The organism is Mycolicibacterium vulneris, assembly GCF_002104765.1.
GTDB lineage: Bacteria > Actinomycetota > Actinomycetes > Mycobacteriales > Mycobacteriaceae > Mycobacterium > Mycobacterium vulneris.
On sequence record NZ_NCXM01000005.1, the window covers coordinates 115343 to 171247 of the forward strand.

The window sequence follows — 55905 nt, forward strand, 5'->3', positions numbered from 1 at the left end:
CGCCAGGCACAAACGCGCTGCATTGAAATCTACTCGTCGTGTCCAGCGCTGGCCGAGTGTCGTCGGTGGGCTGACGGGCTGCCAGCCCGCCAGGGGTACCGGTTGCATGGTCGGCGGCAACCTGAGGCCCCAGTGGGAACAAATTGAGCGGTTACGGGCTGAGCGACGGGCGACCAGTTCGGCAGCCACGAGGCCGGCGTCGTGAGCCGCAGACCTGGTGACCGCCTACCGACGAGACCGCCTGCCAGGTGAACTGCGGAATATGTTGTGCACCAGTGCGTTTCGGATGTCGCAATGAGGGGTCTACGAGCAAACTAGGTGTGCTGCTGACTAGGGTGGCTGTCAATATAGAACTTCCGCTCGGTTGAGCCGAAAAGGCTCTGACCTGCGGGGAATCTGGAGTTTGCTGGATCTGCCGTCCGCGCTGGTAGAACCGTATTGGGCCCCGTTTATTTTCGCTGTCATGTCTTCGCCTGCAAGGCATCTCAGATTAGGTCACCCAAGCGGTAGTCGTGGTGCGCAACGGGGCGCCCTGGGGCCGGGGTTTGTCGATTATCCAGCAAACCCCGCTACCAGCGACCGCGAATCGGCCAATTGAGGATCGTGGGCGCTAAATATAAATTGGGCGCTGATTTTCGATACACGTTGAGCTCCAGAGCATCTCAACTGGCAGCGCTACACCGCCAACGCGTAACCTGCAATTATGACGCCGGATCACACTCCTAGTCTTTCCCGGTACCGGGGCGGGTGCCGGTGTGATGGCTGCCGGAAAGTCGTTGCAGCACAACGTCGCAAGGAACGTGCCGAAAAGCCCGACAAGCCGCGCAACCCGTCGCCCGCCAATGTCGTCAGCTTGCCGACCGCTTCGCAGACACCGACCGAACAGGTCGGCCCGGTGGAGCGGGCCGTGATCGAAGAGTTGGAAACGTTGCCAAAAACGGTTGAGTTCGCGGGTATTGCCGCTGCCGCCCGAGCTGTCGCCGCTGCGATTGACGACCCGGCTCAGCGGTCGTACATCTCTCGGAACGGCAACACGTTGCAGCATTTGCTTGAACAACTCCGTGGGCGGCGCAAGAAGATCAACCGGCAACTTGCTGTCGTTCAGGCCCAGGCGGGCCGTAGGAGGGCAGCACAATGAAGGCCAGATCAATGCATTTCACTGGCCGGATGATCCCGCTCAATTTCTATGTACCGACAGCCGTTACGCGGGAAACCAATTGCCTGCTGCAAGCGATTGACCAGCAACGGTATAGGGAAGCACCCTACTGGGTGTTGCGGGCGCGCCAGTGTGCTGCCGGGTGCGACGATCAGACGTTGCCGATGGATGCGCGACTTTCGCTGCGTGAGGAGCTGAATCGAATTATGAGCGAACGCCTGAACACCAGGCACCACGAGCCAGAGTCACCACAATCGCTAGAGGATGACGTTCGGTTCTGGACTGAGAAGTGGGAGTCGATCAAGCAGGAATCGCCGAATAACACACTCTTTCAAGCGGTACGCTCGATGACCTTATTGGCGAGGTTATGGGTGACTACGAATCAGACGACGAACATATCGTAAGGAGTAACAACAAGCGACTACACGTCCACGCCCACCGCCGAGGGTAGCTACGCGGACGGCTCGTTCAATCCAGGCCAGGCCAAGCAGACCACCGGAAGGGCGAGCGGCGCAACGATTGCTGGATCAGGAAGAGGATTCCCTGGCAGCGAACCAACCTAGGCTAACTGAGTCAAAAGACGCAATACCGTTGGGAAGCAACTGGAAAGGACAACACCAACTATGAAGATCCGTATGCTAGGCACTATTTGGGGACAGTTCCATGGCAGGAACGGAGTCAAGCGTGGCGACATCGTAGAAGACCTGCCCGACTTCGATTGCAAGCGTTACATCGCAGGCCAACTCGCAACCGCAGAGTTGAAGGGTGAACTGCCAACGCCGTATGTCGAGACCGAAGAGTCGAAGGCCGCGTCGCGGGAGATCGCACCCAAGCTGCGCGACATGGTGCCCGAGGAAGCTCGTCCGCTGCCCGAAAGAGCGGTTGGTCGCCACCCTGCATTTCCCCGAGGGGCCGGCGAAGGGTGGAGCGTGTGACATGCGCTATCACGATGTGCCGCAACATGAACGCGAAGATGATGAGTATTCGCTGATCGTAGACCCGCGTACTGCGCGGAACTTTCTCATCGATCTAAAGAACCTCCTACCGCGTTACAGCGGAATGATTTTGGCCGTCCACCCCGAGCTTCGTGCGGAGTTCTGGGACCGAACGGGCGGCGAAATCCAGTTCTGGGCCGTCGTTTTCGATGAGGCTGGCGGTGTCGATCACGTCAACATCAAAGCGCTGGTCCACGAGGAATGTGAGAAGGTCTACGCCTACGAGCGGGAGCGAGGCATCGCATGATGAAAAACCATGTTTGCGCTGACAATTGGTCCGATAATCGGGTACGCTCCTGCCGAATGATCCTCGCGCTGGCCGAGCATGACGAGGACGCATATAACCTCGTCATCGCTGAAATTCAAGACTGCCCGCGCTGTTTGGTCAACGTGCTGCACCACGCGATGCGCGGCTGGTCGGCTTACTTCATGCTGGGGGCTGGTAGCCACGCGGAAGCCGCCGACCTCGCTGCGCAGGAGATAGAAAGGTACCTGTAAATGTCATGAGTAACAACGTAGAGATGGAACGCCTCAGCACGGCATGGTGGTCAGGCGTCCCCAAGCTAGAAGTCCGCAGCCTGCCAAATAAGCCGCACCGCATGGTAATTGGCGGTATTGCAGCCCTGTTCGGTGCGCCGTCCAATCCACGTCTGGGTTTCACCGAGATTGTGGAGCGGTCGTGCTTCAACAAGAGCCAAGGCGACGGCTACCCGCTGGTGCGTGCGCTCTACGAGCACCAGCCCGATATCGTCCTGGGCGCCGTGCATTCGGGAACCATGCGTATCTTTCAGGATGGCAAGGCAATGACTTACGAGGTCGACATGCCCGCGACCCGTTCTGCTGAGTACGAATCCATCGCACGCGGAGATGTCCACAGTTCCAGCATCGCATTTCAGGCTTACCAGGATGAATGGCGACGCGGCACGAACGGTTATCCCGAAAGGCATTTACTGTCAGCACGCCTAGACCACATCGCGCCGACCTCGATGCCTGCGTATCCCGATGCGACGGTATCTCTGCGGTCTCTGGCCGCAGAGATGGAAGCCGACCTTGATGAGGTCGTGCGAGATGCGGTGAATAACAACTTGAATCGCTACTTCGTCCGGTCGGACCAGATGGTCTCTGCCCCAACGACAGTCGAACCGGGAACGTCGCCGGCACCGGCGCTTGTCGAGACGCGGAATGCACAATCTGATCCGGCACTGGTAGCGGCAATGCAAGCCAACCGGGCGCGCCGATACCCCTCGGACAACCGTCACCGCGGCGAATTGGGCCGACTGGTGGCCCGCAACCGCGCCAAGCGTTACCCCCCCAGCATCAGTGCCGACGATGGGCGGGAGTATTACGCCCGCCGTGCGCTGCTTCTCAGTGACTAAGTATTACGCGGGCTATACGCCCGCCGCCCGAACAACTACACAGAACGAACCTGGGTCAATCCGACGGCCTGCGAGGATGCGGGTCGTCCGCCTCGGGGTCATCCCAGTAAGCCCATTCGGGAAGTGGTGTATTCGGCATAGCGCCAAAAGCTGATGCCTCGTACCCAGGTTGGCCGACTTGCCCGTTCCACCGTGGGTCCAATCTATTCGCTCGTGAGCGCCTAACCGCCCGGGTAACCAGAGCGATCACACCTCCGACGATGAAGGCGACCAACGCAATCTTTAGGGCGAGCAGCAACAGTGCCATTTCTTTTCAGGCTCCCAAAAGTTGTGGCCGAGAGATGCCGCCGAAACGAGGCCGTCGCACTAACGCCAGGTTCATTGAGCTGGTGGCAGATGTGGCATGTTGGGGCAGGCCTGAAGTAGAGCTGCCGTGGCGTCGTGTGTCATGACAGCCCCGTGGTAGTAGTTGGCATCCTCGCTTGACGGGTTTGGTTGCGCCGGGCGATTAGCAGAGTCCCGTTGACTGTTGGCTAGCAACGCCGTGCCCTGTGCCCATTTTCCCAATTGATCCTTCAACGCTGGACTGGACACCGAACCTGCTGCTGCCCGAATGTTGTCGCTCATGGCCGATTCCTTGTCGGAAATCGCGACCAAGTCCGGGCGCTCTCCACTCCCGTTCTCCAAAGCAGTCACCGATTGCGACATCGCGATCCACTGATGGCCAAGCTGTTCAACCGCAGTGCAATCGTTGTGCGTGTTCCTCTGTGGCAGCACCAAGACGACTACCACGCCGCAGACCACGAGCAGCACGCCGATTGACGCCCACAGCAGCTTATTTCGCGACCAACCCGCCAGACTGTTCACGCACTCACGCTCACTTTCCAGCGATCATGATTGGAGGCGACGGCGGCGGTTGGATTCCACCGACGGGGACACCGCCGCTGAACGTGAACTGACCACCACAGCCATTCGGAATGTAGTAAGTAACATCTGGATTCGCTGCCGACAGCGACCCGATCTGATTTAAGGTGATCGGCTGCCAAGGGCTGATTTTCGGTGGTGGATTTATGCCAGCTAGGCCACCGCTGATCACACCGCCAGGCTCCTTGGTAACTGGATTTGCACCCTTAGGTGCCCACGCATCACCGCCGAACGAGACCTGCGTGTATCGCTGAGCCTCATAGGAGTACTGCACCCATTGCTGCTGCTGACCGTTGACCATGCGGGTGTAGCTGGTGTAGTCCTCTCCGGTAATGCGGAAGCGGTATTGCTCTTGTATGTAGGCGAACGGTGGAGCGTTGTCGTCGGCCCACGGCTTACCGCCGGGCACGTAGAAGCCTGATGGCCCTGCTGGACCCTTGCCCGGAAAGCCTTCCAACGAACGGTGACCCGTCGCCGGCGGCGGCGGATCTTTCCCAACGTATGGCGGCGGGACCACGTTCACCCAATGACCGAACCGCTCGTCGCCAATCAGGGGGTTCCTCGGATCTATTGGCCCCTGTGGGTTCGGGTCCGTCTGCGTGGAGCCGTCTTGACGAGTGAAGTCGGCCAACTGAGCTTTATGCTCGTTTCCTCCCGACGCAAAACCGGCCTTCCCCAGACCAGCGGTGGCGGCGGTGAGCTGGCCCGCAACCTTTTGGTCCGCGCCCTCTAATTGCGCTGCCCGAGACCAAATTTCACTGGCCATCTTTTCGGCTTGCGCTTGCTTTGCGGCCTGCTGCGCCGCTGTGCCGCCATGGTCGGGGTAGCTGACCGAGAGGTCTTCTCCGACATCAAATCCGGCGTTCTGCGCGTCCTCGACGGCATGCAAGGCCCGTTGTTTGGCGGCGCTGATGTCACTCGCGCCACTCCGTGCGATACCGGCTGCCTGCCGAAGCTCGTCGGCTTTGCCGCTGACAAGCGTGTAGTCGGCTCCGGTGCGTTGCCGCAGAGTGTCCCCGCCCGCGCCGTGCCAGGTGATCGAGTGCGATTGATTTCGCATCGTGAGGAATGTGTCTTCCCACCGGTCGGCTGTCTGGGTCCAGTAACTGGCCGCGTTGGTCAGGTGCTCGGTACTCCACGTCCGGATCTGCGACAGCGTGACGGCCATCTACACCACCGTCATGCCAGTCACGTTGGCCATGTCAGCAGCGTTGGTCGCCTCTTGCTTGCTGTAGGTCGCGCTGGCTGTGCTCACACCGGTCGCGGTCTCCTGGGTGCGTGTCGCGAACGCAGCCGAAGCCGCGCCGATGGCCGCGTTGACACCGTTCACCGCCGCCGTGGTGGGTTGAAACGACGCCCCCGGCGACGGTGGCGTGGTCACAGTGAGCTGGGAGCTAAGCGCCTGCCACTGACCGGCGGTAGCTTGTAGCTCGCCGGGGACGACCTGCAAACCATCCGATGCCATGTGCGGGATTTTAGGGCGGTAGCCGAGCCGATGCTATTCAGTTCCAACAAATGGGCCGCGCCGCAATAGGTCGGACGCGAGTCGCGCCACCTCGGTGCGCACCCGGTCCAGTGCGGCAACCACGGCGGAATCATCGGGGTCATAGCCTTCGTCGCGGATCGCGCCGCCTTCAATCTCATCCATAATGAGCTTGGACGCTGGAAGGTGGCATTCAGTTCCGCCCCTTTAAGCATTCAGTTCCGCCCCTTTAAGGGAGCCGGTGAACGCGGCTCAACTCCCTCTTGTCAGCCACAGCCATCGCCAGCGCGATCACCCACCCGACGTAGGTAAACCCGAGGAATAAGGTGATGACAATTATTGAGCCGGTGTGCTGTACCTGCCGACGTGTCGCGATGAGGATTGGGAGTAGGTAGACCACGACTGACGCAACGGCCCCCGCAATGCCCGCCAGCACGAACCCGATTGTCCGAAACACCCCGCCGATGCCACTAAAGTCGAAGAACCCACGGATCGCGGCCACAATGACAATGGCTCCGACGGCAAGGGCCAGGGCGATAATCCCGATGTACCCCGCGATTTGTTTTGGTGTCCAATCAGCCTGTTGGGAAACAGGTTTGGTGTCACTCACTTTGCAGCCTCCCCGTGTGTTCGTGCTTAGGTGAAGCGTAAGCCAGCGCAATCGCTGGCTCGTAGATAATCACGGAATAGGTTGCGAAGGAGCGTATTTCGACCAGACCAGTCCTTCCACAGCCACACGCGGACAAACTGCTTGCCCGTGACGTGTCGTCGGGGTCAAGCCTTCGGAAGAGTTTGATTGATGTAGCCACCGTCTAAACCGTCACGCGGCAAGCTCGGACTACCGCTTCGGTCTTGGTCGATGTCGATACGGGCTTGAACTCGTCGGCCCTAAAGCGGAAATCCGGCTTCGGCCAGGTACGCATGGACACTGCCAGTGAACTGGCCTTTTTCTGCATCCTCAAGGATTCCGATGGCGAACGCTTCACGAAGCGACTCGTCAGTTTGTTGTTTCCAACGCTCAACCATCAAATAGATCGCGTTCAAGCGTTCTGTTCTTGCTCGAACTAGTTCTGCGATTGAGCTTGAGTTCCTCAACGGTGGCTGCGCCACGCGCTGAGGCGGGGTGAGGGCTGATGAACTCACCGCGATGCCGCAAATGTTCGGCAATGTTGTCCGTATAGGGATCGAGTATGGCAGCCTGAGGAACGTTGTAATCGAGTTTCTGGATGTTGCACATCTGGCAAGCCCATGCCAAGTTTGCCCATATGTGAGCAAGCTGCGGAAATGCAGATTTTGGCTTAATGTGATCCACATGCGGGTAGCATATATGCCCCATTGTTGATTCGCAGTATACGCACTTTCCGGCAGAATCCTCGTTAAGCTGAGCTTTAATGCTGGGGTGGCGCCACTTCTCGTGCTTCTTTTCGTCGGGCGTACCCTGAGCCTTAACGTAATTGTTGGTCCACTCAAGTTCATTCTTGACTAGTATCTGCGGCTTGGCACCCTTCTGCTGTGCGCGCATTCTACTGGTTTTCGTCGGTCAGCTTCAAAAATGCTTTCGGAAATTCAGTGTCGAGACCGTTCGCCTGGAGCTTGCTGCGTAATTGCTTAAGGCTTTCGCCGCTGATCAGAGCCGAAGAATACTCAGCTAGAATCTCATCGTATTTTTGTTCTGCCCAGATCGGCAATGTACTCGGCACGCCAAGAATCTCGCGGAGGGCTGCATCGGCGCTTGCCGCCTTATTTGTGTAGTCCAACTCGTGGCATTCAACCCGGTGTTCACTGTTGTACTCAAGTGCGTAAACCGTTGACTCAGGTGATGAAGTGGCGACGAAGGGGCTGTGTGTGGCGACGATGAACTGGGCACCAGGAAATGCGCTTAAAAGATTCGGCATTATTTCCCGTTGCAAGCTCGGATGTAGGTGGTTCTCCGGTTCATCTATAAGCACGGTGAAGCTTTGTTCAGCGAGTGATTTGAGGAATATGATCCAAGCCATTTCTAGTATTGCGCTCACGCCACCAGATGATTCGTCGATGACAAAGTCTCCCGTGTCAGTCTCCATCACTAAGTGCGGACCACGCACCATGAGTTGACGGAAGCCTAGGGAGGCGGGCATCACCCGCCGTAAGATGTGCAAGAAGCCTTTCCAGATTGCGGCGGCATTCGCATTTGCTTCCACATAGGTGTTCCCTTCGGAGAATAGCGCTGAAGCGATAAGTACTTGCTTGAACGAATAGCGCGGGCCTCTGTAAGACCCAGTTTTCGCGTAGTCTGCTCTAAGCACCGCCATGTACGTCTCGTACAAAAACTCTGGATTCGGAAACTCGTTAGGAATGTCAGGCACTGACACATAGGGTTGAGGCACTAAGCGGTGTGACTTTATGTAGGTTCCTGGGATTTTCTGAAGTTCACTCTGAATGGTGTAGTCGAATCTGTCATGATGCAGTTGAGTATCCTGCGATAGAATAATCTCTGCAGATTGGCCGTTGGTATATTGGATTTCACCTATCGATATGCTATGAACGATCATTTGAGCTTTAGGCGATACGGGAGAATCGCTCACGCTCCATCCGAAGTCATCACCCATTTGACGCGGCCCCGCTGAGTACGAAACCGGCCATGCAAAGTGCAGGCCTAGAATGTCAAGAATTGTACTTTTCCCCGTCGCATTGGCACCGGTGAGAACCGTAAGTCGAGGATGGAAATTCAGGTCTATGGATTCGAATTGACGCCATCTGCCAATTGATAGCCGTGAAAAGCCGGGGCCTGGGGTGGTGTCAGCCGCATCTTCAGTGTCGGTCACACTGACAAGTATGTCGCTTCCGCCGCGCCGCAATCTACGGTGCTGGGCAGACTGGCCTGGACCCCAATCCAGCCATGAGAACAGCCACCGCCTGAGCGCGCCTCGGTGAATACCGCCAGCGATGATCCAGATTGAACAACCCTGGGTGTTTGTCATGTCCGCGCCCTCCTTTCACTGCAACCTTTCGAGGCCGTGCAGCATCCAGATGGCTTCTAAGCACCATGATGATCGGCCGCCGACTTGAGGTGATTGGGCTACCAGTTCGATCTCAACCATCCCTGATGGATGTCAACGCCACCTGACGGTTTTCGCTGGACGGATACGCCAGGACACGCCCGCCGGCGAATCTTGGCCGACACGCCGAAGTATTTCGCGTCCACACTATTACGACCAACGTTCAAGCCCTTTTAGCTGCGTGTTTGCGGCCCGCCCGCGCCTGACCGGGCGTGTTTTCCACCAAGTTATGCACACCGTTGCCCACAGGGCAGTTTGCCTTATCCCCAGCTTGCCACCCGGCTTTATCCACAGGATCGGTTTGTGCCGTGTGTAGTCGGATGTAACTTTCGGATGTGACCACTTCGGCAGACCAGGGCGCGCATGCCATGCGTGTGCCGTGTCCAAGGTGTGGCTGCCAAGATGGCACCATCACCACGCGCAACGGTCAGGACACGGTGAGATGCGCTCAATGCCAAAGGTATTGCTACAACGCGCCACGGTCCGAGACGGGACGGGAACGTCGATCATTAAGCACAAGACCAGATATCCGGCCCCAGCAGCGCAGCCGGATCTTTCAGCGCGACAACGCCGCTTGCGTAATGTGCCACCACAGCGACGTTCCACTCGAGATCGGTCATCTGGTTTCTGTCCACGACGCCCAACAGGTGGGCCTATCGGAGGACGACCTAACGAGCGACGAGAACTTGGCGGTCATGTGCGCTGAGTGCAACTCAGGCCTGTCCAAACGGTCGCTGCCGCCTCGCCTGATCGCAGCAGCGATCTGGGCGCACCAATTAAACGAGAGCAAAGGTGGCCAACGCACCGCTTAATGTCTCGCTTACGTTTCTGGTGTGTCGACCCACGTGGGCGTAGCGTGAATCATGGGCTTGCGTTGGGGGATGAGGTCGAACCGAATCCGTATTTAACACACACCAAATATGGCGCGATCGGAGAAATCATGTGTGCCCCCATTCTTATGGGATTTGGGACGATCCTGGTTGCGGCTGGCGTTGTGTTGACTCCCAGCGCCAGTGCCGCGCCACCTGACGTCGAGAACCGGTTTGTCCAACTAGTGCAAGAGAAGACCGGCACCATGGCAGACCGACAGACCATCCTCGCTGCTGCATACGACGATGTGTGTGGGCCGTCCCGCCCCGGAACGGTTGCTGACCTCGCCGCTCGACTTGGGATCAATCCATATACCCAAGTGGGTTGGGTGCGCGAGGCGGCAACCTACACAGGTCTGTGCTTCACATAACAGCGAAGGGAACCGGCGACTCGGACGGGAAGCCGGGCGAGCACCCCACGGGACTGTGGGTGTCAGTCCTGGGCGTTACGGTTCGGCCATGTCAACGCAACAGCGGCAATCGTGGTGGGACAACCCGAGGCTGCGCTTCGTCCTAATCAAGGTTCTCGCCCCGACCGCAATGGTGTACGTGGCGACCTCATCCTGGCGAGGTCTCGGCGGACCAGCACCGAGGCTGGGAATCTACCATTGGGCCAACGTTGGTTTCGCGGCGCTGCTCGGGATCGGGTATATCTGGGCGCTTCTGCGGCACAAGCGTTTTCGGTCAATGCCTACCGGCTTCGCCGCGTTCCTTGTCATTTATTTCGTAGTCGACATTGAAGGCCTCTTCGCCCAGACCTATTACGCGATGTCCGTGCAGATGCCGCACTCGTTTGAGCCACCGCTTACCGGGGTTGATGCCGCCTATTTCACAATCAGCACCGCCACCACGACCGGAATGGGCGACATTCACCCCGTCAGCAGCCTGGCGCGCAAGGTCGTCTCAGCGCAGATGGTGGCCAGCCTGTACCTGGTGGTCATCGCATTGGTCACCGCGGTGCAGCGTGTGTTGGCGACACCGGCAAAATACGACCGCGTGTGAACCGACTCCCGGTTGGCCCACCTCATCTACTCGGCGGGTACGAACTTCTCGTTGCTGCCTACGCACAGGTTCGGGTCGGTGTCGTCGGCTGCAAAATAATCCCGAACCGGGCGGACCCGGCAATGAAAGCTGCCCCCACCAACAAACGGATTGTGGAAAAAGATGCCCAATCCGGCAGCTTCCCCCCTGGTCTCGAAGTTGCCGACGCGGACCAACTTGGTTCCGTCGTCCATTACGACCTCAAGCGCGTAGCGCAACGGTTTAATGCCGCCGCGTTGCAGGCGCATGAACTCGATCCCGCCCGCGCCTCCGCTAGGTACCAGGAACGGCTCGGGCGTGCCTGCCCAGTCGCACATCATGCAGACGAAGCCTTTCATGGTCCGGACGCTACGCCGCCCCACCGACAAGGTTTGGCGACCGAAACGCTGCGAGACCCGTCGGGACCGCCGTGAGCACGAAATGAGCACAATTTCAGAAGAGTTACAGGTAACTCATCTGAACTCATCCAACCTGAAAGCGCAGCTCAGCGTTGGTTTCGTCCCCTGACCAGCATAGCTGTTGAGGGTTCGAGTCCCTCCGCCCGCACTCAACACCCGGGCCGAATTTTCAGCGGTGTAAGCGTCAAACCCTTCCCGGCGGGTATCTGGAATTCACGGGACACAAGGGAGACGCCATGCCCGCCGGAAACGAGCCCTCAACACGGGGCGAAAAGGCCTTCACCGCAGAAGATGTCGAACTCGCCGAACACAACGCCGCCGCGGCCCGCCAACGCGCCGCCCGCGCGGGACTATCCGCGGCCCACAGCTTCGAAGAATCGGCGGCCCAGCATGAACGGGTCGCGATGATTCAGGACCAGACTGTCCAGCAAGGCGTTTCGCACACGGACATGCACCGCAGGTCTGCGCTCAAGCATCGCCAGGCGGCCGAAGAGGACCGCAAGCTCGCCGAGCTGAAGCGGAAGGAATCCGAAGCCGACCTCGCCTCGGCGCCGGGCATCGACTGACGCCGTCAGTCCGCCACGAAGCGGGCACGGACCTCCGGGGCCGGCAGCGGACAACTGTCGTACTTGCCGCCGACGCGATAGCGGATCGCGGCGAACCTGTCGTAGAGCCAATCGCGCAGCGGAGCCGGGATGACGCGCGCGACCACGAACATTCGCCAGGGTCCGCCGAGATAAGCCGCCACCCGCAGCACGGCCTCGGATCGGACGGCCACCCGTTCCGAGGACCCGCCCGGGTCATCCACAAACACCACCGAGTCGACGCCGCCGATGTCGGGGTGCCGCTCGATGATCGCTTTGGCGAAGACACTCTCCAACGCCGCGAACCGCAGCGGACCGGTGGGATCGAACCGAAGGATCGTGCGCACCGACCGGTTGCACACCCCGCAGACCCCGTCGTACAGCAGCACGGGCGTCGCCGACTCACCGCTCATGCCTCCCAGGTTACCGAGCGGGGCCCAGGTTGACCTATGGTAAGGCAACCCTTAGTTTGTGGGGGGTAACGTACCAAGTCGTGACCGGCTGGCCGGTGCTCGCGGCGCGCACGTGGGGTCGTGGCAGGTGTCGAATTCAGGGTGTGCGCGGCCTATGCGGGCCGCATCGTTCCATGGCCTCGGGGCGGTGAACCCGCCGGGTCGTCAGATCGGCGAGGCCATCGCGGCGCGGAGCGCCGCGAGAAAGGACCGCTAATGGCACGCGGATTCTCGGGTGTGATGCTGCGCAGCTTCGGCGCGCGCGACCACACCGCGACGGTGATCGAAACCGTCCGCATCGCCCCGCATTTCGTGCGGGTGCGCATGACGTCGCCAACGCTGTTCGAAGACGTCGATGCTGAACCGGCTGCGTGGCTGCGGTTCTGGTTCCCGGACCCGGACGGATCGAAAACGGAATTCCAGCGCGCCTACACGATCTCGGAGGCGGACGTCCCCGCCGGACGTTTCGCGGTCGACATCGTGCTGCACGATCCCGCCGGCCCGGCGTCGTCATGGGCGCGCACCGTGCAGCCCGGGGCGACCATCGCGGTTATGGCCCTGATGGGCTCGTCGCGATTCGACGCGCCCGACGAGCAGCCGGCTGGTTATCTGCTGATCGGCGACTCGGCGTCCATCCCGGGGATGAACGGGATCATCGGGGTCGTCCCCGACGACGTCCCGATCGAGATGTACCTCGAACAGCACGACGACAACGACACCTTGATCCCGGTCGCGCAGCATCCCCGGCTGCGGCTGCACTGGGTCGTCCGCCACGACGAGAAGTCGCTCGCCGCGGCGATCGAGAGCCGGGATTGGTCGAACTGGTACGCGTGGGCGACGCCGGAGGCCACGACGCTCAAGCAGGTGCGAGCACGGCTGCGCGACGAGTTCGGCTTTCCCAAATCCGAAGTACACGCCCAGGCCTACTGGAGCGCCGGGCGCGCGATGGGCACCCGCCGCGGCGACGAGCCGGAGGCATCCGGCAGCACCACGCCCAGCGTTTCCACGGAAGACATTGCCGCGCAACTGGAGTCGGCTCCGCAGGTATCCGACGCGGCCCCCGCCCCGGTAGCACGCGGGAGTTGGCGTGCGCAGGGCGCCGGCCGGTTGCTTTCGCCGCTGCGGTCGGCGCTGATCGTCTCGGGCGTGCTGCAGGCGGTGATCACGTTGGTGCAACTGGCGCCGTTTGTGTTGCTGGTCGAGCTGGCGCGGCTGCTCGTTTCCGGGGCGCCGGCGTCCCGGCTGTGGGATATCGGCATCGCTGCGGTGTCGCTGCTGGGGCTGGGTGCGTTGCTCGGTGCCGCGCTCACTCTCTGGCTCCACGTCGTCGACGCCCGATTCGCACGGGATCTGCGATCGCGGCTGTTACACAAGCTGTCTCGGCTTCCGCTGGGCTGGTTCACTGCGCGCGGCTCGGGGTCGATCAAGCAACTGCTGCAGGACGATACGCTGTCGTTGCACTACTTGGTCACCCACGCCATCCCGGACGCGGTGGCGGCGGCCGTCGCGCCGGTCGCGGTGCTGGTCTACCTGTTCGCCGTCGACTGGCGGGTGGCGCTGGTGTTGTTCGTGCCCGTCCTCGTTTACCTGGTGCTGACGTCGTCGCTGACGATTCAGTCGGGCCCGCGCATCCCGCAGTCGCAGCGCTGGGCGGAGACGATGAGCGGCGAGGCCGGCGCATACCTGGAAGGCCAGCCGGTGATTCGCGTCTTCGGTGGTGCGGCCGCGTCCAGCTTCCGGCGCCGCCTGGACGGATACGTCGGCTTCCTGGTCGCCTGGCAGCGCCCGCTGGCTGGCAAGAAGACCTTCATGGACCTGGTCACCCGTCCCGCCACGTTCCTCTGGCTCATAGCTATGACCGGCACCCTGCTGGTGGTCACCGGCCGGATGAATCCGGTGGATCTGCTCCCGTTCTTGTTGCTGGGCACCACCTTCGGCGCACGGCTGCTCGGCATCGCGTACGGCCTCGGCGGCATCCGCGCCGGCATGTTGGCCGCGCGGCGCCTGCAGAACACGTTCGACGAGGCCGACCTCGCGGTGCGAGACCACGACGAAGCCCACCAAGAGGTGGCGGCGACGGTGGTGTTTGACAACGTCGGCTTCGGCTACCGCCCGGACGTTCCCGTCATTCACGACGTGTCGCTGACCTTGCGGCCCGGCACGGTCACCGCGCTGGTCGGCCCCTCCGGGTCCGGCAAGTCGACGTTGGCCGCCTTGCTGGCCCGATTCCACGACGTCGGGCAGGGTGCGATACGCGTTGGGGGACAGGATATTCGGTCGATGACCGCCGACCAGCTCTATGCTCAGGTCGGATTCGTGCTGCAGGAGACGCAATTGGTGCATGGCACCGTGGCGGAAAACATCGCGCTGGCCGTCCCGGATGCCACCGCGGCGCAAATCCAACAGGCGGCGCATGAGGCGCAAATCCACGACCGCATCATGCGACTGCCGCAAGGCTACGACACCATGCTCGGCGCCGGAAGCGGGCTCAGCGGCGGTGAGCGCCAACGACTCACCATCGCCCGCGCGATCCTGGCCGACACCCCGGTGCTCATCCTCGATGAGGCCACCGCCTTCGCCGACCCCGAATCGGAATACCTTGTGCAGCAAGCGCTCAACCGCCTGACTCGGGACCGCACCGTGCTGCTGATCGCGCATCGATTGCACACCATCACCCGGGCCCACCAGATCGTCGTGCTCGACCGCGGCCGCATCGTCGAACGCGGTACTCACGACGAGTTGCTGGCCGCCGACGGCCGGTATCGGCGGTTGTGGGAGGGCGGCCGCCGTGACCAGGTGGCCGCCGGCGCGACGGGCGAGGGGGCGCGATGATCCGCACGTGGTTGAGTTTGGTTCCGGCGGATCGCCGCAATCGGGTCATCACCTACACGGTGCTGGCATTGATCTCCGTGGTGGTGCGCGCGGTGGCCACCGTGCTGTTGGTCCCCCTGGTCGGGGCCTTGTTCAGCGACGACCCGCAGCGCGCCCTGGTCTGGCTGGGCTGGCTGACCGCGGCGACCATGACCGGCTGGGTGATCGACACCGCAACCGCGCGTATCGGTTTCAACCTGGGCTTCGCGGTCCTGGATCACAGCCAGCACGATGTGGCGGATCGGCTGCCCGGCGTGCGGCTGGATTGGTTCACGGCCGAGCACACCGCGACGGCGCGGCAGGCGATCGCGGCCACCGGGCCGGAACTCGTCGGCCTGGTCGTCAACCTGCTCACGCCGCTGATCTCCGCCATCCTGCTGCCTGCGGCCATCGCGGTGGTCCTGCTGCCGGTCTCCTGGCAGCTGGGGGCCGCCGCGCTGGGTGGTCTGCCGCTGCTGTTGGGCGCGCTGTGGGCGTCGGCCCGCTTGGCGCGCCGCGCCGATGCCGCGGCGGCCCACGCCAATAGCGCGCTCACCGAGCGGATCATCGAGTTCGCCCGCACCCAGCAGGCGCTGCGGGCCGCGCGGCGCGTCGAGCCGGCGCGAAGCCTGGTCGGCGACGCGCTGGCCGCACAGCACGGCGCTACCATGCGCTTGCTTTCCATGCAGGTCCCCGGACAGCTGCTGTTCAGCCTCGCCAGCCAGCTTGCGCTGATCCTGCTGGCCGGGGCGACCACCGCGCTGACCGTGAACGGAAGGCTCACGGTGGCCGAGGCCATCGCGTTGATCGTCGTCATCGTGCGCTACCTGGAACCGTTCACCACCATCAGCGAGCTGGCGCCGGCGCTGGAGAGCACCCGCGCCACGCTCGACAACATCCGTTCGGTGCTCACCGCGCCACTGATGAATGCCGGTTCCGGCACGCTGACGGGCGCCGCGGCGCCCCGTATCGAGTTCGACGATGTCGTGTTCCGCTACGACGGCGCGGGTGCGCCGGTGCTTGACGGGGTGAGCTTCACGTTGGAGCCGGGCAGCACGACGGCGATCGTCGGACCGTCCGGCTCGGGTAAGAGCACCATCCTGGCGCTGATCGCCGGGCTGCATGAGCCCACCGGCGGCCGGGTGCTGATCGACGGGGTCGACGCGGCGACGTTGGACGGCGACGCCCGGCGCGCGGCGAGCAGCGTGGTGTTCCAGCACCCCTACCTGTTCCACGGGTCGATCCGCGACAACGTGTTCGCCGGGGATGCCGGCGCCGGAGACGAGCGGTTCGCGCGGGCGGTGGCCCTCGCGCGTGTCGACGAGCTCGTCGCGCGGCTGCCCGACGGCGCCGAAACCGTGGTCGGAGAGGCCGGCTCGGCACTGTCCGGTGGTGAGCGGCAACGGGTCAGCATCGCCCGCGCGTTGCTCAAGCCCGCACCGATACTGCTGGTAGACGAGGCGACCAGCGCGCTGGACACCGAGAACGAGGCCGCGGTGGTCGACGCCCTCACCGCCGACCCGCAATCGCGTACCCAGGTGATCGTCGCGCATCGGCTGGCCAGCATCAGTCACGCCGACCGCGTCCTGTTCCTCGACAACGGCCGCGTTGTCGAGGATGGAACGGTTGACGAATTGCTCGCTGCGGGCGGCCGTTTCGACGAATTCTGGCGGCAACAGCACGAAGCCGCCGAATGGCGCATTCTGGCCGACTAGCGCATCGCGGTTGACCGCAACTCTTGCGGTATGCCTTACAGTTTGTCAGTCGGACCGAGCTGTCCGCTTACAGGAGGCGTGCTGCTTATGAGTGCTGTGCTGTCGATACCGCGTTACCCCGGCGACGTGACCCCGCAGTGGTTGTCGGCCGCGCTCAGTGGCAGCGGCACACCCGTCGAGGTCGCCGACGTGGACGTGGTCGCGATCGGCACCGGGCAGACCGGGGCGACCTACCGGGTCACCGCCCGCTACGCGACGGATCCCGGTGACCTGCCGCGGACCTTTGTGGTCAAATTGCCCGCGCAGGACGACACGGTCCGCGACCGGGTGGTCATCGGCTACCGCAGCGAATGCGCGTTCTACTCCTCGGTGGTGGATCGGGTCCAGGTGCCCACGCCGCGGTGCTTCTACTCCGAGATCACCGAGGATGCAATGGATTTCGCCCTGCTGCTCGCCGATCAGGCGCCGGCGGTGCAGGGCGATCAGCTCATCGGTTGCGGCGAAACCGAAGCGCGCCTTGCGGTTACCGCGCTGGCCGGCCTGCACGCGCCCAGTTGGTGCGATCCCGTCTGGCTCGATTTCCCGGGCATCGCGTTCGGCCGTCCGGATGAGGCCGGTGCCAACGGCATGGGCGAAGTGGCGAAGATGAGCGCCGATATCACGCTGGAGAAGCTGGGCGATCGGTTGAGCGCGGAGGACCGCGACACCTTCGGCGCGGCAATGGGTTCGATCGCGCCGTGGCTGCTGTCCGAATACGACCGGTTCGCCTTGCTGCACGGCGACTACCGGCTGGACAATCTGCTGTTCGACCCCGAGCGAACCAGGGTCAGCGTGGTTGACTGGCAGACGCTCGGCGTGGGGTTGCCGGCCCGGGATCTCGCCTACTTCACCGCGACCAGCCTCACTTCGCAACTGCGCGCGGGCATCGAGGAAGAGCTCGTCGCCGACTATCACCGCGCGCTGACGGCCGGCGGGGTCAGCGACTATGACCGCGAAACATGTTGGCGCGACTACCGGCTCGGCGTGTTGCAGGTGCCGCTGATCTCGGCCCTGGGTTTCGCGTTCGCCGCGGCCACCGAGCGCGGCGACGACATGGTGCTGACCATGCTCAGCCGCGGCTGCCAGGCGATCCGCGAGCTGGGGACGCTCGAATTAATCGGCTGAAGGCCTCAGAAGTCGCCGGTGAAGTCGGCGCTCAACCAGCGGTCAGGCCGGATGGTGAACAGCACCTCCTCGACGCCTTCCATGCTGCGCACGAACGCACGCCCGCCCTCCTCGCCGAGGTAACGGATGGCGATCGACTCCTGCAGGTCGGCCGGAGCCGGGTTGGTGGTCTCGACGACGGTGCCTTCCACCACCACGTACTGATACGGCGGCTCCTCGCGCTGAACCACGAGCGTCACCGCGCCCGCCTGCTTGATCAGCCGGGCCTTGCGGCTGGACGCCCCGGTCATGATCCGGACGTCTCCGCCGGGGGTGTAGTCGTACCAGATCGGGACGCTGGCCGGCGGGCGGCCTTCGGTGGCGGCGACGGACAGCACCGCCACATGCTTGTCGGCGAGGAACTCCTGGCGCTCGGTTTCGCTGAAGGCTTTCATGACGAGTGCAAACGCCGGGACTGGGTGGCTATTCCCGCGCGACCGAGGATCAGTACTGCGTCGAGCCCTGGTCGACCGGGATTTGTGCGGCGGTGACCTTGCGGGACTCGTCGCTGGCCAGCCAGCACACGGTATCGGCGATCTCCTCCGGCTCGGCGACCCAGTCGGGCAGGAACGGGGTGAGGACGTGCGACAGCTGCGGGTTGGTCTCCATGGTCTTGCCCACCGCGTTGACCATGTCGCCGGAGCCCATCGGGGTGTTCACCGGACCCGGGTGAACGCTGTTGACCCGGATCGAATGCTTGCCCAGCTCCGCGGCGAAGGCCCGCGCCAGCCCGGTGACGGCGTGCTTGCTGGCGGTGTAGTGGATCATGAACGGCTGCATCTTCATTCCGGCGGCGGAGCTGATCAGGATGATGGAGCCGCCGCGGCCGCCCGCGATGATCTTGTCCGCGCCGGCCATCACGGTGTTCCAGGTGCCGGTCACGTTGATGTCCATGACGTCGCGGAAGTTCTCCGGCGTGATGTCGTCCCAGGCCTGCGGAGCCGCCACCCCGGCATTGGCCACGATGATGTCCAGCCGGCCCAGCTCGGCGACGCCGTCCGCGACGACCTTTCGCAGACCGTCGAAGTCGCGGGTGTCCACCACCGACGAGATGATCCGGCGGTTCGCGGCTTCGACCAGGCGCACGGTCTCGCTCAGATCGTCGGGTGTCGCCGGGTCGTAGGGTACGCAGGACGGCAGCTTGCCGGCGATGTCGACCGCGATGATGTCGGCGCCTTCCTGGGCCATGCGCACCGCGTGCGCCCGGCCCTGGCCGCGGGCCGCGCCGGTGATGAATGCCACTCTTCCGGCAAGCTTGCCGCTCATAGTTGTTCCTCCATTGGGTTCGGCCACTCTTATCGCTGCGCGGCCTTGACGAGATTCGCCCCGATGATCAACCGCTGAATTTCACTGGTGCCCTCGTACAGTCGCAGCAGGCGCACATCGCGATAGATGCGTTCGACGGCAACGCCTCGCATGTAACCGGTGCCGCCGTGAATCTGCACCGCGAGATCCGCGACATTGCCGGCCATTTCGGTGCAGAAGACCTTGGCGGCCGACGGCGCAATCCTGCGGTCCTCGTCGGCGACCCACAGCCGGGCGGCTTCGCGCACCAGCGCACGGCCGGCCATCACCCCGGTCTGCTGGTCGGCGAGCATGCCCTGCACCAACTGGAAGCGTCCGATCGGCGTCCCGCCCTGCGTCGCGGTGGCGGCGTACGACACCGATTCGTCGAGCGCGCGTTGGGCGGCGCCCACCGCCAGGGCGGCGATGTGCACCCGCCCGCGGGCCAGCGAGGTCATGGCCGCCCGGTATCCGTGGTCCTCACTGCCGCCGACGAGGGCATCGGGGCCGACGCGGACGTCGGTGAAGTTGACGTCGGCCGTCCAGGCGCCCTCCTGGCCCATCTTGGCGTCCTTGGCGCCCACCTCGACGCCGGCGGCGTCGGCCGGGACCAGGAAGACGGCGATCCCCGGACCTTGGTCGTCTGCGGGCCGGGTACGCGCGAACACCACGAAGAGATTGGCGACGGGCGCGTTGGTGATGAAGCGCTTCTGCCCGGAGATGACCCAAGCCGCGTCTTTTCCGGAGCCGTCGCGAACGGCTTTGGTGCGCAAGCCGGCCGGGTTCGATCCGGCGCCCGGTTCGGTCAGCGCGAAGGAGGCGACGACGTCTCCGGACGCGATCGATTCCAGCCAGCGGGATTTCTGTTCGTCGGTGCCGAACCCCACCAGCACCTGGCCGGCGATGCCGTTGTTGGTGCCGAACATCGACCGCAGCGCCAGCGACGTGTAGCCCAGCTCCATCGCCAGCTCGACGTCCTGCATCAGGTTGAGGCCAAGGCCGCCCCACTCCTGGGGAATTGCGTAGCCGAACAGACCCATCTTCTTGGCCTCGTCGCGCAGGTCGTCGGGGACGCGGTCGGTGTCAAGGATCTCCTGCTCCCGGGGGACAACGGCGCTGCGGACGAATTGCCTTGTCTGAGCGAGGATCTCGCGGAAGTCCTCGTCGGAGACTTCCGCGACTTCGGCGGTGGCCATGGGCTCCACACTCCTCTCTCGGTCCGGGGCACCCCGGTTCAGGGCAGGATCCTATATCAAATATGATATTTGCCTTACGGGTGCCCGGTGGAGGCGATAACAGTGAAGGGTGTGTGATCGACAGTGGCGTTGTTGACAGGTCAGACCGCGGTAATCACGGGCGGAGCGCAAGGGCTGGGTCTGGCCATCGCGGAGCGCTTCGTCGCGGAGGGTGCGCGAGTCGTCCTCGGCGACGTCAACCTTGAGGAAACCCAGGTCGTGGCCAAGCAGTTGGGCGGCGACGACGTCGCGGTCGCGGTTCGGTGCGACGTCACCAAGTCGTCCGACGTCGAAGCCCTGATCCAGACCGCGGTCGAGCGTTTCGGCGGTCTGGACATCATGGTTAACAACGCCGGGATCACCCGGGACGCGACGATGCGCAAGATGACCGAGGAGCAATTCGATCAGGTGATCAACGTGCACCTGAAGGGGACCTGGAACGGCACCCGGCTGGCCGCCGCCGTCATGCGTGAAAACAAGCGCGGCGCCATCATCAACATGTCCTCGGTGTCGGGCAAGGTCGGCATGATCGGCCAGACCAACTACTCGGCGGCCAAGGCCGGCATCGTCGGCATGACCAAGGCAGCCGCCAAAGAGCTGGCCTACCTGGGCGTCCGGGTGAACGCGATCGCACCCGGACTGATCCGCTCTGCCATGACAGAGGCCATGCCGCAACGCATTTGGGATTCCAAGGTCGCCGAGGTGCCGCTGGGCCGGGCCGGTGAGCCCAGCGAGGTCGCCAGCGTGGCGCTGTTCCTGGCTTCGGATCTGTCGTCGTACATGACCGGCACCGTTATGGAAATCACCGGCGGCCGCCACCTATGAGTGCCGAGGCCGTCATCTGTGAACCCGTTCGGACCCCGATCGGCCGCTATGGCGGAATGTTCAAGGCGTGCAGCGCTGTCGACCTCGGCGTCACCGCTCTCAAAGGGCTGCTCGAGCGGACCGGGCTGGCGCCCGACGCCGTGCAGGACGTGATCCTGGGCCACTGCTATCCCAACAGCGACGCTCCGGCGATCGGTCGCGTGGTGGCGTTGGATTCCGGTCTGCCGGTGACGGTTCCGGGCATGCAGGTCGACCGGCGTTGCGGCTCGGGCCTGCAGGCGATCATCCAGGCGTGCCTGCAGGTGGGCGCCGGGGACAACGACCTTGTCGTCGCCGGCGGCTGCGAGAGCATGAGCAACGTCGCCTTCTACTCCACCGACATGCGTTGGGGCGGTGCCCGCAACGGCGTACAGGTGCACGACGGGCTGGCCCGGGGACGCACCACCGCCGGCGGCCGGAACTACCCGGTGCCGGGCGGAATGTTGGAGACGGCCGAGAATCTGCGCCGCCAGTACGGCATTTCACGCCAGGAGCAGGACGAGCTCGCGGTGCGATCCCACCAGCGCGCCGTCGCCGCGCAGAAAGACGGCGTCCTGGCCGAGGAGATCATCGGAGTCGCGGTCCGCACCCGCAGCGGCGAGGAACTCATCGACACCGACGAACACCCGCGCGCCGACACATCGGTCGAGTCGCTGGGCAAGCTCAAACCCGTTCTGTTGAAGGACGATCCGGAGGCGACGGTCACCGCCGGCAACGCCAGCGGGCAGAACGATGCGGCATCGATGTGCGTGGTCACCACACCGGAGAAGGCCGACGAATACGGCCTGAAGCCGTTGGTGCGCCTGGTGTCGTGGGGCGTGGCGGGGGTAGCACCTGACGTGATGGGCATCGGGCCGGTGCCCGCGACCGAGGTCGCGCTGGCCAAGGCGGGCCTGCGGCTGTCCGACATCGACCTCATCGAACTCAACGAAGCCTTTGCCGCGCAAGCGCTTGCGGTGATGCGGGAATGGAACTTCGGCGCCGCCGATCACGAGCGGACCAACGTGCACGGTTCGGGGATCTCGCTGGGCCATCCGGTGGGCGCGACGGGCGGCCGGATGCTGGCCACCCTGGCGCGCGAACTGCATCGCCGTGAGGCACGCTACGGCCTGGAGACCATGTGCATCGGCGGCGGCCAGGGCCTGGCGGCCGTCTTTGAACGGGTCGCATCGCGATGACTAGTTCGGCGTTGCCACTGGACGGCCTCACCGTCGTGGAGGTGTCGAGTTTCGTCGCCGCTCCGCTGTGCGGCATGACGCTGAGTCAGCTTGGCGCGGAAGTCATCCGAGTCGACCCGATCGGCGGCGCATCCGATGTGCAACGGTGGCCACTGGCGGCGGACGGCACCTCGATCTATTGGACCGGCCTGAACAAAGGAAAGCGTTCGGCCACCATCGATCTGCGGTCCCCGGAGGGCCACGAACTGGTCCAGCGGCTGATCGTCGAGGGCGACGGCATCGTGGTGACCAACGCCGCCGGACTGTCCTGGCTCAGCCACGAAGTGCTGGCGGCCAGGCGCCCGGACGTGATTCACGTTCAATTACTCGGGCGCGGCGACGGTTCCACCGGAGTGGACTATACGGTCAACGCGGGTCTCGGCTATCCGCTCGTCACCGGTCCGGCCGATCATGGCGGAGCGATCAATCACGTGCTCCCGGCCTGGGACGTGTGCTGCGGGCTGTACGCCGCGCTGGCGGTCGTCACCGCCGTGCGCCACCGCGAGCATTCCGGGACCGGAGCGCGGATCAGCCTGGCGTTGGAGGACGTCGCCCTGGCCACCGCGGCCAACCTGGGACTGCTGACGGAACCGCAAGTCAATGGGACGCAACGCGAACGGCTGGGTAACGCCATCTACGGCCAGTACGGGCAGGACTTCGTCAGCAGCGACGGCGCCAGGTTCATGGTGGTCACCTTGACGGGCAGGCACTTTCGCGACCTGCTCGCGGTGACGGGTACCGGCGCCGCCGTGTCGGCGCTCGCCGAGGCGCTGGGCGCGGATTTCGGGTCCGAGGGCGACCGCTACCGCTACCGTGACGTGCTGTCGAGTCTGTTCGCCACCTGGTTCAGCGACCACACCGCCGACGAGATCACCACCGCGCTGTCAGCCACCACCGTGCTGTTCGAGCGGTACCGCACCTTCGCCGAGGTCGCGGCGGGACCGAAGGTCACCGACAATCCGATGTTTTCGCGGCTGCGGCAACCCGGTCTCGGCGAGTACTTCGCTCCCGGCCTGCCGGCCGCATTCGACGGCACACACCCGGGCAGCGCGCCCGCGCCGGCCCTGGGGCAGGACACCGCCGACGTCCTTGCGCGTCTCGGGTTGAGCGCCGCCGACATCGAGCGCCTGACCAACGCCAAGACCATTGTCTGCTGAGCCGCCGGAAGGGAAACACAGCACATGACCAAACTCGCCCAGACACTCGGATTGACCGAGATGCAGATCGAGATCATCGCCACCGTAAGGAAATTTGTCGAGAAGGAAGTCATTCCTCACGCGGCCGAGCTGGAACGCAGTGACACCTACCCGCAGGCGATTGTCGACCAGATGCGCGAGATGGGCCTGTTCGGCCTGATGATTCCGCAGGAGTACGGCGGGCTGGGTGAGTCGCTGCTGACGTACGCCCTGTGCGTCGAAGAGCTGGCACGCGGCTGGATGAGCGTATCCGGCGTGCTCAATACGCATTTCATCGTCGCGTACATGCTGCGCCAGCACGGCACCGACGAGCAGAAGCAGCGGTTCCTGCCGCGGATGGCAGCCGGTGAGACCCGCGGCGCCTTCTCGATGTCGGAGCCGGAGCTGGGTTCCGACGTGGCCGCGATCCGCACCCGGGCGCGGCGGAACCCCGACGGCACCTACACCATCGACGGTCAGAAGATGTGGCTGACCAACGGCGCCACCTCCACGCTGGTGGCAGTGCTGGTGCGCACCGACGAAGGGTCGGGCAAACCGCACCGCAACCTCACCGCGTTCCTGGTCGAGAAGCCGGTCGGTTTCGGCGAAGTCGTTCCCGGCCTGCGCATTCCGGGCAAGATCGAGAAGCTGGGTTACAAAGGCATCGAAACGACGGAGATGATTTTCGACGGCTACCAGGCCGGCGCCGACGACGTACTCGGCGGCACCACCGGCCAGGGCTTCTTCCAGATGATGGACGGGATCGAGGTCGGCCGCGTCAACGTGTCGGCGCGCGCGTGTGGTCTCGGGATTCGTGCCTTCGAGCTCGCGGTGCGCTACGCGCAACAACGCGAGACCTTCGGTAAGCCGATCGCCGAGCATCAGGCCATCGCCTTTCAGCTCGCCGAGATGGCGACCAAAGTCGAAGCGGCACATCTGATGATGGTCAACGCGGCGCGGCTGAAGGACTCGGGGGAGCGCAATGACGTCGCCGCCGGGATGGCCAAATACCTGTGCAGCGAGTACTGCACCGAGGTAACCCAGCAGAGCTTCCGGATCCACGGCGGCTACGGCTATTCCAAGGAATACGAAATCGAGCGGCTGATGCGCGACGCCCCGTTCCTGCTGATCGGTGAGGGCACCAGCGAGATCCAGAAGAACATCATCAGCAAGCGACTGCTCGCCGAGTATCAGGTGTAAGCGATGAGCGTTCCGGAATTCGCTGCGCGGCCTCAACTTTCCGAGGACGTCGCGCGGATCATCCGCGGGCGGATATTCGATGGGGCGTACGCCGCCGGATCGTACGTCCGGTTGGACCAATTGGCCGCGGAGTTGGGAATCAGTGTCACACCGGTGCGTGAGGCGCTGTTCGCGCTGTGCGCCGAAGGCCTGATCAACCAGCAGCCGCGTCGGGGTTTCGTGGTGCTGCCGGTCACCGGACGTGACGTCACCGATGTGGCGAACGTGCAGGCGCACGTGGGCGGTGAGTTGGCCGCGCGGGCGGCGCTCAACATCACCGATGACCAACTGCACGAGCTCAAGGAGATCCAGGCGCAGCTGGAGGACGCCTATGCCGACGATGAACACGAACGCACCGTGCGGCTGAATCACGAATTTCACCGCGCCATCAATGTCGCGGCGGATTCGCCCAAGCTCGCTCAGCTGATGTCGCAGATCACCCGTTACGCCCCCGAATCGGTGTTTCCCGCCATCGAGGGCTGGCCCGAGCAATCGATGCACGACCACCGGCGGATCCTGTCCGCGCTGAAAAAACACGACGACCAGCTCGCCCGCGCGGCGATGTCGGAACACCTTGCCGCAGGCGCGGTGCCGCTTATCGATCACCTCGTCGCCCGCGGGGTGGTGGCCGACGGGGGCGGCCAAACGTCCGCGTGAAGCCGCCCCGGGAGGAACTCTTGTCGCTCATGCGCACCTAGGCATACGCTGCAACGCAAGGGGGCAACCGAGCACAGCGAGGAAGAATGTCCCCACCGCTTCGCGCATCGGCAGTTTTCGTAGCCTGCGTTTCGGCAATCGCGTTCGCGCCACCGGCTCACGCCGACCTGCTCGACCCCATACCCGGCAACGGTTTCTTCGTCGTCGGGCCCGACATCGCGCCGGGCCTCTACCACACGAGCGGGTCGGGGTCGGCGTTCGGAGTGTGGATCAACAACGTGCCGACCCAGGGCTCGATGTGCTCGTGGTTCACCTACAGCACACCGGACGCGAACAAGGACCACGTACTGCAGACGAATACCTCGATCGGCCCGATGTTCGCGAACATCAACTCAGCGGTGAAGGCCTTCGAGTCGCAGAACTGTCAGCCCTGGACGCGGGTCCCCTGAGCCCGGTCTGACAACATCTCGCGCAATCGACGGATGTCGACCTTTCCGGTGCCGCCGCGCGGCACGTCGTCGTCGGCGTCCAGCAGCAGCCACACCGTCGGGACCTTGAAGGGGCTCAGCAGGGTTCGGGCGGAGCCGCGCAGCTGCTCGGCACTCAGCGTACGGCACACCACCGCCGCGCCCACCCGATCGCCCGCAGCGCCAGGAACATTGGTGACGAAGGCGTTGTCGACGCCGTCGATCGCGCGCAGGGCGCTCTCGACCTCACCGGGGTAGACGGTCGCGCCGCTGACTTTGAACATGTTGTCGGATCGCCCGTGGTAGAACAGGAATCCCTCGTCGTCGAGGTGGCCGAGGTCACCGGTGGGGTAGAAGCCGTCGGCGGTGAACAGGTCCTCGCGGGTGCGCCCGCAGATGCCGCGCAGCGTGTGCGGTCCGCGGAGCTGGATCATCCCCGTGGCGCCCGCCGCCACGGGCGCGCCGCTGTCGGTATCGACGATGCGAAGCTCCATGCCGCGGAACGGTTTTCCGCAGCTGCCCCACGCCGACGCGGGCATGTCGGTATCGGCGGGGTAGCCGCAGTACGGGCCGAAGGCCTCGGTCATGCCGAACAACGTGGCGCGCGCGCCGGGTCGGGCGCGCTGCTCGGGCGGCAGCAGGGCCTGCAGGCTTCCCGCCTGTAGGGCCGACAGGTCCGCGCCGACCTCGCCGGCGTGCCGCGCCAAGGTCTCGGCCTGGTCCGGCCAGCCCCGGAACAGCGTGACCCGTTCGTCTTCCAGCAGTTTCAGGGTCGTTTCTGGCCGGGGGATTTCTTCGGTCACCAGCGTGGCGCCGGCCAGCAGGGCCGAGAGTATTCCGCTGCCCAAGCCGCCCACCCAGAAAAACGGCATCGGCAGATACAGGCGGGTCTCGGCGTTGATGCACCGCGCCGCGAGGCCCGACCGCACGGCGCCCAACGCGTTGCCGTGCGAATGGATGACTCCCTTGGGTGATCCGCTGCTGCCCGAGGTGAACATGATCACCAACGGGTCGGCGGGCGTGACCGTCGCCGTCATGGGGTCGACGATGTTGCGGGCCTGTTCGCTCGCGACGGCGGTATCGAGCCGGTCGGCCGGCCAAACCTGCCGTAAAGCGGGAAGTTCGGTTCTCTGCATCGTCGCGAGGTCGTCGAGGTAGCGGTGGCCGCGGAACTCCTCGACGCTGACCACGAACTGCACCGCGGCCACCCGCAGCTGCGCGCCCAGCTCTGCGGCCGTCAGCAGGGTGCTCAGTGGTACCAGCACCGCGCCGATACGGGTCAGCGCGATGGAGACCCGCACCCAGCGGGTGCTGTTGGGCATGATGAGTCCCACCCGGGTGCCCTTGCACACGCCCGCCTCGATGAAGACCGCGGCCAGATCCTTTGTGGTGGAGTCGAGTTCGCGGTAACTGGTCCGGGAGGTGGGATCGATCACCATCGGCGTGTCACCGTCGTGGTCGGCCCGCAGTCGCACCAGCTGGTCGATGGTGCTAGACATCGAAGAGCTCTTCGAGTCGCCGCATGTCGACCTTGCCACTGGACAGCAGGGGAACCTCGGCACCGCGCAGGGCGATGAACCGCTTGGGAATCTTGTACGCGGACAGTTCCGTTTCGAGCCGCGCGACTAGTGCGGCTTCGTCGAAATCCGCGGCACCGTAGGGCTGTACGACCACCGCGGCGACGGCCTGCCCGCGTCGGGCGTCGGGAATGCCGATCACATAAGCCGGCGCCCCGTCGGTGACCCTGCTGATGGTCTTTTCCACTTCGGCCGCCGAGACATTGGCGCCCGCCGTTTTGATCATCGCGCTGCGCCGGCCGACGAAATAGACGAATCCGTCGGCATCGATGCGCACCAAATCGCCGCTGTGGAACCAGCCGTCGGCATCGAAACACTCTTCCCGGCTGCGTTTGTAGTAGCGCTGCATCAGGTACGGCCCGCGAAGGCACAGTTCGCCGACCTCGCCGATCGGCACGACGGTCGCGGTGTCGGGATCGATGACTTTGGTCTCGAATCCCGGTGCCGGCTTGCCGAACGAGCCGCGCCGGTGCTCGGGTTGGTCGGATTCGTCATCACCGATCAGCACCACGCTGCCGGCCTCGGTCATGCCCAGCATGTTGTGCCGCAGTTCCGGGTCGGCCGGGCGGGCGTCGGGAGCCATGATCGGGTACAGGTTGCCGCGCCGCATCGATGACAGGTCGCGTCGGGGGAAGGTCGGGTGGTCGGCCAGGTGGGCGATTGCGGCCGCGAATCCGTTTGTAATAGTTGGTTTTTCGGCTTCCAACAGGTCGAGTATCGCCTCCGCATCGGTGGCGTTGGAACACACCAAGGTCGATCCGGCCATCAAAGTCGCGAGCAGGCCGAACGCGAGCCCGCCGATCCAGAAGAACGGCGAATTGCAGAACAGCCTGTCGTTGGCCGCCAAGCCGCGGATTCGGTTGAGGTTGCGCTGATGCGCGAGGAGGCTGCCGTGCGTGTGCACCACTCCCTTGGGGGCGCTGGTGGAGCCCGACGTGTACACGATCGCCAGCGGATCACCTTCCGCGACGTCATCTTCCAGTGCCGTCGAGAGTGCGGGTTCGACGGTGTCGGCCAGCCGGTACACCGGCTGGTGAGTGATCGCGACGTGGCGCAGCTGCGGTACTGCGGCACAGAACAATCGGGAACCGAGATCGGCGCCGGTGCAGATTTCGGACAGTCGTTGCACGTAATCGTGAGAGCGAAACGATGGGGCAGTCAATAGGATTTCCACATCGCCGTCGACCAGTTGCTCGCGTAGCTCGCGGGCGGTGACGAAGGTGGAAAACGGGATCACCACGGCACCGATTCGCGCCGCGGCCAGCATCCCGACGACGAACTCGGGCCCGTTCGGATAGAGCAGCCCCACATGGGTTCCCTTGCCGGCGCCGAGGCCAATCAGACCGCGCGCGAGTCCCGCCGACCGGACATCGGCCTCGGCGTAGCTGATCCGATCGGCATCGCAGACCAGAAGCGGGTGATCGCCGCGTAAACGGGCTTGCCGCCGCAGAAGCTCGGCGATCGTCAACGGATCAACGGGCATGGTCGCGCTGCACCGCGGGCTCGCGGAAGAAGCCCCGAATCGCATCGAGATCGGCCTTCCCCGATGGTGTTCGGGGGATGGTGTCGACGATCGCGATTTCGGTGGGTATCTCGTAGCGGGCCAGCCGCTCGCGCAGATACTCCACCAGCGCTTCGGCATCGGCGTCGGCCCGTTCGCGTAGCTCAACCATGGCGATCGGTGTTTCCCCGAGCCGCTCGTCGGGTCGGGCGATCACGGCCGCGCCGGCCACCGCGGGGTGGCTCTCCAGTGCCGTGCGAACGTCGTCGGGCATCACCTTGAAACCGCCGCGGATGATCGCCTGGTCGGCGCGGCCGACGATCCAGAGGAAGCCGTCGGCGTCGATCCGCGCCATATCCGTGGTCCGCATCCATTGCGCGGCAGGCCCCAGCTGGCCCGGCTTGGCCTCGAGCAGGCCGACTTCACCTGGGCCCAAGGGGGTTCCGTCCTCGGCGACCACCCTGAGCTGGGCGCCCGGATTGGCCCGACCGACGCTGCCTCGTTTGGTCTGCCAGTACCGCTGGTAATCGGCAAGGGTCCAGCCCGCCACCCCACCGCCGAATTCGGTTGCCGCATAGGAGGTCAACACCGGAACGCCGTACTTCTCGGTGAAGGCGTCGGCATCCTCGGCCGACAGCGGCGCCGTCCCGCAGGTGACGGCCCGCAGGCTTTCCAGGTCGGCGCGCGGAACGTCGGAGTGCAACACGGTGCGCAGGGCGGCCGGCACCAGCGACGCCGCGCGGGGCCGATGCCTGCGCACCGCCGCGGCCCAAGCGTTGAGCTCGAATCGTTCCAGCAGCACGAATGGTCGCGCCTCGGCGATGCATTGCAGCACCCGGAACACGCCGCCGATATGCACCAGCGGCGAGTTCACGATCGCGATGCCGCGGCGCAGCTCTTGAGGCGGCGCAGCCTGTTCGGGATCCGGCCCCATCACGCTGCGCGCCAGCATGTCGTAGCCCAGATCGATTCGCTTGGGCGGGCCCGTCGTACCGCTGGTCAGCATGCGCACCGCGACGCCGGACGGCGAAGCGGCGTCGCCGGCGGGGGGCGGTGACATCTCGGCGTCGTCCAGCAGTCCCGAAATCGCGACCGTCGGCGCCCCTGCGGCGACCAGCGTCGTCAAATCGTCTGGCTCGCCGACGACCACGGGAAGCCGCAGTCTCGTGATGTCGGCCTTGGTGCGCTCGTCGCCGCGAGAGGGGTTGATGACCACGACCGTTCCGCCGCCCAGCAGCACGCCCAGGAACGCGGCCACGTGTCCCGGCCGGTTGCGCAACAGCATCCCAACCTCGGCTCCGGCGGTCACAGCGCCGATGCGTTGTGCCGATGCGGTGAGCTGAGCCCACGAGATCCATTGGCCGCCATACTCGATGGCGTGCGCGTCGGGCTCTAGGTCGAGTACGTCGGCAATGCGTTGAACCAGCGGGTGACGCGACATCAGCGAATCTTCGGTGTGCGCGCGGAGCCCCGGGCTTGGGAATCGCTCTGAGCGCCCAGCTCGGCGCTGCCCAGCGGGTTGCCCAGCCGGGTGTAGATCAGGTTCTGCTCCATCGCGGCGCGGTACGGCTTGTCTAGCGACTCCCAAATCGCTTTGACGGTACCCGCTGTCGCGGTCGGCGGCTTGGCGGCGATGGTCGCGGCGATCTCGTGGGCGCGGTTCCACAGCTGGTCGGCGGCGACGACCTCGGAGACCAGCCCGATCCGCAGCGCTGTGTCGGCGCTGACCCGTTCGTCGTTGCCCATCAGGGCGATGCGCAGAGTCTCGCCCAGTCCGATCCGCCGCATCAGGCCGATCGGTTCCAATGCGCAGACCAGGCCCGCCGACACGTGAGAGTCGAAGAACGTGGCGTCTTCTGCGCAGATGACCACGTCGGACTCGTTGACGAAGTAGAACGCGCCCGCGGTGCACATTCCCTGGACCGCGCAGACTACGGGCTTCCACATCTTTTGCCACTTGGGGCTCAGCAGCTCACCGGGATCCTCGTGGTTCCAGATGTTTTCGGGCTGGCCGTACGGTGTCTTGATGTCAAGCCCGGCGCTGAACGCCCGGTCGCCGGCAGCGCGCAGCACCACCGCATGCACCGACTCGTCGAGTTTGACCGTGCGCCAGGCGCGGGCCATCTCCTCGCACATGGTGCGGTTGAACGCGTTCAGCTGATCGGGGCGATTCAGCGTGATGGTGGCGACGTGGTCGGTCGCGTCGACCTCGAGCAGGATGGTTTCAAAACTCATCGGCATTGCCAATTCGGTTCGCGCTTTTCCGCAAAGGCTTTCGGGCCTTCGGCGGCGTCCTCGGTGCGCAGCACCCGCTCCCGGAAGGTCTCGGCCATGATCTCGGCCTCGTGCAGCGGCACGTTCAGGCCCTTGAGGATTGCCAGTCGGGTACCCCGAACAGCCAGCGGCGCATTGGAATTGACGATGTCGGCGATCTCGTGCGCCCGTTCCAGCAGGTTGTCGTGTTCGACGATCTCGCTGATCAGCCCGAGCTCGTAGGCGCGTTGTGCGCTCATCCGCTCGTGCTTGCCCATCAAAGCCATTCGCAGCGCGATCGAGCGGGGCAACACCCGAGACACCCGCACCAGTTCCCGGCCGGCCACCAGCCCGATGCTGACGTGTGGATCGAAGAAGGTCGCCTGCTCGGAAGCGATGACGATGTCGGTCGTGGTGACCCAGTCCATCCCGGCGCCACAGCAGATGCCGTTCACGGCGGTCAGCACGGGCTTGGCCATGGTGCGGAACGGCGGCGTGCCCTCCTGTGGCGCCTCCCATTGGTCGTGCGTCGACAGGTACGGCCGCTCGTAGACCACCTTGCCGTCTTCGGGAATCTCTTTGACATCGGCGCCGGTGCAGAACGCGCGGCCGGTGCCGGTCACGATGGTCAGCCATACGCTGTCGTCGTTCTCGGCCTCGTCATAAGCGGCTCGCAGCTCGGTGATCATGTGCGGGCTGAGCGCATTGAGGGCATCCGGGCGGTTCAGGGTGAGGGTCGCGGTGTGCCCGTCGACTTCGTACTTGATCGTGTCGAACGAATCAGTGGGCATTGATCATCCCTTCGATCATCGGCCATCGAACTTCGGTGGGCGTCGCTGCCGGAAGGCACCCAAGCCCTCCTTGAAATCGCTTGTTCGGCAGGATAATTCCAGGTTGAACAGCTCCTGGGTCAGCGATTGGCTCAGCGTTGCGTGCTGGCCGAAGTTCAGGGCCTGTTTGGCCAGGCCGAGTGCCGCCGTCGGACCGGAGGCCAGTCGGCGCACCAGCTTCTCGGCGGCGTGGTCGAGGTCGGGGCCATTTACCGCCTGGTGGATCAAGCCCCAATCGGCCGCGTCCGCCGCGCTCACCTTCTCGCCGAGCAGCAGCATGCGCCTGGCCCGTGCCAGGCCGACGAGCCGGGGCAGCAGCCAGGTGGATCCGGAGTCCGGGCTGAACCCGCGGTCGATGAAGGGCTCCCAGAACACCGCATCGTCGGCGGCCACGGTGAAGTCGGCGGCCAGCGCGAGGTTGCAGCCGAAGCCCACGGCCCAGCCCCGCACGCTGCACACCACTGGCAACTGGATGGTCGCGACGAGCTCGATCACCCGGTGAGCGACGTGGGGGATCCGTCGCACCAGGTCACCGGTGCGGGGACGCCGCCCGCCCGGATTGTTGGCGGCCACCCAGTCGGCGCCGGCACAGAAGTCGTCGCCCGCGCCGCGGATGTGGACGGCTCGCAGCGAATCGTCGGCGGCGGCATCGGTGAGCGTCTCGACCAGGGACCCGATCATCAACTGCGTCAACGAATTACGCTGGGATGGGCGGTCGATCGTCATCAGTAACACCGCACCGTCGCGGTGCACTGTTACCGAACCCTCGGCACCGGCCGTGCCGGCCCCTTGACTCACCGTCGAATCCGGCCTTTCCTCGCCGATACGGTTACCCATACAGTAGGCAATACGATTGATACGCTGTATAAGTTAGCAAGGATACGCTGCCTGCGAAACAACCCGGGTGAAAGAGAGAACCATGGCCGCGCCGGTGACGATGCAGAGCGCAGCGATGAGGAGGAGGGGCGCTGATGACATTGTCGGAGGGGCATGCCGCGCCCGCGTCGACGAGCAACGGCGGCGCCAGGTTCGGCGAGGCGCCGCTTGCCCAGACCGTCGCCGCGGCTGCCGCCATGCGGCGCCTGAGCTCGCTGCTGGTCTCCCTCGAGCACCCGCACCGCGCGGTCGACGCCATGTTGCAGAAGTTCGCCGAGTGGGAGGCCGAGCTGTCGGCCGCGGCGCCGACGGACAACGCGCCGCGCATCGGCGAACTGCCCGACGATCCCCGCCGCGTCTACCTCAACCACGCAACCGACATCGGTGCGTACAACCCGTGCTTTCCCGAATACCGCTTCGACCGACTCGATGGCGAGACCGCAACGGGCAGTGTCGAGTTCCCGCTGGTGTACGAGGGGCCGCCGGGGTTGGTGCACGGCGGATTCCTGGGCGTCTTCTTCGACTGCGTCATCCAGCACCACAACTGTGTCACCGGCCTGTCCGGCAAAACCCGATCCCTGGTGGTGACCTTCCGGCGGCCGACGCCGGTGCTGACCGAGCTGCGATTCGACATCACCCGCTCCGAGGGTGAACGCGGCATCACGTCGACCGGGCGGCTGTTGCTCGACGACGAAGTCCTGTGTACCGGCGAGGTCGACACGTTGGCGTCACGGCCGGAGAAGCTTGCCGGATCGCGATTCGGCAGGCGCCGAAAGGAGTCCGATACATGACCCCCTCGAGCAGCTCAGACGATCGGGTGCTCTTCGATGTCGATCCCGATCGGCACATCGCGACCATCACGCTGAACAATCCCAAGCAACGGAACTCGTATGACGCGTCGATGCGTGAGGCCCTCGCCCGGTGTCTGGACCGGGCGGCCGAGGACGACGACCTGACGGTGGTGTTACTGCGCGGTGCCGAGGGGGTCTTTTCCACCGGCGCCGACATGAACAATGCCTACGGCTGGTACGGCGCCTCCGCGCCGCAGAACCAGCCGGCCGGCGATGACCGGGCGGCCAAGCGTCGCCCCAGCCAGCGCCGGCGACTTACCGTGGACCGCAAATCTTTTGGCTTCTATCACAATTTCATGGGCTTCCCGAAGGTGACGGTGGGGGAGATCGCCGGCTACGCCCTCGGCGGCGGCTTCGAGATGGCGTTGATGGCCGACATCTCGGTCATCGCGCGCGACACCAAGATCGGCATGCCGGCAACCCGTTTCCTCGGGCCCGCGCTCGGCAGCCTGCACATGTTCTTCCACCGACTCGGGCCGGTGCTGGCCCGGCGCCTGCTGCTGACCGGCGACATCATCGAGGCCGCCGAGATCGAACACCTCGGAATCTTCACCGACACCTGTGCGCCCGGCGCGGTGACGGCCCGGGCGCGATATTGGGCCGAAAAGGCGGCGAAGATGCCCGCCGACGGGGTCGTGATCGCCAAGGAGGCATTCCGCCTGGTCGAACAGAGCCAGGCGTACCAGGGCGAAGAGGTCGCCAGCTATCTGTTCCACGCCTTCGGCACCAACCTGCAATTCGGGCCGGACGAATTCAACTTCGTCAAAACCCGTGCGCAGCACGGCGCCAGGGAGGCTTTTCGGTTACGCGACGAGCACTTCCACGTACCGGAACCCGAAGGCTGACAATTGATTTCGGGTCAGGTCAGCGGGCCGCTGCCGCCTTGGTCCGGCTCCGGGCAGTAGCCGACTTAGCCGGCTTGCGCTGTCGTGACGACGCCGCTTTGCTGCCCTTTGACCCCTTGCTCTCGTCGATGAGCCGGCCGGCGTGGTCGAGAATGCAGGTCAGGCCGTACTCGAAATTGGTCTCATCGGGCGCGCCGATGCGGTGACCTATCTGGGTCACCTGGGCGAGGAGCGGGGTCTTTTCCGGGTCGATCGACACGGCGTCTTCGATGGCCCGGGGGCCGACGTCCGACGACTGGTTCTTCTCGTAGAGCCGTTGCAGCACCACCGACCCGCGCACGTGAACCGAAACCGCCGAGTAGGTGTCGAACGCGTCCTCTGGAGACAGGCCCGCCTGCACCAGATTGGAGACCGCTTTTTCCATTTCCTGAGCACCCAGCCGCGCCGCCTTCGGGGAAAGCGCCGCCCGAATCAGAATCAGGTCGCACAGAATTGGGTTGCCCATGAACGTCTTACGCATCAACCGCGCGTGGTTGGCTAACGTCTCGCGCCAGTCGCTGGCCTCGACATAGGGAGTGGCGAAAACGTACTTGCTCAGGGCGCGGTCGGTCATCGCGTTGAGGAGGTCGTCCTTCTTGCGGAAGTACCAGTAGATGCTCGTCACCCCGACACCGAGATGTTTGCCAAGCAGCGGCATGCTCAGGTTGTCGATCGACACCTGCTCCGCGAGTTCAAATGCGCCACTGATGATGTCATCGGGGTTGATGGACCCGCGTTCGCGTCGCTGGCGCTTATCGGCGGTTGCCTGCTTTGCCACTACGGGCACCTCCATCAAAATCTGTTTCGTGCATGCGGTCTGCCAGCCGTGCTGCCGGTAATATCGAATTTACCGGCACTTCTGATCTGACCTGCGTATACGCCTTCGTGTCGCATTCTTCCTCTGCTACTGTAATACCTATCGTAGGCTTTTTGGTAAACCGGCTGGACAGCCGAAAATGACTGGACTAGAGCTACGGCTTAAGTCATGGATCTAGGGCTGGCGAATGCCGCTGCGGTGGTAGTCGGCGGTAGCCGCGGGATGGGATTGGCGACGGCACGCTGCTTCGCCGACGAAGGCGCTCGGGTGGCGGTCGTCGCGCGTAGCCGGAATGCCCTCGATGCGGCGGTGACCGATCTCACGCAACGCGGTAGCCCGGATGCGGTCGGACTGACCGCCGACATCGGGGACGACGATGCGGTCGGCGCGGTGTTCGGCGAGCTCGCGCAGCGATGGGACGGCGAACTCAACGCTCTGGTTGTCACGGTGGGGCCGGGCGCAGCGGGCACGTTCGAAGACCTGACCGACGACCAGTGGCGCGAGTCCGTCGAAGACGGCGTGCTGGGGATGGTGCGCTGCGTGCGTGCCGCGCTGCCGCTGCTGCGCAAGGCGCAATGGGCCCGGATCGTCACCTTCTCGGCGCACTCGACTCAGCGGCAAAGCGTCATGCTGCCGGCCTACACGGCGGCGAAGGCGATGCTGACCAGCGTGTCGAAGAACCTGTCCCTGTTGCTGGCCAAGGACGAGATCCTGGTCAACGTGGTATCGCCCGGCAGCATCGCGTCGGAATCCCTGGTCGGCTGGGCGAAGTCGGTGGGGGTCGACGGCAACGACCCCTACGCCCTGATGGAGGCCATCGCCAAGCATTTCGGCCATCCCGCGCACATGCCGCGTGCGGGCCTGCCGGACGAAATCGGCCCGGTCGCCGCGTTCCTCGCCTCGCGACGCAACTCCTACATGACCGGAGCCAACATCAACGTCGACGGCGGCTCAGACTTCACCTGATCGCGGATTCAAGAAATCGATTGGCAGACAAAAGGAGTCGACCATGGCTACGGCAGCAGAGGCACGAGCGTGGGCGCCCGGCGCATTGCGGGGGATCGGTGACTCCCTCTACACCCCGTTCTGCGGCACCGACGGCGATGACATCGACTGGGACGCCTACCGGACGCTGGTGCGCTACTGCGTGGGTGATCTCGGGCATCCGATGTTGTGGTGCACCAGCGGAATCGCCGAGTTCTGGTCGCTGACCCTGGACGAGCGCAAACGGCTACTGGAGGTGGCCGTCGAGGAGGCGCGCGGCATCAATCCCGGCGTGGTGGTGCAGGCCTGCACGGCGGCCATGTCGGCCAAGGACTGTGTGGACTTGACGCTGCACGCCCAGCAGGCGGGCGCCGACATCGCCTACATCCAAACGCCGATGATGGAGGCGCACGGCGGCGACGGCGTACTGCGCTTCTTCAAATACGTTGCCGCGCGCACGGATATCGCACTAGGCATGTTCAATTCTCCGTCGTCGGGTTACGTGCTGACGCCGGCCGAAAGCGCCCGGATATACCACGAGGTTCCCGCGGTGTGTGCCACGAAGGAGGGCGCTTTCCGGCCGGCGGGCAGCCGGATGCTGCACGAACTGGCGCCCGGTCTGGCGGTGTGGGAATGCGACAAGACGGTGTACCGGGCGGGTTGGCTGCGCGACGGGATCGTATGTCCGGCGCAATTGGGAACCGCCGGCTACCTTTTCGAAACCCCCACGCGGCGATTGTTCTCCGAATACTGGGATTTGGTGCGCAACGACAAACTCGTCGAGGCCATGGACTACGGCCGCGAGTCCGGCTTGGACCAGTTCGATCTCGACATCGGATCCTGGTGGACGTGTTACCCGGGGCGAGCGGATTACTTCACCCACTGGGGCGGCGCATTCAAGCACGCGGCGTCGCTGCTTGGCCTGCCCATCGGTGCGTACCCGCACTCCCGGCCCCCGCAGGCCGAGCTGCCCGCCGAGGCGAGAGCCCAGATCGAAAGCGCTTACCAGCGCCTGGGCCTGCTCGAAACTGTCTTGCAATAGAGGTTACCCAGCGAAGCGGGCCCGGTCGGTGACCGGGCCCGTCTCGTTTGGCTGGACGTTTACTTCTGCTCGGCCCGCTCACGCTCCTCGTAGGCCTTGGCCTTGCCGCGGGCCTTCTCAGCGGCGGCTTCCTTTTTCCCAGCGTTACGCTGCGCTTCCGCCTTGTCCTGCTGAGCCTTACCCTCTTTCACCAGGCCGTCGTTGCCGATGATGATCCCGATGACCTGCTTGGTCTTACCCAGGGCATCTTCGACGATGCCTCGAACGAGTTCGATCGGGCCGCTCTTGACGTCAACCATTACATCTACCTCCCATTGTCGGCTGGCTTGTTCTGGGTTTCCCGATCGCGTGGCCGAAGCAAACGTGGCTGCGACGTGTCCCACACCACAAGATTTAAGTCTTGCCACGTCGATGGCGGTTGGCGCGGCAAAAAAGAGTTGCAGGCGTTCGGTTACGGCGCCGTCAAATTCATCGTCCGCAGGGCAGTCGATTCATGGGTGGCTGGAGCGACGCTTCGGCACCTGAAAATCGCAGTTTAGTCGGGGTTTCACACCCGGATGGCGCCGGTTGTAGAATGCAGTACCGATAGGTATACAGTATGGGTACTAACTTGCCTGTTGGTCAGCTATGAGGGGACGGTCCGATGAGCGCCGCCGACCATGTGGTCACCGATGAGGCGGTGCTTTATGAGACCACTGAAACCGGTGTTGTAATTCTGACGTTCAACCGCCCCGATCGCCTCAACGCCTGGGGCCCCGACATCGCCGCCGGGTTCTACACGGCGATCGACCGCGCCGAACGGGACCCGGCCGTCCGGGCCATCGTGTTGACCGGCAGCGGCCGGGGTTTTTGTGCCGGCGCGTATTTGGGCGCGCCGAGTTCGGCACCCAGCTACGGCGAGACGATGGAGAAGGCGGGTCAGACGAACCTGGCCGACCTGGTCGGGGAGCGCCCGCCCCACTTCGTCACGACGCTGCGCAAGCCCGTCATCGCGGCCATCAACGGTGCGTGCGTCGGCATCGGGCTGACCCAGGCGCTGATGTGCGATGTGCGGTTCGCGGCCGCCGGCGCGAAGTTCGGCGCCGTGTTCGCGCGCCGCGGTCTGATCGCGGAGTTCGGGATTTCCTGGATACTGCCGCGGCTGACCAACTGGGGCGTGGCTCTCGATCTGTTGCTGAGCGGGCGGACCTTCCTCGCCGAGGAGGCGGCCGAGCTGGGCCTCGTGAAAGAGGTTGTCGCGCCGGACAGTCTGATGAAGCGCGCCCTGGCCTATGCCGAGGACATCGCCGCGAATTGCTCCCCGGCGTCGATGGCGGTGATCAAGAGGCAGGTCTACGGCGACTCGACCCGCGACGTCGAACAGGCCAATTCGCTCGCCGAAGTTCTGTTGCACGAGGCCATGCCGCGCCCAGACGTGATCGAGGGCATCACGAGTTTTCTCGAGAAGCGGCCGCCGCAATTCCCATCGCTCGATTCGACCGACGCTTAGTGTTCGCCGGTATGGCGGAAAGGATGATCATGGCTGACTTGGGTTACCAGGCGATCGACGTTGACAATCACTACTACGAGCCGCTGGACTCGTTCACCCGCCACCTGGACAAGAAGTTCAAACGGCGCGGCGTCCAGATGGTCAATGAGGGCAAGCGGACCTTGGCCGTGATCGGGGATCGCGTGAACCATTTCATTCCCAACCCCACCTTCGACCCGATCATCGTGCCCGGCTGCCTAGACCTGTTGTTCCGCGGCGAGATTCCTGAAGGCGTCGACCCGGCCTCGCTGATGAAGGTCGAACGGTTGGCTGACCATCCCGAGTATCAGAACCGCGACGCCCGGATCACGGTGATGGACATCCAGGACATCGAGACGGTGTTCATGCTGCCGACCTTTGGATGCGGGGTCGAGGAGGCGCTCAAACATGACATCGAGGCAACGATGGCGTCAGTGCATGCGTTCAATCTGTGGCTCGACGAGGACTGGGGCTTCGACCGGCCCGATCGCCGAATCATTGCCGCGCCGATCATTTCGCTGGCCGACCCGGCCAAGGCAGTCGAAGAGGTCGAGTTCGTGTTGGCGCGCGGCGCCAAGCTGGTGCTGGTGCGGCCCGCGCCGGTGCCCGGCCTGGTCAAGCCGCGGTCGCTGGGCGATCCCAGCCACGACCCGGTGTGGGCCCGGCTGGCCGAGGCAGGGGTGCCCGTGGGATTCCACCTGTCCGACAGCGGCTATCTGCACATCGCGGCGGCGTGGGGCGGCAAGGCGACGTTCGAGGGCTTCGGGGGCAAGGATCCGCTGGATCAGGTTCTTCTCGACGACCGGGCCATCCACGACACGATGGCCTCGATGATCGTGCACGGGGTGTTCACCCGTCATCCGAAACTCAAGGCGGTCAGCATCGAGAACGGCTCCTACTTCGTGCACCGGCTGATCAAGCGTTTGAAGAAGGCGGCGAACACCCAACCCCAGTTCTTCCCCGAAGACCCGGTGCAGCAGTTGCGCAACAACGTGTGGATCGCCCCCTACTACGAGGACGACCTGCCGGAGCTGGCCGCGGCCGTCGGCGTCGACAAGATTCTGTTCGGTTCCGACTGGCCGCACGGAGAGGGCCTCGAATCGCCGGTGTCGTTTGCCGAGGAGCTGAAAGGCTTCAGCGAGTCCGACGTGCGAAAGATCATGCGCGACAACGCGTTAGACCTGCTTGGCGTCCAAGTCGGCTCGGCTGCCTGATCGACTTGATCACCCAAGGCCGGCTACGCCCGTGAGCGAATGGACCATAGGGGCGGTTCTCGACGAAATCGCCGACGTCATCGGAGACCGGACGATGACGGTCTGCGGCAGCCGCCGCAGCACCTTCCGCGAGTCGGCGGAGCGCACCCGCCGGCTGGCGAACTTCCTGGCGGGCAACGGGTTAGGAGCGCATCGCGAACGTGCGTCCCTGCAGAACTGGGAATGCGGGCAGGACCGGGTCGCGCTGGTCATGCACAACGATCTGTACCCGGACATGGTGATCGGCTGCCTCAAGGCCCGCACCGTCCCGGTGAACATCAACTACTACTACACGCCGCCCGAGGTCGGCGAGCTGCTCGACTACGTGAAACCCCGGGCGGTCATCTACCACCGCGCCCTGGGCGCTAAATTCGCCGACGTCCTGACAGGCGCCGGCGTCGACGTGCTGGTGTCGCTCGACGACGGCAGCGGCGCCCCAGAGTTACCCGGCGCGGTGCCGTTGGAAGACGCACTAGCACAGGGGGGTACCGACCACGGCGTAACGGCATCCCCGGACGATCTGCTGATGATCTGCACCGGCGGCACGACCGGCCGGCCCAAGGGCGTGCTGTGGCGACAGTCCGACATCTACGTGTCCTCGATGGTGGGGGCGGACCACGCCTGCGCCCAGGAGATCCACGACAAGGTGCGGGGTGACGCCGGCGCCCCGTGGTTCGCCGTCTCGCCGCTGATGCACGCGGCCGGCATGTGGACGGCGTTCGCAGCGATCATGGCGGGCACGCCCGTGGTGCTCTACGACACCTCGAAAAAACTTGACCCGCATATAGTCTGGGAGACGGCCGAGCGGGAGAAGGTCGGCATGATGACCATGGTCGGGGATGCCTACGCCGCACCGCTGGTGGCGCAGTTGCAGGGTGGCTCCTACGAGCTGTCGTCGCTGTACGCCATCGGCACCGGCGGTGCCGCGACGAATCCGAAATATCAGCAGGCCCTGCTGGAACTGCTGCCCCATATCACCCTCATCAACGGTTACGGCTCATCGGAGACCGGGAACATGGGCTTCGGCCACAGCCGGCGCGGCACCCAGGCCGACACCTTCACGCTGCGCGAGGGCGGATTGGTGCTGTCCGAGGATTACAGCCATTTCCTTTCCCCCGGTGAGTCGGAGGTGGGCTGGGTCGCCAGGGAAGGACGAATACCGTTGGGATACTTCAACGATCCTGACGGCACCCGCAAGACCTTCCCCGAGATCGATGGCAAGCGGGTGGTGATATCCGGTGACCGGGCCGGGCTGGAACCCGACGGGGCGTTGCGGTTGTACGGCCGCGACTCGCTGGTGGTCAACACCGGCGGCGAAAAGGTTTTCGTCGAGGAGGTCGAAGAGGTGCTGCGCGCCCATCCGGCGATCGCCGACGCGCTGGTGGTCGGCCGGCCCAGCGAACGCTGGGGCGAAGAACTCGTCGCCCTCGTCGAACTCCGTGATGGAGCCGCCGCGGCCGCCGAGGAGCTGCACACACTCTGCACGGCGCGACTGGCGCGGTTCAAGGCGCCCAAGGAGTTCCTCGTCGTCGAGCAGGTCCAGCGGTTGGGCAACGGCAAGGCCGATTACCGTTGGGCGAAACGTCATGTAACAGCAAAGGCGCCGATGTCGACATGAATGCTATCGATTGCCTGGTCAACGTGCACTTCGGCGAGACCGAGCAGCAGCCGAGCTGGATGCTCAAGGTGCGCGACGACTACTTCAAGGGCCCGGAGTCCATGTTCGCCCCGGTCGAGTTGTCGAAGCTGCTCGAGGAGATGGACGCTCAGGGCGTGCGCAAGGCGATCCTGATGGACAACCTGGCCAAGCCGTCGGTGACCGCGCGCAAATTCGTCGAGGAGAAGCCGGATCGTTTCGCCCTGGCGATGGGTGGGGTGAACCTGCTGCGCCCGATGCCCTCCCTGCGCGAACTCTCGGCCATCGTCAAAGATCTGCCCGTCGCCTATGCCGCTGTGGGACCAAGCTTTTGGGGCGACGGGCAGTATCCGCCCAGCGACGCCGTCTATTACCCGCTTTACACCAAGTGCGCCGAGCTCGAGTTGCCGCTGTGTATCAACACCGGCATTCCCGGGCCCCCCATCCCCGGCGAGGTGCAGAATCCGATCCATCTGGACCGGGTCTGCGTGCGATTCCCGGAATTGAAGCTGTGCATGATTCACGGCGCGGACCCGTGGTGGGACGTCGCGATCAGGCTGATGATCAAATACGCCAACCTGCGGTTGATGACCTCAGCGTGGTCACCAAAGCGGTTGCCGGACAGCCTGTTGCACTACATGCGGACCCGCGGGCCGAACAAAGTCATCTTCGCTTCCGACTGGCCGGTGCTGAAAATGCACCGCGTCGTTCCCGAAGCTGCCGCGCTGGACCTGCCCGCCGACGTGCTCGACAACTATCTCTACAACAATGCCCAAGAATTCTTCTTCGGTGGCCAGGAGGAAGGCTGAGGATGGACCGCTATGAACTACGCAGGCTCGACTACAGCCTGACGTCGGATCACGAGGCGCTGCAGGCCGCCTACCGCGATTTCTTCAAGACGCATTGTTCGATCGAAACCGTGCGCGCCGCCGAGGAAACCGGCTTCGACAAAAACCTGTGGGAGCGGTTGTGCGCCATGGGCGCAACGACCATGGCCGTCCCGGAATCCGCGGGCGGAGACGGTGCCACGATCGTCGACCTGACCCTGGTGGCCGAGGAGATCGGCCGGTCGCTGGCACCGGTTCCGTGGATCGACCAGGTCTGCACCGCCCGGCTGCTCGCGCGGCTCGGCGCGGCCGAGCCCGACGTCGTCCACGGCAAGCGACTCGCCGCATTCGATCCGCAGCACGACAGCGCGTCGGGTGCCCGGCTCCTGCCCACCGGGTCGATTGCCGACCAGATCATTGTTCGCGACGGCGACGACGTCGTCGCGCTGACCTTCGGAACGCGCCCGACCAAGGTGGACAACATCGGCCGGTTGCCGATGGCCTGGGTGGATCCGGCGACCGCCGACACCCGCACCGTGCTGGCCAGCGGATCCGGCGCGTTGGCGGAATATCAACGGGCCCTGGATGAGTGGCGCGTGCTCAGCGCCTCGGCGCTGGTGGGCCTGGTGGAGGAGACCATGACCATCGCGGCTGAGTTCGCCAAGACTCGTTACACGCTGGGTGTGCCGATCTCGACGCTGCAGGGTATCTCTCACCCGCTGGCCAACATCGCGATCACCGTGCAGGGCGGTCGCAACCTGGCACGGCGCGCGGCCTGGTTCCTGGACAACGAGCCGCAGGAGCGGCCGGAGCTGGCGCCCTCGGCGTTCGTGTTCATGGCGGAGGAGGCGCCGAAGGCCGCGACCATGGCGGTGCATATCCAAGGTGGACTTGGTGTTTCGGCGGAGGCCGCCGCGACCGCGTATCTGGTGCGCGCCCGCGGCTGGGCGCTGGCCGGCGGCGATCCCGGCGCCAGCGCCAAGTACATCGGCGAGCTGGTCGCCGCACGCGAAAGTGGAAAGGGCGCCTGAGTGGATTTCTCACGGGTCACGCTGTCCGAAGACGATCAGCGCTTCCAATCCGAAGCGCGCGATTTCCTACGCACGCATGTGACGGAAGACGTCAAGCGCCGGGACCGGGAAACGGGTGACAACTTCGACGAAGGGGTGCACCTGGCGTTGGGCGCCGCCGGTTACCTTGAGCGCGAATGGAAGCCGGAGGCCGACGGCGGCTTCAGCCGGCTGCGTCGCCGCATCTGGGAGCTGGAGAAGCGGCGCGCGCACGTGCCCTGGGTGACCTGGGGTACCACCGCCATGGTGGCCCGTTCGGTCGCTAGATTCGGTTCTGCCGAGTTGCGGGACGAGGTGTTGCCGGGTGTGTTCAGCGGGCACGTCCGGCTGTGCCTGGGCTACACCGAACCCGAGGGCGGATCCGACATCGCCACCTGCAAGACCCGCGCGGTGCGGGAAGCGGATGGATCGAGCTGGATTATCAACGGCTCCAAGATGTTCACCACCGGAGCGCACAACTGCCAGTACGTCTTCCTGATCACCAACACCGATCCGGACGCGCAGAAGCACAAGAGCCTGACCATGCTCCTGGTCCCGCTGAACTCCCCGGGCATCGAGATTCAGGGCATCCGCACCGTCGACGGCGACCGCACCAACATCGTCTACTACAGCGACGTGCGCGTCGACGACAAGTACCGCCTGGGCGACGTGAACGCGGGCTGGACGGTACTGCGTGAGCCCCTCAACACCGAGCACGGCGCGGTGGCGGCCGCCTCGGATGGGCTGCAGGACGTGTCGATCATGATGCACCAGGCCGGTTTCATGGCCGATGCCCTGGACAAGGCCGCCGCCAGAGTCGCGGAGCGGGATCCGAATGGGCGCAGGCTCATTGACGACTCCGCGGTGTCATATCGGTTGGGGCGCAGCGCCGCGCGGATGGAAGCGTCGCTGAGCGCGCCCACCATCTTCGGGCGCGTCGCCCTGGCGCAGACGATGCGTGACATCTCCCCGGACCTGATGGACATCCTCGGCACCGCGGCCGCGCTGCCCCTGGGCACCGACGGCGCCGCCGACAATGGGGCCGCGGAGTACGTGTACCGGTTCGCCCCGCTGGTCGGGATTTACGGCGGCACGCTCGAGGTGTTCCGCAACATGATCGCGCAATACGTGCTGGGCCTGGGCAAGCCGGCGTACGCGCCGGTCGCGCAGAAAGCGTCCTAGCGCCCGCGGGTTCGCCCCGCTGTGCGTCAGGTCGTGAGGATGGTCGCCGCGGCGGTGCCCGGCGCGCCGTACAGCTGGGCGAATCCCACCTTCGGGTTGCCCGGCACCTGTCGTTCGCCCGCCTCGCCGCGGAGTTGGCGCACGATCTCGTGGATCTGCCGCAGGCCGGAGGCGCCGATGGGCTCGCCGTTGGCGATCAGCCCGCCGTCGGTGTTGACCGGCATCGCGCCGTTGATCTCGGTGGCGCCGTCGGCCAGGAGCTTCTCCTGATCGCCGTGTTCGCAGAACCCGCACTCGGCCATGTGGATGATCTCTGCGCCGGCGTCGGTGTCCTGTAACTGGATCACGTCGACATCGTCGGGCGCGATGCCGGCCTTCTCGAACGCGGTGCGGGCGGCGTAAACCGTTGGGGCCCGGTCTTCTTCGATCGGCGCGCAGGTGGTGTTCACCTCGTACGCCCCGTAGCGACGGGTGCGCACCTCCACAGCCCGCAGATAGACGGGCTTGGAGGTATATCGGTGCGCGATGTCCGCTCGGCACATGACCACGGCGGCGGCGCCTTCATCGGGCGCGCAGAACATGTATTGGGTCAGCGGATAATTCAGCATCGCAGAGTTCAGGATGTCTTGTTCGGAGATCGGTTTGCGGCGAAACGCGTTGGGGTTGATGGCCCCGTTGCGGAAGTTTTTGGCGGCGACCTTGGCCAGGGTCTGCTGGGAGATGCCGTGATCGTGCAGGTAGCGGTTGGCTTTCATGCCGAAGAACTGGGTGGTCAGATACTGTCCGTTCTCGGCATACCAGCGCGGCATTCCGACCAGGGCGGGGTCCTCGGTGAACGCGCCGCGCGGATGTTTGTCCAGGCCGACGGCGATCCCGATGTCGTAGTCGCCCAATCGGATGCCGTCGGCGCACGCCTTGGCGGCGCTGGCGGCGGTCGCGCACGCGTTGAACACATTGGTGAACGGGATGCCGGTCAGGCCGACCATGCCGACGATCGCGTCCGGGTTGGCCACCGTCCAGCTCCCGCCGGTGGCGAACTGGACGTCCCGCCACGCGATACCGGCGTCGGCCACCGCGGCGAGAATGGCGTCGACGCCCATCTGCATCGCCGACTTGCCCTCGAAGCGCCCGAACGGGTGCAAACCCACGCCGATGATGGCGATATCGTTGTTATTGGAGGTCACGCAATGGCTCCTGCATTCTTGAGTTCCTCGATGCGGTCCCAGTCCATGCCGAGCTCCATCAGGACCAGCTCGGTGTGCTCGCTGGCCTGCGGCGCCCGTGTCGTCGTCAACGGCTCGTGGTTGAACTGAACGGGGCCGCGGACCACGCGGAACGGCTTGCCGCCGCCGGCGAGCTCGACCTCCGCGATCATGTCGTTGGCGATCGCCTGCTCGTCCTGGACCAGGTCGATGAGGCTCTGGAACGGCGCCCACTGACCCTTCATGGTCTTGAGGTGCTGACGCCAATAGTCAAAAGGCTTGCCGGAAAAGGCCTTTGAAATCAGTTCGGCGGCCGCGTCGGCGTTCTGTATCAACGGGAGCGCCTCGGAGAAGCGGGGATCGTCGGCCGCCTCGGGAATGCCCAGGTGTTCGAAGGTGTCGCGGATCAGCCCGGTCGGGCTGATGATGCACAGGTTGATGGTGCCGCCGTCGGAGGTTTCATAGTTACCCATGAAGGGATTCACCGAGGCCGCGCCCGAACCCGGCATGGGCGTGCGCATGACCTCGCCGGTCTCCATGCCCTGCGTCACACTGGCGCCCGCCGCCCACCACGCCGTGCTCAGCAGCGACACGTCCAGTTCGACGGCCTCGCCGGTGCGCTCGCGATGCAGCAGCGCGGCCGAGATGCCGCCGGCGATGAACATGCCGCCGATCGAATCGCCGAATGCGGGAATGCCTTGTCCCAGTGCGCCGCCCAGCTCCTCGGGGGTCAGGGCGTACCCGATGCCGCTGCGCGTCCAGAACGCCGTGCCGTCATAGCCGCCGGTGTCACGCTCGGCGCCTTTGTCGCCGTAGGCCGAGCCGCGGGCGTATACGATGTTCGGGTTCACCGCGCGAATATGCTCCACGTCGAACTTGTGCTTCTGGCGCTGCGCGGGCATGTAGTTGGTCAGAAACACATCCGCGGTCTTGGCCAGCTCGTAGATCACTTCCTGACCGCCCGGTGTGGAGACGTCGATCCCGACGCTGCGTTTACCGCGGTTGGGATGTTCCATCAGCGGGTGCCGTTCCGGATCGACTTGAATGCCACCCATATTCAAAAAGCCGCGCTGGGTGTCGCCGCGCGCCGGGTGTTCGACTTTGATGACGTCCGCTCCCCAGTCGGCCAGGATGGCTCCGGCCGCCGGAACGAAGGTGAACTGCGCAAGCTCCAGGACCCGTAAGCCCGTCATGACTTTGACCATTTCGCCGACCCTACTTCGCGTCGAACGTCACCGGAAGCGCATTCGGCGACCGGAACGGCTGACCGTGGATGTGCGGGTCATCGTCGGCCAGCAAGGCAACGTTGGTCAGCCGGTCCAGCAGGCACTCCATCGCGACGCGCGTTTCCAACCGCGCCAGATGCAGACCCAAGCAGGTGTGCTCACCGGCGGCGAACGAGATGTGTGGCACGTGCTTGCGGAAGATGTCGAAGTCTTCGGAGCGTTCCCAACGCCGTTCGTCGCGGTTGGCCGAACCGATGCACACGCCGATCACCGAACGAGCCGGAATCTTCACACCTTCCACCTCGGTGTCTTCGGTCGTGAAGCGTTGCACGACGGTCAGCGGCGTCTCGTAGCGCAGCCCTTCCTCGATGGCCGGCGCCAGCAACTCGCGGTCGGCTTGCACCGCGGCGAACTGCTCCGGATGGGTCAGCAACAGATACAGCAGGTTTCCCGACGAGCGATAGGTGGTCTCCAGGCCGGCGGGCAGCAGCAGCCGCAGGAACGAGTAAATGGCTTCGTCGGTGAGCTTTTCGCCGTCGATCTCCGCGGTGACCAGGTCGCCGATGATGTCCTCGGTGGGCTTGGACTTGCGCTGTTCGATCTGTTCGACGAAGTAGTCCTTGAGCGCCGCCGACGCCTCGAAGGCGCCCTCGTAGTTGACGTGGTAGCTGATCAATTGGACGGCGCGCTTGCGGAACATCGGCAGGTCGTTGGCCGGCAGTCCCAGCAGCTTGGCGATGACGCGGGTGGGGAATTCGAAGGTGAAGTTCCGGATCAGGTCGGCGCGACCGGTCTCGATGAACTCGTCGATCAGGCCATTGCAGATCGGCCGCACGATGGTGGGCTCCCAGCGGGCCAGCGCCTTGGACTTGAACGCCGCGGAGACCAGGTTGCGGTGTTCACGGTGCCTCTTGCCCTCCATCGCCAGAATCGTCGGCCCCATGAACAGGCCGATGGTCTTGTCGTATGGCTTGGAACTGAACACCCGTCCGTCCCGGAACACCGTGTTGACCGCGTCGAACGACATCGCCGAGTACTCCTGCTTGGGCATCAGGGACTCGGGCGTCTTGGAGTAGTCCATCACCGTGCCGGCGAACACGCCGGCCTCCCGCCGCTTGCGGGCGAAGAACGGGTAGGGGTCACGCAGGCTGACGGTTTCGTCGCCGGCACCGGCGGCGGTGTGAACGTTGGTCGTCACCTGATCTCCCGGATCTCAGCACGATCGAACACTTACTTCGTAAGATCGTACTGTAATTATTACAGTAGGCAATATGGGCATGACCACGCGAGTTCGCTCGCCGGTCCGGACACCGAAGGTGATTCATGAGCACACTCGACGAACGCGCTCACGGCACTGTCGAACAGCGGGCCGCTGAGCTGGATGCGGTCTTGCAGCGGCAACGGCGTGCCTTCATGAACGAGGAGCCGCCCAGCCCCGACTATGTGTTCGTGCCCGACGGGCGGCTGGACGCCTTCGTCGATGTCGCCCGGAATACCTTGCACGACATGTTCGGAAGCATCGTGTCGAACAAGGACTACTGCTCGAGTGTTTCGACCGCGTCGTCGGGCTGATCGAGGATGCCCGAGACAAGGGGGCCGGCGTGGAAATCATTGCGCCGGTGGGGGAGTCGCTACCGGACCGGGCCTCGCGCAAGATCGCACCCACTATCGTCCGAAACGTCGACGAGCGCATGAAGATCGCGAGCGGGGAGATCTTCGGTCCGGTCCTCGTGGTCAAGGCGTACTCGGGGCTGACGGAGGCCATCGACTACATCAACGATCGGCCGGCGCCGTTGGTGGCGTACTGGTATGGACCCGACGATGCGGACTTCCGCACCTTCGTTCGCAGCACCCGTAGCGGCGGTGTCGCCCGCAATGACTTTGCAGCACAGATGATTCCGTCTGCGGCGCCGTTCGGGGGCGTGGGCCGCAGCGGTATGGGCGCCTACCACGGCAAGGCCGGTTTCGACACCTTCAGCCATCACCGCACCGTGGTGGGCAACGATCTGCCGTTCAGCATCACCGGAAACGCGGCGCCGCCATTCGGCCGGTCGTTGCGGCTGGGCGCCGACGTGATGATGCGAATAACGAAGGCCCGCAACCGCCGCCGGCTAGGCGCGAGTCGGTAAGTTTCCCGGCCCTGGCCAACAGGCCCGCGTACCGGTCAGCCGCTCACCGCCTGCTCGCGCGCCCACCGGTAGTCGGCCTTACCCGACGGGCTGCGCTCGATGACCGAACGGAACACGATCGCTTTGGGCAGTTTGTAGCGCGCCAGCGTCTGCGCGGCGTGCGCCACCAGTTCTTCGGACTCGGCGCTGGCTCCCGGTGCGAGCGCCACCACGGCGACGACCTCCTGGCCCCACCGCTCGCTCGGCCGACCGGCGACCACCACGTCGGCCACCGCGGGATGCGACGCGATGGCCGTCTCGACTTCCTCGACGAAGATCTTCTCGCCGCCGGAATTTATGGTCACCGAATCCCGGCCCAGCAATTCGATGGAGCCGTCGGTGCCGTGCCGCGCGCGGTCACCGGGGACGGCGTACCGGACGCCGTCGATCACCGGAAATGTCTTGGCCGTCTTGGCCGCATCGCCCTTGTAACCGAGCGGAACATAGCCCCGCTGCGCCAGCCAGCCCATCCCGTCGTGGCCCGGCTCCAGGATTGCCGTCAGGTCCTCTGCCGCCACGAAAGTGTCCGGCCCGGCGTTGAACGTGCCGGTGGCCACCGCTCCCGACGTCGACATGTGGTGCATCTGCGCCCCGGTCTCCGACGAGCCGACACCATCGACCACAACCGCGTTCGGCAGCGTTTCGATCAAGCGCTGCTTGACGTACGGCGTCAGCAGCGCACCACCGTTGGCGACGACCGCAAGCGACGACACGTCGGCTATCCCCTTCTCGATGGCGGCCACCAAGGGGCGCGCCATCGCATCGCCCACCACGGTGACCACCATGACTTGTTCCCGCTCGATGGTGCGCACCACGTCGTCGGCGTCCAGGTGATCGACCACCGTCGGAAAGACGACGGACTGCCCCGTCGTGATCGCGGTCATCACACTCCACTGGGCGGCGCCATGGATCAGTGGCGGCAGAATCATCAGCTTGGTGCCCGGGCCCGACGCGGCGCGTTCGACGATCTCCTCGAGGGAGCTGGACGGCTCACCCGTCATCAGATTCCGGCCGCCGAAGGACGTCATGAAAATGTCGTGCTGGCGCCACAACACGCCCTTCGGCATGCCCGTCGTGCCACCGGTGTACAGAACGTACAGGTCGTCGGCGGAGTGCTGAACCGGCGGCGGTTCCGGGGACACCGACGCCAGGGCGGCCTCGTAATCGACTGCGCCCTCGAGTAAGTCGTTGCCCGAGTCGTCGGCGATCTGGATGAGCACGCGCAGCTGTGGTAGATCCGGCAGGATCTCGGCCACCTGCGGCGCGAACGCGGCGTGGTAGAGCAGCGCGGTCGCCCCGGAATCCGCCAGCAGGTATTGCAGCTCGCTCTTCACGTAGCGGAAGTTGACGTTGAACGGAGCAACCCGTGCCTCGAAGCTGCCCAGCAATGCCTCGACGAATTCGTTCCCGTTGTAGGCGTAAAGGCCCAGCAAGTCCTGGCCCACCTCGTGGCCGCCCAGCGCCGAGCGCTCGGTGTGGCAACCCAATCCCTGCGCGTGCAGATACGCGGCCAGCCGGTTGGAGCGCTCGATCACCTGCCGGTAGGTGTAGCGCCGGTCTCCCTGGATGATCAGCTCCCGATCGGGAATCGCGGCGGCGACGGCCTTCGCGACGGCCGGAACCGTGAATGTTGTTGTGGTGTCGGACATCGTGCCTCTCACGGCGGGTGGGGTAGCAAACGAACCATCAGGCCGTCGGCTTCGCTGAGCAAGGTTCCATCGGCGGCTATCATAGTAGCGTCAATGAAAACCTTCCTGCGGTCGACGTTTGTGATGCGGCCATGGGCGGTCAGTGGCTGGTCGATGGGGGTGATGCTGCGGAAGTCGACGTGCAGGTAGGCGGTGCGCGTCGGCCGGATGTCCGCGGCCGTCACGACCATGCCGAACAGCCTGCAGCCGGCGCAGCGCGGCGACGAACGGGCCCAGTGCCGCGGGCGCGTCCTCGACGGGTCTGACGTCGGGGAATCCGCCTCGAACTTCCGGCGCAGTTTCGGTCATCGCGTTCCTTGGTCCCAGGCCCGAAGCAGATCGTCGGTGCTGGTGATCGTGGCCAGCAGCGACAGGGTGTTGGCGATCATCGCTGCACCATAGTCGGCGGGCACGCCGGCAACAGCGTCGCGGGGGACGACCACCCGGTAGGCGGCATTGACGGCATCCATGACGAGGTTGGGAATCGCGATGTTCAGCGAAACACCCACCACGACAATGGTCGACACCCCGAGATTGCGCAGCACCACGTCCAGGTCCGTGCCGCCCATCGGGCCCACGCCGTGCCACCGGCGCAACACCAAATCCGAAGGCTCCGGCCCTAATTCGGGCAGCAGTTCCGCACCCGGCGTGCCGGGCGTGATGTCCACCTTGTTGCCGCCGCCCATCGCGAAGATCTTCGCGTTGTGGTTGGAGCCCAGCCCGTCGGGCCGCCGCTGCACCAGGCAGTGCACGACCCGCACCCCGGCCGCCCGGGCCGCGGGCAGCAGACGCGCGATGTTGGGCAGCGTCTCGCGGCGGGCCTCCTCGGCGAGCATCGCCAGTCCCGCGTCGGGACCCATCACCGCGCCCTGGCACTCCTGGGTGATGATCGCGGTGTGCTCGGGTGCGGCCAGTCCGGCCAGTCGGTCCGTCATGCGGGGGCGTCCACCGGGGCGACGTCATAGAACTGCGTCGCCCACTTCCGCAGCGCCATATAGCCTTTCGCGTCGACTTTCGACAACGCGGGGTGTTCCACGTACTTCTGGTAGCGCCAGATCTGCAGATCGTCGAACACGGTGGACAGGAATTGTTTCTCGATGACGTCGCGCAGTTTGCCTTCGGGAACATCCGCGGTATCGCCCGGGAGCCGCGGCCACCAGATCGAGTAGAAAAGGTCCGAGCATTCGTCGTCGACCGGTGTGCAGGTGAAGATCAGCCGATGGTTCTGCGCGCCCTCGAAGACGCTGATCGCTCCGCCGAGACCGAACAGGTGGCTGTGGAACCGCAGCGCCAGGTCCTCGGGGTTGTCACTGCCCGCGTCCGGCCAGCCGGCGACGAACTGCCATTCCTGATCGACGATCTTCCAGTCCAGCACCCTGGGCGTCACGGTGGCGTGGTGCACGTATTCGAAATGCGCGCTGTCGGGGGCATTCTCGGCGACGATCTGCGGATGCACCGGTTCGCGCTCCGCGCGCCGGGAGAACTCCGGGTACGCCCGGTAATAGGCCGCCGGGTCCGTCTCGAACTGCGGGAACTTGTGAAAGATGTCCGGCATCTCCCATTGCCGCTCCTTGCCGTCCGGGTGGTGCCAGACGAACACGCAGTCGTACTGCTCCTGCACGGGAAACACCTTGAGACGGAGCCCGCGGTTGGGCCGGTCCGGCTGGTAGGGGATGTATCGGTTGGTGCCGTCCGGACCCCAGCGCCAGCCGTGGAAGGGGCACTCGACGCAGTCGCCGACCACCTTGCCGCCGTGACCGATGTGCGCGCCCAGGTGTTTGCAATGTGCTTCCAAGACGTGCAGCTCGCCCTGCTCATCCCGGTAGGCCACCAGATCCTCACCGAAATAGTGCAGCGGCCGAACCTCGCCGACGGGAAACTCTGGAGACCAGCCGACCATGAACCAGCCGGTGACTTTCCAGGTGAATGGGACTTTCACGCGAAGCCTCTCGATTCCTGATAGATACTAAGTCCGTTACAGTATAGATTTCAGCAGTCAGGTCCGTAAGCGGCAAGGGAGTGCGACGACTGAGGCGCTGACGAGTTGGTAGCGCAACTCCTGGTACAACGGCGGAAACGTGCCCGGTAAGAAACGGATGTACATGGGTAATACCGGCGGAATACCCGAATACCGGCGCCGCTGCGACGAAATCGCGGCCGGCGGATACACCGGTTTCAAACTGGCATAGCTGGCGAAGGTGAGCGACATGGCGACGGCGATGAGCGGGCTGGGCCTGGCTAGAGATGTGGTCCGTGAATTGCAGGTCGACGCTGTCGCTCTCTACACGCCGATCCTTGGGCTCAACGCGATGATCGCGCGCCACCTAAAGCGGTGGGGCACATCGCGCGAGGGGTTCCGCCAGTTGCTGGAATCCCCTGTCGTTACCCAGCTGACCTCGGTGATCGACCCGTTGGCGGCCACTCCGTCTCCGCCGCCGGATCGCCGGCTCATCGTCGGGGCGTGGCACGACCGGATGGCGATGCGCGAGCCCGCCAACGCGTTGCAGGAACGTTGGGGCGGCCAACTGTACTGGTGCGACGGCAGCCACGTCGGGCACATCTTCTCCCGGCGTGTGCAGCGCGTCACCGATCGATTTCTGCGCGACGTGGCCGCGCGAAAAGCCGTGGTGCCCGACTGATGGCAGCCACGTGGACTGCTCGAACGGTGGTCGAGCTCTACAACCTCGTCGTGTGGAACGAGCGCAACATCGAGTTGGCCGACGACTTGTTGGCCGACACCGTCATTCGGCACGACGTCGGTGGGGCGCGCACGCCAGCATCGAGGTGTTCCGCGTCGTCGGCGGCAAAATTACCGAAATTTGGAACTGTGGTTATCAGCAAGGGGTTTGGAATTGAGTGACCGTGTCCTTGACGAGTTGGGCTTCTACCTGCTGGCCGGGGCGGGCGGTGAGGGACCGGCGACACTGATGGACGAGGCCCGCCGGGGCGAGGAACTCGGCTTCGGCACCGGATTCATCTCCGAGCGGTGGAATGTCAAAGAGGCGTCGTCTCTGGTCGGGGCGGCCTGCGCGGTGACCAACCGGATGCAAATCGCCACCGCCGCAACCAATCACAACACCCGTCATCCCCTGATCACCGGGTCGTGGGCGACCACGATGCATCGCCTGTCGGGCGGCCGGTTCACGTTGGGCGTCGGCCGCGGCATCGCCGCGATCTACGGGGCCTTCGGCATCCCGGCGGTGACGACGGCACAGATGGAGGACTGGGCCCAGGTCATGCGCCGGCTGTGGCACGGCGAGCTGATCTTCAACCACGACGGCCCGATGGGCAAGTACCCCATCCTGTTCCTCGACCCCGACTTCAACGAGGACATTCGGCTGGCCCTGGTGGCCTTCGGGCCCAATACGCTCGCGCTCGGCGGGCGCGTGTTCGACGATGTCATCCTGCACACCTATTTCAGGCCGGAGACCTTGCAGCGCAGCGTCAACACTGTGAAGTCGGCGGCGGAGAAGGCCGGCCGCGACCCGGACAGCGTGCGGGTGTGGTCGTGCTTCGCCACCGTCGGCGACCACCTACCAGAAGAGCTGCGGCTGAAGAAGACCGTGGCGCGTCTGGCCACCTATCTGCAGGGTTACGGCGATCTGCTGGTCAGCACCAACAACTGGGATCCCGCTGTGCTGCAACGGTTCCGAGAGGACCCGGTGGTCACCTCGATCGCGGGCGGCATCGATCACAAGGGCACGGCCGAGCAAATCGAGCACATCGCGACGCTGATTCCCGACGAATGGCTGGAGCCCTCGGCCACCGGGTCGGCGCAGCAGTGCGTGGATCGCATCCGCAAGGAATTCGACTACGGGGCCGACGCGGTCATCATGCACGGCGCCACACCCGACGAGCTCGAGCCGATCGTCGCGGCCTACCGCGCCGCGGATTAGCTTCAGCCGGCAGCCGCGCCAATCACGGCATGATGACGGTCCGGGTGACCGGTTCGGCTGCGGCCTGCCTGCTGGACAGGCCACGCTTCAGCGAGGCGAGCAGGGCGTCGCGCGTCTCACGAGGATCGATGAGTTCGTCGAACCCCATGTGTTCGGCAGAACGATAGGACGCCTGCAACTCGGCCTCACGCAACTTCGCGGTGACGTCCTCGCCCGCGTGCGTCGCACGGCCCAGCGCGGCCGCGCTCATGGCGCCCATCGTCGCGCCGGGGTAGGCGAAGGTCGCGGACTGGCTGTCGAAACCCAGCAGGGACATGACCATGGAGCCGAACCCGTATGCCTTGCGCAGCGTCACGTGCAGCTTCACCGTGGTGGCCGTGGTTTGGGCGGCGAACATTCGTGCGCCGGCGCGCAGCACACCGCTGCGCTCGGAC

At 64.8% G+C, this 55905-nt stretch carries 55 protein-coding genes and 4 pseudogenes (1 of these 59 running past the window's edge); 31 read left to right on the forward strand and 28 right to left on the reverse strand.

Translation table 11 applies throughout. The annotated features are described in order from the left end of the window. Nucleotides 1–703 precede the first annotated feature (703 nt). From B8W69_RS30260 to B8W69_RS06605, 6 genes are all read left to right on the forward strand, one after another. Nucleotides 704–1138 (forward strand): hypothetical protein, encoded by a 435-nt coding sequence (locus B8W69_RS30260; RefSeq protein ID WP_133057976.1) that lies wholly within the window; start codon nt 704–706, stop codon nt 1136–1138. An 11-nt stretch (nt 1139–1149) separates the two neighbouring features. Beyond that, nucleotides 1150–1560 carry a hypothetical protein gene (locus B8W69_RS06585; RefSeq protein ID WP_133057977.1) on the forward strand — a complete coding sequence of 137 codons (411 nt, stop codon included), beginning with the start codon at nt 1150–1152 and terminating at the stop codon, nt 1558–1560. Nucleotides 1561–1779: 219 nt separating this feature from the next. Further along, nucleotides 1780–2091 (forward strand): hypothetical protein, encoded by a 312-nt coding sequence (locus B8W69_RS06590; RefSeq protein WP_085289102.1) that lies wholly within the window; start codon nt 1780–1782, stop codon nt 2089–2091. Nucleotide 2092: 1 nt separating this feature from the next. Continuing rightward, entirely contained in the window at nt 2093–2398 is a 306-nt protein-coding gene (locus tag B8W69_RS06595) for a hypothetical protein (RefSeq protein ID WP_085289103.1), read from the forward strand. Between the two features lie 56 nt (nt 2399–2454). Then, nucleotides 2455–2649: a hypothetical protein gene (locus B8W69_RS06600; RefSeq protein WP_085289104.1), complete on the forward strand. Its 195-nt coding sequence runs from the start codon at nt 2455–2457 to the stop codon at nt 2647–2649. 5 nt (nt 2650–2654) lie between these two features. Continuing rightward, nucleotides 2655–3527, forward strand: coding sequence for an HK97 family phage prohead protease (locus B8W69_RS06605; RefSeq protein ID WP_085289105.1), 873 nt, complete (start codon nt 2655–2657; stop codon nt 3525–3527). A gap of 378 nt (nt 3528–3905) precedes the next feature. Here B8W69_RS06605 and B8W69_RS30265 read toward each other — a convergent pair whose 3' ends face one another. The 7 genes from B8W69_RS30265 to B8W69_RS06635 form a co-directional block, all read right to left on the reverse strand. Beyond that, nucleotides 3906–4394, reverse strand: coding sequence for a hypothetical protein (locus tag B8W69_RS30265; RefSeq protein WP_133057978.1), 489 nt, complete (start codon nt 4392–4394; stop codon nt 3906–3908). Nucleotides 4395–4404: 10 nt separating this feature from the next. Beyond that, nucleotides 4405–5619 carry a hypothetical protein gene (locus B8W69_RS31260; protein WP_245843150.1) on the reverse strand — a complete coding sequence of 405 codons (1215 nt, stop codon included), beginning with the start codon at nt 5617–5619 and terminating at the stop codon, nt 4405–4407. Then, nucleotides 5620–5916, reverse strand: coding sequence for a hypothetical protein (locus tag B8W69_RS06620; protein ID WP_085289107.1), 297 nt, complete (start codon nt 5914–5916; stop codon nt 5620–5622). A gap of 33 nt (nt 5917–5949) precedes the next feature. After that, complete coding sequence (locus B8W69_RS30520) at nt 5950–6099, reverse strand: hypothetical protein (RefSeq protein WP_165762562.1); 150 nt, start codon at nt 6097–6099, stop codon at nt 5950–5952. A gap of 64 nt (nt 6100–6163) precedes the next feature. Further along, nucleotides 6164–6544, reverse strand: a complete 381-nt coding sequence (locus B8W69_RS06625) for a superinfection immunity protein (protein WP_165762563.1) — start codon at nt 6542–6544, stop codon at nt 6164–6166. A 408-nt stretch (nt 6545–6952) separates the two neighbouring features. Continuing rightward, complete coding sequence (locus tag B8W69_RS06630) at nt 6953–7456, reverse strand: HNH endonuclease (protein WP_085289109.1); 504 nt, start codon at nt 7454–7456, stop codon at nt 6953–6955. A 1-nt stretch (nt 7457) separates the two neighbouring features. Then, nucleotides 7458–8738, reverse strand: coding sequence for an AAA family ATPase (locus B8W69_RS06635; protein ID WP_165762564.1), 1281 nt, complete (start codon nt 8736–8738; stop codon nt 7458–7460). Nucleotides 8739–10300: 1562 nt separating this feature from the next. Here B8W69_RS06635 and B8W69_RS06645 point away from each other — a divergent pair. Further along, nucleotides 10301–10843 (forward strand): ion channel, encoded by a 543-nt coding sequence (locus B8W69_RS06645; RefSeq protein ID WP_165762565.1) that lies wholly within the window; start codon nt 10301–10303, stop codon nt 10841–10843. Nucleotides 10844–10869: 26 nt separating this feature from the next. Here the strand turns inward: B8W69_RS06645 and B8W69_RS06650 are convergent, their stop codons facing one another. After that, nucleotides 10870–11220, reverse strand: coding sequence for a hypothetical protein (locus B8W69_RS06650; RefSeq protein ID WP_085289113.1), 351 nt, complete (start codon nt 11218–11220; stop codon nt 10870–10872). Nucleotides 11221–11516: 296 nt separating this feature from the next. Here B8W69_RS06650 and B8W69_RS06655 point away from each other — a divergent pair, with 296 nt between their 5' ends. Next, nucleotides 11517–11846 (forward strand): hypothetical protein, encoded by a 330-nt coding sequence (locus tag B8W69_RS06655; RefSeq protein WP_085289114.1) that lies wholly within the window; start codon nt 11517–11519, stop codon nt 11844–11846. 5 nt (nt 11847–11851) lie between these two features. Here the strand turns inward: B8W69_RS06655 and B8W69_RS06660 are convergent, their stop codons facing one another. Beyond that, nucleotides 11852–12277, reverse strand: coding sequence for a thiol-disulfide oxidoreductase DCC family protein (locus tag B8W69_RS06660; RefSeq protein WP_085289115.1), 426 nt, complete (start codon nt 12275–12277; stop codon nt 11852–11854). Nucleotides 12278–12532: 255 nt separating this feature from the next. Between B8W69_RS06660 and B8W69_RS06665 the strand changes: the two genes are divergently transcribed. The 3 genes from B8W69_RS06665 to B8W69_RS06675 all read left to right on the forward strand — a co-directional run bounded on the left by B8W69_RS06665 (nt 12533) and on the right by B8W69_RS06675 (nt 18045). Continuing rightward, entirely contained in the window at nt 12533–15148 is a 2616-nt protein-coding gene (locus B8W69_RS06665) for an ABC transporter ATP-binding protein/permease (protein WP_085289116.1), read from the forward strand. Continuing rightward, complete coding sequence (locus B8W69_RS06670) at nt 15145–16881, forward strand: ABC transporter ATP-binding protein (RefSeq protein WP_085289117.1); 1737 nt, start codon at nt 15145–15147, stop codon at nt 16879–16881. Before B8W69_RS06665 ends, B8W69_RS06670 begins: the two co-directional genes overlap by 4 nt. Nucleotides 16882–16968: 87 nt before the next feature. Next, on the forward strand, nt 16969–18045 hold the full coding sequence (locus B8W69_RS06675; protein WP_085289118.1) for a phosphotransferase family protein: 1077 nt from the start codon (nt 16969–16971) through the stop codon (nt 18043–18045). A gap of 5 nt (nt 18046–18050) precedes the next feature. Here B8W69_RS06675 and B8W69_RS06680 read toward each other — a convergent pair whose 3' ends face one another. Genes B8W69_RS06680 through B8W69_RS06690 form a run of 3 tightly spaced genes read right to left on the reverse strand, consistent with a single transcriptional unit; the run spans nt 18051 to nt 20564 of the window. Next, nucleotides 18051–18479, reverse strand: coding sequence for a pyridoxamine 5'-phosphate oxidase family protein (locus B8W69_RS06680; RefSeq protein ID WP_085289119.1), 429 nt, complete (start codon nt 18477–18479; stop codon nt 18051–18053). Between the two features lie 49 nt (nt 18480–18528). Then, entirely contained in the window at nt 18529–19350 is an 822-nt protein-coding gene (locus B8W69_RS06685) for a mycofactocin-coupled SDR family oxidoreductase (protein WP_085289120.1), read from the reverse strand. Nucleotides 19351–19379: 29 nt separating this feature from the next. Continuing rightward, complete coding sequence (locus tag B8W69_RS06690; RefSeq protein WP_085289121.1) at nt 19380–20564, reverse strand: acyl-CoA dehydrogenase family protein; 1185 nt, start codon at nt 20562–20564, stop codon at nt 19380–19382. 123 nt (nt 20565–20687) lie between these two features. On the opposite strand from B8W69_RS06690, the gene fabG reads away from it, so the two are divergent. The 6 genes from fabG (at nt 20688) to B8W69_RS06720 (ending at nt 26204) form a co-directional block, all read left to right on the forward strand. Next, on the forward strand, nt 20688–21428 hold the full coding sequence (gene fabG / locus B8W69_RS06695) for a 3-oxoacyl-ACP reductase FabG (protein ID WP_085289122.1): 741 nt from the start codon (nt 20688–20690) through the stop codon (nt 21426–21428). Further along, complete coding sequence (locus B8W69_RS06700; RefSeq protein ID WP_085289123.1) at nt 21425–22645, forward strand: acetyl-CoA C-acetyltransferase; 1221 nt, start codon at nt 21425–21427, stop codon at nt 22643–22645. The genes fabG and B8W69_RS06700 overlap by 4 nt, the downstream gene beginning before the upstream one ends. Continuing rightward, nucleotides 22642–23841: a CoA transferase gene (locus B8W69_RS06705; protein WP_085289124.1), complete on the forward strand. Its 1200-nt coding sequence runs from the start codon at nt 22642–22644 to the stop codon at nt 23839–23841. Before B8W69_RS06700 ends, B8W69_RS06705 begins: the two co-directional genes overlap by 4 nt. 24 nt (nt 23842–23865) lie before the next feature. Beyond that, complete coding sequence (locus B8W69_RS06710) at nt 23866–25059, forward strand: acyl-CoA dehydrogenase family protein (RefSeq protein ID WP_085289125.1); 1194 nt, start codon at nt 23866–23868, stop codon at nt 25057–25059. A 3-nt stretch (nt 25060–25062) separates the two neighbouring features. Continuing rightward, nucleotides 25063–25755, forward strand: coding sequence for a GntR family transcriptional regulator (locus tag B8W69_RS06715; RefSeq protein WP_085289126.1), 693 nt, complete (start codon nt 25063–25065; stop codon nt 25753–25755). A gap of 86 nt (nt 25756–25841) precedes the next feature. Continuing rightward, nucleotides 25842–26204: an Rv1352/Rv1906c domain-containing protein gene (locus B8W69_RS06720; protein WP_085289127.1), complete on the forward strand. Its 363-nt coding sequence runs from the start codon at nt 25842–25844 to the stop codon at nt 26202–26204. Here the strand turns inward: B8W69_RS06720 and B8W69_RS06725 are convergent. From B8W69_RS06725 to B8W69_RS06750, 6 genes are read right to left on the reverse strand one after another with little or no spacing between them, the layout of a single operon-like run. Continuing rightward, nucleotides 26180–27721 carry a class I adenylate-forming enzyme family protein gene (locus tag B8W69_RS06725; RefSeq protein WP_085289128.1) on the reverse strand — a complete coding sequence of 514 codons (1542 nt, stop codon included), beginning with the start codon at nt 27719–27721 and terminating at the stop codon, nt 26180–26182. The genes B8W69_RS06720 and B8W69_RS06725 overlap by 25 nt on opposite strands. Next, a complete protein-coding gene (locus B8W69_RS06730) occupies nt 27714–29282 on the reverse strand; it encodes a class I adenylate-forming enzyme family protein (RefSeq protein WP_085289129.1) in 1569 nt (522 codons plus the stop codon). The genes B8W69_RS06725 and B8W69_RS06730 overlap by 8 nt, the downstream gene beginning before the upstream one ends. After that, nucleotides 29272–30741, reverse strand: a complete 1470-nt coding sequence (locus B8W69_RS06735) for a class I adenylate-forming enzyme family protein (RefSeq protein WP_085289130.1) — start codon at nt 30739–30741, stop codon at nt 29272–29274. Before B8W69_RS06735 ends, B8W69_RS06730 begins: the two co-directional genes overlap by 11 nt. Beyond that, nucleotides 30741–31541, reverse strand: coding sequence for an enoyl-CoA hydratase/isomerase family protein (locus B8W69_RS06740; RefSeq protein WP_181447342.1), 801 nt, complete (start codon nt 31539–31541; stop codon nt 30741–30743). The genes B8W69_RS06735 and B8W69_RS06740 overlap by 1 nt, the downstream gene beginning before the upstream one ends. After that, nucleotides 31532–32344, reverse strand: coding sequence for an enoyl-CoA hydratase/isomerase family protein (locus B8W69_RS06745; RefSeq protein WP_085289131.1), 813 nt, complete (start codon nt 32342–32344; stop codon nt 31532–31534). Before B8W69_RS06745 ends, B8W69_RS06740 begins: the two co-directional genes overlap by 10 nt. 15 nt (nt 32345–32359) lie before the next feature. After that, nucleotides 32360–33181, reverse strand: a complete 822-nt coding sequence (locus B8W69_RS06750) for an enoyl-CoA hydratase/isomerase family protein (RefSeq protein WP_085289212.1) — start codon at nt 33179–33181, stop codon at nt 32360–32362. A gap of 173 nt (nt 33182–33354) precedes the next feature. Here B8W69_RS06750 and B8W69_RS06755 point away from each other — a divergent pair, with 173 nt between their 5' ends. Continuing rightward, nucleotides 33355–34050 carry a hotdog family protein gene (locus B8W69_RS06755; protein WP_085289132.1) on the forward strand — a complete coding sequence of 232 codons (696 nt, stop codon included), beginning with the start codon at nt 33355–33357 and terminating at the stop codon, nt 34048–34050. After that, nucleotides 34047–34955, forward strand: coding sequence for an enoyl-CoA hydratase/isomerase family protein (locus tag B8W69_RS06760; RefSeq protein ID WP_085289133.1), 909 nt, complete (start codon nt 34047–34049; stop codon nt 34953–34955). Before B8W69_RS06755 ends, B8W69_RS06760 begins: the two co-directional genes overlap by 4 nt. 19 nt (nt 34956–34974) lie before the next feature. Here B8W69_RS06760 and B8W69_RS06765 read toward each other — a convergent pair whose 3' ends face one another. Further along, a complete protein-coding gene (locus tag B8W69_RS06765) occupies nt 34975–35787 on the reverse strand; it encodes a TetR/AcrR family transcriptional regulator (protein WP_085289134.1) in 813 nt (270 codons plus the stop codon). A 192-nt stretch (nt 35788–35979) separates the two neighbouring features. Here B8W69_RS06765 and B8W69_RS06770 point away from each other — a divergent pair, with 192 nt between their 5' ends. Together B8W69_RS06770 and B8W69_RS06775 are read left to right on the forward strand one after the other, a co-directional pair. Then, nucleotides 35980–36777 carry an SDR family NAD(P)-dependent oxidoreductase gene (locus B8W69_RS06770; RefSeq protein WP_085289135.1) on the forward strand — a complete coding sequence of 266 codons (798 nt, stop codon included), beginning with the start codon at nt 35980–35982 and terminating at the stop codon, nt 36775–36777. A gap of 43 nt (nt 36778–36820) precedes the next feature. After that, entirely contained in the window at nt 36821–37837 is a 1017-nt protein-coding gene (locus B8W69_RS06775) for a dihydrodipicolinate synthase family protein (protein WP_085289136.1), read from the forward strand. Between the two features lie 59 nt (nt 37838–37896). Here the strand turns inward: B8W69_RS06775 and mbp1 are convergent, their stop codons facing one another. Next, a complete protein-coding gene (gene mbp1, locus B8W69_RS06780) occupies nt 37897–38136 on the reverse strand; it encodes a microaggregate-binding protein 1 (protein ID WP_085289137.1) in 240 nt (79 codons plus the stop codon). Nucleotides 38137–38480: 344 nt separating this feature from the next. Here mbp1 and B8W69_RS06785 point away from each other — a divergent pair, with 344 nt between their 5' ends. The 6 genes from B8W69_RS06785 to B8W69_RS06810 are packed head-to-tail and all read left to right on the forward strand — an operon-like array spanning nt 38481 to nt 45291. After that, entirely contained in the window at nt 38481–39326 is an 846-nt protein-coding gene (locus B8W69_RS06785) for an enoyl-CoA hydratase (RefSeq protein ID WP_085289138.1), read from the forward strand. 29 nt (nt 39327–39355) lie between these two features. Further along, a complete protein-coding gene (locus B8W69_RS06790) occupies nt 39356–40558 on the forward strand; it encodes an amidohydrolase family protein (protein ID WP_085289213.1) in 1203 nt (400 codons plus the stop codon). A 31-nt stretch (nt 40559–40589) separates the two neighbouring features. After that, entirely contained in the window at nt 40590–42215 is a 1626-nt protein-coding gene (locus tag B8W69_RS06795; RefSeq protein WP_085289139.1) for an acyl-CoA synthetase, read from the forward strand. Continuing rightward, on the forward strand, nt 42212–43042 hold the full coding sequence (locus tag B8W69_RS06800) for an amidohydrolase family protein (protein WP_085289140.1): 831 nt from the start codon (nt 42212–42214) through the stop codon (nt 43040–43042). Before B8W69_RS06795 ends, B8W69_RS06800 begins: the two co-directional genes overlap by 4 nt. Nucleotides 43043–43044: 2 nt before the next feature. Next, the gene (locus B8W69_RS06805; RefSeq protein ID WP_085289141.1) at nt 43045–44091 is read left to right on the forward strand and encodes an acyl-CoA dehydrogenase family protein; all 1047 of its coding nucleotides are present in this window, start codon (nt 43045–43047) and stop codon (nt 44089–44091) included. After that, entirely contained in the window at nt 44092–45291 is a 1200-nt protein-coding gene (locus B8W69_RS06810; RefSeq protein ID WP_085289142.1) for an acyl-CoA dehydrogenase family protein, read from the forward strand. A gap of 26 nt (nt 45292–45317) precedes the next feature. Here B8W69_RS06810 and B8W69_RS06815 read toward each other — a convergent pair whose 3' ends face one another. From B8W69_RS06815 to B8W69_RS06825, 3 genes are read right to left on the reverse strand one after another with little or no spacing between them, the layout of a single operon-like run. Next, complete coding sequence (locus B8W69_RS06815) at nt 45318–46475, reverse strand: thiolase family protein (RefSeq protein ID WP_085289143.1); 1158 nt, start codon at nt 46473–46475, stop codon at nt 45318–45320. Then, nucleotides 46472–47686 carry a CaiB/BaiF CoA transferase family protein gene (locus tag B8W69_RS06820; protein WP_085289214.1) on the reverse strand — a complete coding sequence of 405 codons (1215 nt, stop codon included), beginning with the start codon at nt 47684–47686 and terminating at the stop codon, nt 46472–46474. Before B8W69_RS06820 ends, B8W69_RS06815 begins: the two co-directional genes overlap by 4 nt. 22 nt (nt 47687–47708) lie before the next feature. Then, nucleotides 47709–48917, reverse strand: coding sequence for a cytochrome P450 (locus tag B8W69_RS06825; RefSeq protein ID WP_085289144.1), 1209 nt, complete (start codon nt 48915–48917; stop codon nt 47709–47711). 236 nt (nt 48918–49153) lie between these two features. On the opposite strand from B8W69_RS06825, the pseudogene B8W69_RS06830 reads away from it, so the two are divergent. Then, nucleotides 49154–49848 (forward strand): annotated as a pseudogene (locus B8W69_RS06830) (aldehyde dehydrogenase family protein); the annotation flags it as partial. Nucleotides 49849–49883: 35 nt separating this feature from the next. Here the strand turns inward: B8W69_RS06830 and B8W69_RS06835 are convergent. The 4 genes and pseudogenes from B8W69_RS06835 to B8W69_RS06850 form a co-directional block, all read right to left on the reverse strand. After that, nucleotides 49884–51536, reverse strand: a complete 1653-nt coding sequence (locus B8W69_RS06835) for a medium-chain acyl-CoA ligase Mig (RefSeq protein WP_085289145.1) — start codon at nt 51534–51536, stop codon at nt 49884–49886. An 8-nt stretch (nt 51537–51544) separates the two neighbouring features. After that, nucleotides 51545–51775: pseudogene (locus tag B8W69_RS06840) on the reverse strand (hotdog domain-containing protein); the annotation flags it as partial. Between the two features lie 105 nt (nt 51776–51880). Beyond that, nucleotides 51881–52510, reverse strand: coding sequence for a cysteine hydrolase family protein (locus tag B8W69_RS06845; RefSeq protein ID WP_085289146.1), 630 nt, complete (start codon nt 52508–52510; stop codon nt 51881–51883). Next, the gene (locus B8W69_RS06850; RefSeq protein WP_085289147.1) at nt 52507–53514 is read right to left on the reverse strand and encodes a Rieske 2Fe-2S domain-containing protein; all 1008 of its coding nucleotides are present in this window, start codon (nt 53512–53514) and stop codon (nt 52507–52509) included. Before B8W69_RS06850 ends, B8W69_RS06845 begins: the two co-directional genes overlap by 4 nt. Nucleotides 53515–53830: 316 nt before the next feature. On the opposite strand from B8W69_RS06850, the pseudogene B8W69_RS06855 reads away from it, so the two are divergent. The 3 genes and pseudogenes from B8W69_RS06855 to B8W69_RS06865 all read left to right on the forward strand — a co-directional run. Beyond that, nucleotides 53831–54214, forward strand: a pseudogene (locus B8W69_RS06855) (alpha/beta hydrolase); the annotation flags it as partial. Continuing rightward, nucleotides 54214–54431: pseudogene (locus tag B8W69_RS06860) on the forward strand (hypothetical protein). The pseudogenes B8W69_RS06855 and B8W69_RS06860, both read left to right, overlap by 1 nt. Next, on the forward strand, nt 54428–55471 hold the full coding sequence (locus B8W69_RS06865) for a TIGR03857 family LLM class F420-dependent oxidoreductase (RefSeq protein ID WP_181447343.1): 1044 nt from the start codon (nt 54428–54430) through the stop codon (nt 55469–55471). The pseudogene B8W69_RS06860 and the gene B8W69_RS06865 overlap by 4 nt, the downstream one beginning before the upstream one ends. Nucleotides 55472–55493: 22 nt before the next feature. Here B8W69_RS06865 and B8W69_RS06870 read toward each other — a convergent pair whose 3' ends face one another. Next, nucleotides 55494–55905: the 3' end of an acyl-CoA carboxylase subunit beta gene (locus B8W69_RS06870; RefSeq protein WP_085289149.1), read on the reverse strand. It continues 1085 nt past the right edge of the window; the window shows 412 of its 1497 coding nt (coding positions 1086–1497); its start codon lies off the right edge, out of view; its stop codon occupies nt 55494–55496.

Bases quoted from the DNA above. Each gene is read 5' to 3' on its own strand.
- B8W69_RS06685 (WP_085289120.1), bottom strand. From the start codon at position 19,350: ATGAGCGGCAAGCTTGCCGGAAGAGTGGCATTCATCACCGGCGCGGCC.
- B8W69_RS06720 (WP_085289127.1), top strand. From the start codon at position 25,842: ATGTCCCCACCGCTTCGCGCATCGGCAGTTTTCGTAGCCTGCGTTTCG.
- B8W69_RS06715 (WP_085289126.1), top strand. From the start codon at position 25,063: ATGAGCGTTCCGGAATTCGCTGCGCGGCCTCAACTTTCCGAGGACGTC.
- B8W69_RS31260 (WP_245843150.1), bottom strand. From the start codon at position 5,619: ATGGCCGTCACGCTGTCGCAGATCCGGACGTGGAGTACCGAGCACCTG.
- B8W69_RS06630 (WP_085289109.1), bottom strand. From the start codon at position 7,456: ATGCGCGCACAGCAGAAGGGTGCCAAGCCGCAGATACTAGTCAAGAAT.
- B8W69_RS06650 (WP_085289113.1), bottom strand. From the start codon at position 11,220: ATGAAAGGCTTCGTCTGCATGATGTGCGACTGGGCAGGCACGCCCGAG.
- B8W69_RS06745 (WP_085289131.1), bottom strand. From the start codon at position 32,344: ATGCCCACTGATTCGTTCGACACGATCAAGTACGAAGTCGACGGGCAC.
- B8W69_RS06705 (WP_085289124.1), top strand. From the start codon at position 22,642: ATGACTAGTTCGGCGTTGCCACTGGACGGCCTCACCGTCGTGGAGGTG.
- B8W69_RS06755 (WP_085289132.1), top strand. From the start codon at position 33,355: ATGACATTGTCGGAGGGGCATGCCGCGCCCGCGTCGACGAGCAACGGC.
- B8W69_RS06835 (WP_085289145.1), bottom strand. From the start codon at position 51,536: ATGTCCGACACCACAACAACATTCACGGTTCCGGCCGTCGCGAAGGCC.
- B8W69_RS06585 (WP_133057977.1), top strand. From the start codon at position 1,150: ATGCATTTCACTGGCCGGATGATCCCGCTCAATTTCTATGTACCGACA.
- B8W69_RS06645 (WP_165762565.1), top strand. From the start codon at position 10,301: ATGTCAACGCAACAGCGGCAATCGTGGTGGGACAACCCGAGGCTGCGC.
- B8W69_RS06785 (WP_085289138.1), top strand. From the start codon at position 38,481: ATGAGCGCCGCCGACCATGTGGTCACCGATGAGGCGGTGCTTTATGAG.
- B8W69_RS06740 (WP_181447342.1), bottom strand. From the start codon at position 31,541: ATGCCGATGAGTTTTGAAACCATCCTGCTCGAGGTCGACGCGACCGAC.
- B8W69_RS06605 (WP_085289105.1), top strand. From the start codon at position 2,655: ATGAGTAACAACGTAGAGATGGAACGCCTCAGCACGGCATGGTGGTCA.
- mbp1 (WP_085289137.1), bottom strand. From the start codon at position 38,136: ATGGTTGACGTCAAGAGCGGCCCGATCGAACTCGTTCGAGGCATCGTC.
- B8W69_RS06660 (WP_085289115.1), bottom strand. From the start codon at position 12,277: ATGAGCGGTGAGTCGGCGACGCCCGTGCTGCTGTACGACGGGGTCTGC.
- B8W69_RS06680 (WP_085289119.1), bottom strand. From the start codon at position 18,479: ATGAAAGCCTTCAGCGAAACCGAGCGCCAGGAGTTCCTCGCCGACAAG.
- B8W69_RS06590 (WP_085289102.1), top strand. From the start codon at position 1,780: ATGAAGATCCGTATGCTAGGCACTATTTGGGGACAGTTCCATGGCAGG.
- B8W69_RS06845 (WP_085289146.1), bottom strand. From the start codon at position 52,510: ATGACGGACCGACTGGCCGGACTGGCCGCACCCGAGCACACCGCGATC.
- B8W69_RS06600 (WP_085289104.1), top strand. From the start codon at position 2,455: ATGATCCTCGCGCTGGCCGAGCATGACGAGGACGCATATAACCTCGTC.
- B8W69_RS06760 (WP_085289133.1), top strand. From the start codon at position 34,047: ATGACCCCCTCGAGCAGCTCAGACGATCGGGTGCTCTTCGATGTCGAT.
- B8W69_RS06700 (WP_085289123.1), top strand. From the start codon at position 21,425: ATGAGTGCCGAGGCCGTCATCTGTGAACCCGTTCGGACCCCGATCGGC.
- B8W69_RS30520 (WP_165762562.1), bottom strand. From the start codon at position 6,099: ATGGATGAGATTGAAGGCGGCGCGATCCGCGACGAAGGCTATGACCCC.
- B8W69_RS30260 (WP_133057976.1), top strand. From the start codon at position 704: ATGACGCCGGATCACACTCCTAGTCTTTCCCGGTACCGGGGCGGGTGC.
- B8W69_RS06725 (WP_085289128.1), bottom strand. From the start codon at position 27,721: ATGTCTAGCACCATCGACCAGCTGGTGCGACTGCGGGCCGACCACGAC.
- B8W69_RS06670 (WP_085289117.1), top strand. From the start codon at position 15,145: ATGATCCGCACGTGGTTGAGTTTGGTTCCGGCGGATCGCCGCAATCGG.
- B8W69_RS06690 (WP_085289121.1), bottom strand. From the start codon at position 20,564: ATGGCCACCGCCGAAGTCGCGGAAGTCTCCGACGAGGACTTCCGCGAG.
- B8W69_RS06730 (WP_085289129.1), bottom strand. From the start codon at position 29,282: ATGCCCGTTGATCCGTTGACGATCGCCGAGCTTCTGCGGCGGCAAGCC.
- B8W69_RS06595 (WP_085289103.1), top strand. From the start codon at position 2,093: ATGCGCTATCACGATGTGCCGCAACATGAACGCGAAGATGATGAGTAT.
- B8W69_RS06765 (WP_085289134.1), bottom strand. From the start codon at position 35,787: ATGGAGGTGCCCGTAGTGGCAAAGCAGGCAACCGCCGATAAGCGCCAG.
- B8W69_RS06770 (WP_085289135.1), top strand. From the start codon at position 35,980: ATGGATCTAGGGCTGGCGAATGCCGCTGCGGTGGTAGTCGGCGGTAGC.
- B8W69_RS06790 (WP_085289213.1), top strand. From the start codon at position 39,356: ATGGCTGACTTGGGTTACCAGGCGATCGACGTTGACAATCACTACTAC.
- B8W69_RS06735 (WP_085289130.1), bottom strand. From the start codon at position 30,741: ATGTCGCGTCACCCGCTGGTTCAACGCATTGCCGACGTACTCGACCTA.
- B8W69_RS06655 (WP_085289114.1), top strand. From the start codon at position 11,517: ATGCCCGCCGGAAACGAGCCCTCAACACGGGGCGAAAAGGCCTTCACC.
- B8W69_RS06775 (WP_085289136.1), top strand. From the start codon at position 36,821: ATGGCTACGGCAGCAGAGGCACGAGCGTGGGCGCCCGGCGCATTGCGG.
- B8W69_RS06675 (WP_085289118.1), top strand. From the start codon at position 16,969: ATGAGTGCTGTGCTGTCGATACCGCGTTACCCCGGCGACGTGACCCCG.
- B8W69_RS06805 (WP_085289141.1), top strand. From the start codon at position 43,045: ATGGACCGCTATGAACTACGCAGGCTCGACTACAGCCTGACGTCGGAT.
- B8W69_RS06665 (WP_085289116.1), top strand. From the start codon at position 12,533: ATGGCACGCGGATTCTCGGGTGTGATGCTGCGCAGCTTCGGCGCGCGC.
- B8W69_RS06800 (WP_085289140.1), top strand. From the start codon at position 42,212: ATGAATGCTATCGATTGCCTGGTCAACGTGCACTTCGGCGAGACCGAG.
- B8W69_RS06620 (WP_085289107.1), bottom strand. From the start codon at position 5,916: ATGGCATCGGATGGTTTGCAGGTCGTCCCCGGCGAGCTACAAGCTACC.
- B8W69_RS06820 (WP_085289214.1), bottom strand. From the start codon at position 47,686: ATGACGGGCTTACGGGTCCTGGAGCTTGCGCAGTTCACCTTCGTTCCG.
- B8W69_RS06710 (WP_085289125.1), top strand. From the start codon at position 23,866: ATGACCAAACTCGCCCAGACACTCGGATTGACCGAGATGCAGATCGAG.